Here is a 57,671-nt window from a genome sequence, read left to right on the forward strand (position 1 = left end):
TCGCCGTCTGCCTGATCACCCACCGCCATGTCCAACGCCTTTGTTAGGACCTCTAAGCCGGGGGCGCGCAACGATTCCGGCCGCTCGTGCGTGATGATCCTTCGAGCACCGTCACGTCATCCAAGGGACCTACTCATGCGCGCCGTTCCGATCACCGTCTCCGCCCTCGCCGCCGCGTTCCTCCTCACCGCCTGCGGCGGCGGGGACGACAACAGCTCCTCCGGCGGCGAGAAGAGCAAGGCCGCCTCCGGCTCCGCCTGCGCCGCCGGTGACCTGGGCATGGAGGTCGGCGCGGTCAACGCCGCCCCCGCCGCCGGGGACACCGGCAACGTCACCGTCACCATCACCAACAACGGCGCCGAGTGCACCCTGGAGGGCTTCCCCAAGGTCGAGCTCGAAGCCGACGGCACCACCGTCGCCGTCCCCGAGGACGAGGCCGCCGCCCCCCAGAAGCTGACCCTCGCGGAACAGGCCACCTCCTCCTTCACCCTGACCTACGTGCGTGGCGAGGAGGGCGGCGAGCAGAGCCTCGCGGTGAAGAAGGTCAAGTACGGGCTGCCGGGGGGCTCGGCGGACCAGAGCTTCGACTGGTCGTACGGCGCGATCGCACTGAAGGGCGAGGACACGCCGGACGCTTCGGTGAGCGGCTTCCAGCAGGCCGGGGACTGAGGCGGGCGGGGTTCGACGCGTTGGGCGGGCTCCGGTACGTCGGCCGCTCCGGTACGTCGGACCGGCCCCGGTACGTCGAGCCGACCCCGGAACGTCGAGCCGACCCCGGTACGCCGGATCGGTCCCGGTACGTCGGACCGGTCCGGCGCATCGGACCGGCCCCGGTACGTCGGGCTGGCCCCGGTACGTCGGGACGCTCCGTCGCGGGGGAAGAGCCGAGGGGGTCAGGGGGCGGGTTCGCCGGACGAGCCTGGGCGCCCGGGACGGGCCGCCGCGCCGGGTATCTCGGCCAGGGCCGGACGGGCCCGGTGACGCCGAGTGACACCGGGTCGGCCCGCACCGGCAGACACGTGCGGGTGCGCCGGGCAAGACCGCGCGCGTCAGGGACACCAGGCGAGTCCGGCGAAGTGTCGGGGCCGCTCAGGTGCCTCGGAGGCGGCCGGATGCCTCGTAGACACCGGGTCGCGCTCGACGAGCCCGGAGACGTCGGACAGGGTCGGGGTGCCCGAGCAGGCGTCGGGGCAGGGCGGGCCGTCCGGGCGGTCGGCACCGCCCCTGTGCGGCGGGGACCAGTGGTGCCAGAGCAGGCGGCCGTCCGTGAGCGGCGAGGACCCGTGACGCCAGGGCGGTCGGCTATCCGTACGCGGCGGGGACCGGTGACGCCAGGGCGGTCGGCTATCCGTACGCGGCAAGGACCGGTGGACCGTCCGGGCAGTCGGCACCGTCGCTGCGCGGCCAGGACCGGTGGTGTCAAGGCAGGCGTGGTCTGGAATCCATCCGGGCCCGGTCCGCGGCCTCCGCGCCCTCTGTCCAGCCCGCCTCGTCGGTGATGCCGCGCAGGCGGGTGGTGACCGTCTGGGGGAACATACGGTCCGTGGCCGCCGTGACCGCCACCTCGCGGGTGGCGAGGACCGGAAGCAGGTCGTCGGTGAGCTGGGTTTCGGCGGCGGTGGTCAGGCGGGTGCCCATGCGGTGGGCGTAGGCCGCCAGGAAGGACTGGCGGAAGGTCTTGGTGCGTTTGCGGCCGGCGGACCGCTGGGCCGCCTCCGCCGTCGTCATCGCCGACTGGGCCTGCACCAGCAGTGAGGTGTACAGCAGTTCCACCACTTCCAGGTCGGCCTCGAAGCCGACGACCGTGGAGAAGCAGAAGGCCTCGTTCCACACCGCCCGGCAGTGGTTGGCGTCGGCGACCGCGTCCAGCAGGACCGCCTTGGCCTGCTCGTACGGCGGCTCCACGCCGATGCGGCAGGCGCCGGGGGCGTCCGGGGCCGGGGCCTGGGCGTCGAGCAGGGCCTCGTCGACGCTGTGCCGGGCCATCAGCTCCTGTGCCTTCGCGGTGAGCGCCTCCGCCTCCTCCGGATACCCGGTCGCCTCCGCCTTGGCGAGCAGCGCGCGGATACGGGTGAGCATGCGGGAGCCGGAGTGGGAGTGCCGGCCCGGCTGCGGTTCCTGGAGGGGTTCCAGGGCGGGCAGGCGCAGGAGCAGGCGGTAGAGCTCCAGGGTGGTGGTGGCCTGGGAGAAGCGGTCGGTGCGGGGTGGCAACTCCGCGGTGAGCTCCTCCAGTTGGGCGCTCCAGCGCCGGCCGCGGGGGCGGTCCTGGCGGGCCTGTGCGCGGATCAGGGACGCGAGCAGGCGTACGTGGACCTCGTCCAGGTCGCGCCGTACGAGCCGTACGACGTCCGCGGGCTGCCAGCCGCGCCGCCAGGCCGCCGCCACGAACTCCTCGCCGCGCCGGGCGAGCTCGGCGTCCGCCGCCGGGTCGGCGGCGAGGAGGGAAGCCCCCGTGTCGAGGGCGGTGTCGTCGGATGCGTGGAGGGCGGTCCGGAAGGCGCGGTCGACGGTCGTGGGCGTACTGCTCATCCCGTGATGGTGTCACGCGCGCGTGGCGCTCTTGGTGCCCGCGTCAGGGCTGTGCCCCTCAGGGCTGTATCAGGGACAGCGCCTTGTTCAGGGCCTCCGGGGCCGGGCACGGGACGTCCGGGCGGACGCCGGTGCCCTCCCAGTTGGTGCCGGAGACCGGGTTGACGGAGCGGGCGACCGGGATGGTGACCTCCAGGTGCGGGTGGACCGTCCAGCCCTCGCGCGGGTGGGCGCCGCCGCGGGTGGCCTCACCGACGATCACCGCACGACCGAGCTGCTGGAGGTTGTAGGCCAGTTCCTCGGCGCCGGAGAAGGTGTCGGGGCCGGTGAGGACGTACACCGGCGTGGGTGCGCTCGTCCAGCAGGTAGCTGCAGACGAAGGAGACGGTCTCGGGGTCACCGCCGCGGTTGGCGCGCAGGTCGAGGATCAGGGTGTCGGCGCGAGAGACCTGGCGTCAACCCGGGGTTGACGACCCCAGGGTGTCAACCTACGGTTGACACATGACCTCACGACAGGAACCCACGGCATCCATCCGCCTCGACGACCTCATCGACGCCATCAAGAAGGTCCACCCGGAACCCCTCGACCAGCTCCAGGACGCGGTCATCGCGGCCGAGCACCTGGGTGACGTGGCCGACCACCTGATCGGCCACTTCGTCGACCAGGCCCGTCGCTCGGGGGCCTCCTGGACGGACATCGGCAGGAGCATGGGCGTGACCCGGCAGGCCGCGCAGAAGAGGTTCGTGCCGAAGGAGTCGGCCGACCTCGACCCGAGCCAGGGCTTCAGCCGGTACACCCCGCGCGCGCGGAGCGTGGTCATGGCCGCCCACAACGAGGCCAGGTCCGCCCGCAGCGCCGAGGGCCAGCCCGTCCACCTGGTCCTCGGCCTGCTCGCCGAGCCCGAGGGCATCGCGGCGAAGGCCCTCGCCGAGCAGGGCGCCTCCGCGGACGCGGTGCGCGAGGCCGCAACGGCCGCACTGCCGCCCGCCGCCGACGAGGTGCGCGAGCTCATCCCCTACGGCTCCGACGCCAAGAAGGTCCTGGAACTCACCTTCCGCGAGGCGCTCCGCCTCGGCCACAACTACATCGGCACCGAGCACATCCTCCTGGCCCTCCTGGAGTTCGAGCACGGCAAGGGCGTACTGAGCGGGCTCGGCGTCGAGAAGGCCGGGGTGGAGCGGTACGTCGAGAAGGTTCTGGCCCAGGTACTGAAGGCGCGGGAGCAGCAGCAGGAGCAGGGGGAGGACAACGGCTGAGGGCCGTTGTCAGACCCCCCTGTCACACTCGCAGCATGGCCGATCGGTGGGTGCTCGCTCCGGCCGAGGGTGGTGGTGTGGAGCTCGCCGCCCTCGGTCCGGACGGGCTGCCCGTGGGGCCGGTGGTGCGGGAGGCGGATCTGGTGGCGGCCGTGCGGAGGCGGCCCGGTGTCAGGCGGTGGATCTGGCGTTCCACGGCCGAGGTGTATCCGCGTCTGCTCGCCGCGGGGGTGCGAGTCGAGCGGTGCTACGACGTCGAGGACGCCGAGACGCTCCTCCTGGGCCACGAGGGGCGGCACGGCGAACCCCGTTCGGCCGCCGCCGCGCTGGCCCGGCTGCGCGGCGGGCCCGTACCGCCGGACCCGCCGCAGCGCTCCGCCGCCCCCGGCGCGCAGTCTCCGCTGTTCGAGCCGGAGGACGCCGGGCCGCCGCTCGCCGACCTCCTCGCCGTGTACGCCGAACAGCAGCGACGGCACGACCGGGCGGAGCATCCGGAGCGGATGCGGCTGCTGACGGCGGCCGAGTCGGCGGGGATGCTGGTGGCCGCCGAGATGAACCGGGCCGGGCTGCCATGGAGTGCGGAAGTCCACCGCGCGGTGCTGCACGATCTGCTCGGCGAGCGGTACGCGGGCGGGGGCGAGCCCCGGCGGCTGGCCGAGCTCGCCGACGAGGTGTCCGCCGCGTTCGGGCGGCGGGTGCGGCCCGATCTGCCCGCCGACGTCATCAAGGCCTTCGCGCAGGCCGGGATCAGGATCAGGTCCACGCGGCGCTGGGAGATCGAGTCGATCGACCATCCGGCCGTGAAGCCGCTGGTCGAGTACAAGAAGCTGTACCGCATCTGGGTGGCCCACGGGTGGTCCTGGCTGCAGGACTGGGTGCGGGACGGGCGGTTCAGGCCCGAGTTCCTCGCGGGCGGGACGGTCACCGGGCGCTGGGTGACCAACGGCGGGGGCGCACTGCAGATCCCCAAGGTCATCCGGCGGGCGGTGGTCGCCGACCCGGGCTGGCGGCTCGTCGTCGCCGACGCCGACCAGATGGAGCCGCGCGTGCTCGCGGCGATCTCCCGGGATCCCGGACTGATGGAGGTGGCCGGTCGGGAAACCGACCTCTACCAGTCCGTCTCCGACCGCGCCTTCTCCGGTGACCGCGCCCAGGCCAAACTCGCCGTGCTCGGCGCGGTCTACGGCCAGACCTCCGGCGACGGCCTGAAGAACCTCGCCGCCCTCAGACGCCGCTTCCCCAAGGCGGTGGCCTACGTCGACGAGGCGGCGCGGGCGGGTGAGGAGGGGCGGCTGGTGCGGACGTGGCTGGGGCGCACCTGTCCCCCGGCGGCCGGGACGGACACCTCCGGCGAGGAGGCGGGCATCCCCCAGGACGACCCGGCCGAGCAGCCCGCCGAGGAGGGGTGGACACCGGGCTACGCCTCGACCAACGCCCGCGCGCGCGGCCGCTTCGCCCGTAACTTCGTCGTCCAGGGCAGCGCCGCCGACTGGGCCCTGCTGCTGCTCGCCGCGCTGCGGCGCACCTGCGCGGACATGGCGGCCGAGCTGGTCTTCTTCCAGCACGACGAGGTGATCGTGCACTGCCCGCAGGAGGAGGCCGAGGCGGTCGTCGCCGCGATCCGGGAGGCGGCGGACCTGGCCGGACGGCTGACGTTCGGCGAGACGCCGGTGCGGTTTCCGTTCACGACGGCGGTGGTGGAGTGCTATGCGGACGCCAAGTGATCAACTGCCCTCGGTGAGCAGCTCCCTGAGCTCGCGTGCGACCGCCTTCTCGTCCGTGCCGTCCAGCGCGGCCAGCGCCTGCCGCCACTCCTCCCGCGCCCGCTCCGGGCGGCCCCGCTCCCTCAGCAGGAGACCCTGCTGGTGCCGGGCCAGTCCCCCCATGTAGGGGTCGGCGCGGGCGTCGGCGCGGCGCAGCAGTTCGGCGCACTCGCGGGCGGCGTGGTCGGTGCGGCCCAGCAGCCGCAGGGCGCGGACCAGACCGAGCCGGGTCTGGGACTCGCCGTGCCAGTCGCCGTGGCCGCCGAGGATGCGCAGGCTCTCCTCGAAGTGCGGGAGGGCGGCGGCCGGTTCGCCGAGGGTGAGGTGGGCGTAGCCGATGTTGCAGTGCGCCGAGTGCTGGACGAGGACGGCGCCGATCTCCTCCCCGAGCGCGAGCGAGCGCCGGTGCTGCTCGATGGCGGCGCGTGGGTCTGTGTGCTCGTACAGATTGCCGAGGTGGCTGTACGTCACGGCCTCGCCGTGCGGGTCGTCGAGCTGGCGGGAGTACTCCAGGCTCTGCCGCAGCGCCCGGCCGGACTCCTCGTACCGGCCGAGGCTCTCCAGCAGCAGGCCACGGTTGTTCAGGCAGCGCCGGATCCAGGACAGCCGGTCGAGCCGCCGCCAGATCGTCAGCGCCCCGTCGTTGAGGGCGAGGGCGTCGTTCTGGCGGCCGGTCAGGAAGTGCAGGCCGGCGAGGTCGCCCAGCGCGTACGCCTCGGCCGCCTCGTCACCGAGCCGGCGCGCCACCCGCAGGGCGGTCCGGCCGAGCACCTCCATCTCGGCGACACGGCCGCTGCGCTGGAGGTAGGGGAAGAGGAGGCGGAGCAGGGTGGAGACGAGGGGGTCGTCGCCGTCCCCGGTACCGCCTGTCCCTGCCGCCTCCCTCGTCTCGCCTGCCGTGCTCTCCACGAGGGCGACGATGTTCTCCAGCTCCGTGTCGCCCCAGGCGAAGGCCTCCGCGGGGCCGGCGAAGGGCGGTACGTCCGTCACGCGGGCCGCGTGGGCGGGCGGCTGGGCGGTGGTCGGCCGACGGCGGTCGTCCTGGTCGAGGCCGGGTTCGACGATGGCGGTCAGGGCGCGTTCGGCTACGGCGGCGTACCAGCGCAGGGCGTTCGAGGGGGTGTCGGCGGCGCCGTCGGCCTCCGCGAGCTCGTGGGCGAAGTCCCGTACGAGATCGTGCGGGGTGTAGCGGCCGTACGCCGTCTCCTCCAGGAGGGCCACGTCGACGAGGCGGTCGAGGGCGGCCTCGGCGCGGCGCACGTCGGTGCCGGTGAGCCGGGCGAGCAGCGGGGCGCCATAGGCGGGCAGGTCGAGGGTGCCGATGCGGCGCAGCGCGACGGCGGCGTCGCGGTCGGCCTCACGGTAGGAGGCGGCGAGGGCGTCGTGCGCGACGGCGAGGGAGCGGCGGACGCTCAGGTCGTCGTACTCCAGGTGGTGCAAACGGCTCTCGGCGGCGGCGAGTTGGGATGCCAGGACGTCCGGGGTGAGGGCGTGGCGGGCGGCGAGGCGGGCGGCGACGACGCGCAGGGCGAGCGGGAGGCGTCCGGCGAGGCCGACGAGGGCGTGGCCCGGGCCGAGACCGTCCCGTCCGGACACTGCGCGCAGCAGGGCCGCGCTGTCCTCGTCGGAGAGCGGCGCGAGCGGGAAGCGGTGGGCGCCGTCGAGGGCGGTGAGCGGGGAACGGCTGGTGACGATCACCGCGCAGCCCGGCCCGGCCGGCAGCAGCGGACGCACCTGGGCCGCGTGGGCGGCGTCGTCCAGCACCAGCAGCGTGCGGGTCGGCGCGAGCAGGGTGCGCAGCAACGCGGCCGCCGCGTCCGGGTGTTCGGGGATGCGGCGGGGGTCCGTGCCGAGGTCGCGCAGAAGAGCGGCGAGGGCCTGGCCGGCGGTGAGGGGGGTCATACCGGGGGTGGCGCCGTGCAGGTTGATGTAGAGCTGACCATCGCTGAAACGTTCCCTCAGCTGGTGGGCGACGTGCAGCGCGAGGGCGCTCTTGCCCACGCCGGCCGTACCGCTGATGACGAGGGGGCCTGCCGGCGGCTCGGCGGCGAGGGTGCGGTGGAGTCGGCGGAGGGTTTCGGTACGGCCGGTGAAGTGGGCAGGGGGCGGGGGGAGCTGGGCGGGGCGGGGAGTGGGCGGGGGTGCGGCCGGGGTGGCCTCGGGGCCGACGGGGGTGGTGTCGGCGGCCGGGGTGGTCTCGGGGCCGACGGGGGTGGTGTCGGCGGCCGGGGTGGTCTCGGGGCCGACGGGGGTGGTGTCGGCGGCCGGGGTGGGGTGGCCCCCGGCGGCAACCCCGGAATCGGAACCTGGGGCAACCCCCGAGTCGGCCCCGGAGACAGGCCGCGCGCCGGACCCGAGGGCAGGCCTGGAAGGGGACCCGGAGCCAGGACCGGGGGCAACCCCCGAGTCGGCGCCGGAGGCAGGGCTGCAGGCAGCCCGCGAGTCGGCACCGGAAGCGGGCCCGGAGGCGGCCCCGGAGGCGCCGGAAGCAGGCACGGGCGTGGCTGCGGAGTCGGCGGCGTAAGCACGCCCGAGGGCCACCCCTGAGCCGCCGGATACAAGCCCGCGGGCGACCCCCGAGTCGGCGCCGCAGGCAGGGGGCGGGGACGCGGGGCCCGGGGCGAGGCGGGGTTCGGTGGGTGCCGAGCCGCCCTCGGTTGTGGAGGCCCCCTCCCCCGCCGCCGCCCCGCGCAGCACCTCCACGTGGGCCTCCCGTACTCCCGGGCCCGGTTCGATGCCGAGTTGGTCGATGAGGCGGGTGCGCAGGTCGCGGTGGACGGCGAGGGCCTCGGCCTGGCGGTCGGTGTGGTGGAGGGCGAGCATGAGCTGGCGGTGGTAGGCCTCGCGGAGTGGGTGTTCGGCGGTCAGGGCCGTCAGTTCGGGGACAAGGCGGTCCAGGCGGGTGCCGCCGAGGGCCAGTTCGGCGTCGTAGCGCCACTCCAGGAGGAGCAGGCGGGCCTCGTTCAGGCGTCGGATGAAGGCGTAGCCGCCGAGTTCGGCGGGGAGGCCGGTGAGCGGGGTGTCCCGCCACAGGGCGAGGGCGGCCGCGCACTCGCGGATGACGCGTTCCCAGTTGCGGGCGGCGTGTGCGCCGCGGGCCGCGGCGACGTGGCGTTCAAAGACATGGACGTCGAGTTCGCCGTGTTCGACCCGCAGTTGGTAGCCGGGCGGCACAGCCCGCAGCCGCCGCGGGTCGTCGAGCAGCCGGCGCAGCCGGGTGACGTGGTTGTGCAGCGAGGCCTGCGCGGACGCCGGCGGTGCGCCACCCCACAGCACCTCCTTGAGCGACTCGACCGGCACGATCCGGCCGGCGTCGAGCAACAGCGCGGCCAGCAGGGCGCGCACTTTGGGGCTGCGGATGGGCAGGGCGGCCGGGAGGGAAGCGGCCGGGAGAGGAGCGCCGGGGAGAGGAGCGGCCGGGAGGGGAACGCCGCCCAGCGGAATGTCGGACGGAACGCCGGACGGGACGTCGGAGGCGTACGTGTCCCGATACGGGGCGGTGTCGAGGCCGCGGTCGGGGTGGGGGGCGGGGGCGGTGTCGGCGTCGTACAGGACCGGTGGGCCCAGCAGTCCGAACCGCAGCTCGTACCGCTGCATCACGCCGACCTTCGTCCTTCCGCGCCGTGTCGCGCCGTGTCGCGCCGTGTCGCGCCGTATCGCGCCGTTGGCGGATTTCCGCCCCCGCACGGCGGTATTCCGCCACCTCGTCACTGCCGGTCCACCGCCGGGATCGGCCGCCGTTCCGGCCTCTTCCCGTGGCCGTCCGGCGACTTCAGGCCAGACGACCAGCGACAACGCGGAGAACCGTTGGCCACATGTTAGCGATTCGTTGGTGCGGCCTGATGTGATCACAACATCGGAGCCGGCCCGACGGTGCGCGCGTTGAACGCGATACTCGGGGGAGTGTCGCCGCCGTGGCCGGATCCGGGGCGCGTGTGGGCCCCGGTCGGCAGAGGTGACCGACCGGGGCTCGCGCCCGATTCCGGGACCGGGCGTGACCGAAGGGTGCCCCGCGTTCAGGGCGTCAGATGATCGGGGGCCTGCCCAGCCGGGTCAGGCGCCACACCGTTCGCCAGCGCATGGGCCGTCGTGCGCCGGCCGGCTCGCGCAGCCCCTCCGCGAATCCGCCGAACCAGGCCTTCAGACCGCCGAGCGAGCGCGTCCGCAGGAGCGTGACGAGGATCCACACGCCCAGGTGCACCGGGATGAGCGGCAGCGGGAGGTTGCGCCGGACCAGCCAGACCCGGTTGCGGGCGGTGACGCGGTGGTAGATGGCGTGCCGGGCGGGCGAGGTCTTCGGGTGCTGGAGGAGCAGTTCGGGCGCGTAGAGGATCCGCCAGCCGGCGTCCGTCGCGCGCCAGGCGAGGTCGGTCTCCTCGTGTGCGAAGAAGAACTCGGCGGGCCAGTCGCCGGTCTCGTCGAGCATCGTCATGCGCAGGGCGTGGCCGCCGCCGAGGAACCCGGTCACGTATCCGCCCTGCATCGGGTCGGACGCGCCGACCCTGGGCACGTGCCGCCGCTGGGTCTCGCCGTTCTCGTCGGCGATGCGGAAGCCGACTATGCCGAGGCGGGGGTCGGCGGCGTACAGGTCGCGGACGCGGCGCAGGACGTCGGGGTCGACGAGCAGCCCGTCGTCGTCCAGTTCGACGACGACGTCGACGTCGCCGTACTCACGGAGGCGGGCGAGGGCGACGTTGCGGCCGCCGGGGCAGCCGAGGTTCTCGTCGGTCTCGATGACGGTGACCTCGCCGGGCAGGGAGAGCCGGTGGGCGAACTCGTGCAGTCGGCAGCAGTTGCCGACGATCACGATGCGCGCGGGCGCGACGTCCTGCTTGGCCACGGACTCCAGCAGGGCGTCCACCTCGGCGGGCCGGTTGCCCATCGTCACCACGGCAACGGCGATCCTCGGCTCCACCACGTCCCACACTCCGTCCGGCCCGCGACGGCGACCGCGTCCCGTGCGGGGCCCGTCGTTCACCTAGATGTTGCCTCAGGTGGGGACGTTGCTCTGACCCCTACTCATTTTGCTTCCCTTTTATGCCGGTTCTCCCTGCGGTGCAGGGGGCGCCGGTGCGGGTGCTCGGCTGAGTGGAGCTGCTTCGGCGGTCGGCCGAGCACCGGACGCGGGCGGCGGCGTCAGGGGCGTTCGCCGTCGAAGAGGTCTTCCGCGGTGGCGGCGTGCACGGCGCGCTCGGACCAGACGGTGAGCTTCTCGAGGTCGGTGCAGGACTCGACACGCTCGCGGACGGCGTCCGGCACGGGGATGCCGCGCAGCTCCAGGATGCGGAGGGTCATCTCGGCGCGGTCTTCGATCCGGCCTTCTTCCCGGCCTTCTTCACGCACCTCCTCGGCGAGCGGGTGTCGCCAGAAGTACTGCATCGCCGTCATCATGTCCCTCCACATCTGCCGGGCCTGGGGGTCTGCCAGGCACGAGTCGACGAACTGCGCGAGAACCGCGGCACTGTCGCGGTCGATGGTCCGCAGGGCGGCTTCCAGCGATTCCAGTATCGCCGGGGCCTGCCGTCCACGGCCGTGCGTCATGGCCGAGAGTGCCGCGAGGGGTGGATCCTGCTTGGCCTCCCGCTCGGTGGCGATCACGGGCACGTTGTCCGGGCCGAGGACGAACGGCCACACCGTCATCGACGGCCGCGCTGGGACTCCGACATGAATCGGCTCCGCCGCCCAGCGGGCCGTGGCACGGCTCTGTGTGACGACGATCAGGACCGGCTCACAGCGGTACTTCTCACGCAGGTAGCCGAGGTAGTACGGCCAACTGCCACGCTTGCGGTCGTCCGGCTTGCCCTGCGACTCCACCACCAGGAGGTAGCTGCCCTCGCGGGTCTCGGCCCGCAGCAGCGTGTCCACGCGCCGTTCGATGGGCTCGATCTCGGTGAGGTCGACGTTCATGCCGGCAAAGTCGTACGGCTCGGGGAAGGGAACGTGTAACACCTGCTGGAGCGTCCGGGTGAGCAGCGCGGGGTCCTTCTGGAAGATCCGGTGCAGCGCCTCGTGCGACGAGCCGACCATCGGCTCTCCTTTCTGTCCGACGTGATCAACGAGCTACGCCGCGGGAAGGTCGCACCACACGAGCTTGCCGCGGTGCCCGAGCCGGGACAGCGGCTGCCAGCCCCATACGTCGGCGCAGGCGCGTACGAGGGCGAAGCCGCGGCCGTTCTCGGCGTCGGCGAGTTCCTCGGACTCGCCCGGCGGCTCGGGGGGTTCGGGGTCCGTGTCCCAGGCGCCGATCCGCAGGATGCCGTCGCGGTAGCGGACGCGGAGGCCGGCGGGGCCCTTGGTGTGCAGTACGGCGTTGGAGACCAGCTCCGAGGCCAGCAGCTCGGCGGTGTCGGCCAGGTGGATCAGACCGTGGAGAGTGAGGATCAGGCGCAGGGTGCGGCGGGAGACGGGGACGGCTCTGGGGTCGTTGGGGATGTAGAGGGAGTACTCCCAGGAGTCGGGGGTGGGGTCGTTTTCGAGCATGGGTCAGCTCCAGGTGGAGGGTGGGTGGGATGGCGCGCGGTGGCAGTGCCGCAGCCGTTGTGGCAGGACGGGGCGGTGCGCTTCCGTAGCGTGTATGTCGCGTAACTGAAGGTAGGGTCCAAGCTTGGTCCGACGCAACCTGCTGCCCTAATCTGCCCACGAACGAATGAGGGAGGAAGCTGTGGCTCGGAGAACGCAGGTGACTGCTCGTCAGGAGCGTCTGGGCGCCGAACTACGCAAGCTCCGCGAGGCGGCGGGACTGAAAGGCCGCGAAGCCGCAGCGCTACTGGGGACCGATGCGGGGCGACTCAGCCAGATCGAGTCCGGTGTCGCGGGCGTGAGCGAGGAGACCGTGCGTCGATTGGTCTCCCATTACGCCTGTGACGACCTCGAGTTGACCGGCGCACTGGTAGCCATGGCGACCGAGCGGACGCGGGGCTGGTGGGAGGAGTTCCGGGGTCAGTTGCCCACCGCGTTCCTGGACCTCTCCGAGTTGGAGCATCACGCAACCTACTACTGGGAGGTGAGCTTCCTGCACATCCCCGGGCTCCTCCAGACCGAGGCCTACGCCCGTCGAGTCCTCGGACACCGGGTGCCTGAACTGCCAGCGCCCGAACTGGACTTGCGGGTCCGGCACCGGTTGGCGCGGCGCGTCATCCTGGACAAACCCATGCCGTACACGGCCGTGATCCACGAGGCGGCACTGCGCATCAGGGTGGGTGACCGAGCAGCGGCAGGTGTCCAGCTCGCCCACATTCTGGACCTTTCCGAGTGGGACCACGTCACCGTGCGCGTCATCCCCTTCGACCTGGACGGCTTCGCCGGCGCCGACAGCGCGATGGTGTACGTGGGCGGCGTGGTCCCCAAGCTGGACACCGTCGTACGCGACGGGCCACACGGGACGGCCTTCATCGACTCCGAGGCTCAACTCGGTCGCTTTCGAACGCTCTTCCATAGGATGGAAGCCGCGTCGCTCAGCCCCGAGCGTTCCCATGACTTCATCCGCACCCTGTCGAAGGAAGTGTGAGGCGCACGATGAACACCCCCGCCAACTGGCAGAAGTCCTCCTTCTCCGGCAGCGGAGACGGCAACGCCTGCCTCGAACTCGCCTCCACCCCGACCACCCTCCACCTCCGCGAGAGCGACACCCCGACCACGGTCCTCACGACCACGCCCACCGCCCTCGCCCACCTCCTGGCCGGCATACGGGCAGCTGCTCCTCCCTCTTCCCTGACCATCGGCTGAACTCGGGCACGCTCCCAGAAGTCCGGAGGGAAGAACGGGCAGCCCAGTGTCCCCTCACGGAGACCCAGAACGACGTCCGGCGAAGACTGTCGCATCAGCTGGAACCTCAACTTCCCCGTCTCCACGATGAGCGTGGGCCGTTCGCGGGCGACCTTGTGCAGAGGCTCAGGCCGACGCCGCTACAGGTCCTCCGCCAACACGGACGGCGGCAGCTGCGGCGCGTCGTCCAGACCGGCGCGCGCCAGCCACCGAGCGATCTCGTCGCCGTGGGCTCCGGAACTCGTCGCGCGGGCGACCGCCTCCGCCGCCTGGGGGTCCTGCCCTCCGTCACGCCAGATCAACTGCAGCGGCCACACGGGATATTCGCCCGGGCTGTCGTCGAACGCCGTCCAGTTCCACGGCACCGAGAATCTCCACATACGGCCTTCGCTGTCGGCCACTTCGTCGCCGTCCACCAAGAACGCGTAGGGCCGGTATATCAATTCCGACTCGATCGGCTCGTCCCCGTCCGGGTCCAGAGTGAAACCGATCTCCTCGGCGAATGGGGGGACGGGGACCCCGTGGGCCATGAGCGACACATAGGTGCGGGGCCGGGGCAGCCAGCCGACGTCGAGTGGCTCCGGAAATTCGGCGACATGGATCACGTAGGCGACCGTCTCGGGAATGCCGACTTCACACACACCGTGCCGCTCGATCGCGTCACTTGGTGAAACGACCTGGAACGGCTCGATATCCCAGTCGGGCGCCTCCGGTGTGCGCGGAATGTCACGCAATCCGTTCCACTGCATCAATGAGTTCGGGTCGATCGCGTTCCACGGCCACTGCACCGTCACGTATTGAGCAGAGGCCTCCGCGACCACAGCCTCACGGGGAGAACACCTGAGAGTCACGATGTCGCCGGTGCGGACGCCTGCGAGCGCGCCGACGCCGGCCCGGCCAGTGGTTTCACCCATGGGTCAGTCCATTTCCGATCGCTGAGATTGTTGCACGTCCTCACTACTGGAAGCCCGTCGATCAGTCAACAGCGGAGACGGCCCACCAGGGGCTCCTGGTGGGCCGTCTCTCTCGATGCGCCCTTGATTACCAGCGCATACTTCGGACACGGTGGGTCGTCTTCCCGTTGCCGGGTTTGACTTTCCCGAACGGCGCTCCCCCACTCGCGAAGATGAGCACACCACAGATTCTGCGACAGATATTGCGCGAGGCTCCGCCCTGGATCGGTTTGGCCTTGAGAAGCATGGCGCCGAAGATTACCCGCTGCTCGGCATGCAGATCGCCGGGCACCATATCCGCGTCGATGTGGACCTCGTCATCCGCAAGAGCGGTGATCTGCGCGGGCGTAAGCCCCTGCTCGCCGTTTCCTGCCACGAGCCTCGTGACGCCGGCTCCGGGGACGTCGACGTCCAGGACCGCGGTCGTGTGGACGTCGAAGGTCGCCTGGGTCGGTTCGGCGTTGTTGATCTCACTCGCCCGGGCAGCCTGCGGCTCTTCGGGGCAGTTGTGGACGAGGACCGGTGTGGTCCCCGTCTCCACGTAGTACGTGTGGAGGTTGCTGACGGTGAGGTTGTGGACCGTGGCGTCCAGCGCGGTCCATCGCTCGACGGCCGTGATCTGGACGTACGTGCCGGCGCTGGTGCGCAGCCACTCGCCCGGCTTCAGGTCGGTCGCGTTGATCCACGCGTCGAGCTCGGCGACCCAGAAGGGGTGCCGGTCGGTCGCGGTGACCTCGGCGGTCTTCGAGCCCTTGTCGCCATCGGTGTCGACTGTGACCTTGACCAGGTGTTTGACGCCCTTGCCGAGGATCTCGGCGGTGACCGTCTCCACCCTCGTCTCGTTCGTCCTCGGGTCGGTCGCCAGGACCTTGTCGCCGACCCTGACGTCCTTGATCGCCTTGGCCGAACCGTCGGCCATGAGGACCTTGGTGTCCGGCGTGAAGCTGTTGCCGATCTTGCAGCTCGGGGCGTCACCGCCCGAGCTCGAGTCCTCCTTGCCAGACCCGTTGCGCGAGCCGCCGGACTTGTTCTCGGCCTTGCCGCCGCCCTTCGTGCCCTTGGACTGGGCCTGGGTGCGGGCCTTGACCTGGACGGAGTTGCCTCTGGCGCCCTTGGAGCCGGTATGGGCCTTCTTCTTGGCAGCCTCGGCCGCGGCCTTGGCTGCCGCGCGTGCCTTGCGCTTGGCCTCGGCTGCCGCCGCCTCCGCGGCCTTCTTCGCCTTGATCAAGGCCGCCTTGGCGGCCTTCGCCGCCTTGATGCCGATCTCCGCGGCCTTCTTGGCCGCGCGGAACGCCTTCACCGCGCCCAGCGTCGCCTTGAAGGCGCCCCACATCTTCTTGCCCTTGGAGAAGACGGCGGTCCACGGGATGGCGTCCATCAGGAGGCTGCCGCAGGCCCACAGGTCGCCCTGGGAGAAGCAGCCGACGACGTCGTTCCAGCCGATGAACTCCTTGAACACGGCCCAGCCGGTCGCGAGGATCACGTCGCCGATGGAGCGGTTCAGGGTCTTCTGGTACTCGGCGATCTTGGCGTCCAGCGCGGCGATCGAGGCGTCGAAGCTGGATGCCGAGGACGTCAGACCGCTCGGGTCCGCGTGCGTCACCGGGTTGTTGTTGGCGTACGAGTAGCCGTTCGCCTGGAGCGGGTCACTGTCGTCCAGGACCGGGTCCGCCGAGATGAAGCGGCCTGTCCCTGGGTCGTACTCGCGGGCGCCCAGGTGCGTCAGACCCGTCTCGGCGTCGTCGTCACCCGTGTGGAAGCCGGTGTGTGAGCGCGGAGCGAGGTTCGCGGCACGGTCCTCGCCCCACGGGTCCTTCTTCGCCACGCGCACGGCCATGCCGCCGTCGAGGCGGACCTCCGCCAGCGGGGTGCCGTTGAGGTCGGTCGCCTGGGCGAACAGGTGCTCGCTGAAGCCGGCCGTGTTGTTGGCCGCGTCACGGTAACGGGTCACGCCCGGGCCGCCGATGCCCGCGTAGGTGCGCTCGGCGTAGCGGAGCTTGCCCGCGGTGGTCAGGGAGACCTTGGTGTCGGGGAGGTTCAGCACCGCGCCCGCGCTGGTGCGCTCCAGCAGGCGGTTGCCCATGGCGTCGTAGACGTAGGTCGTCTTCGAGGCGGGCTTCCACAGCTGGGTCGCCACGGTCGAGTTGCAGGCCGCCAGGGTGAGGTCCGTGCCGATCGTCGACGCCGGGGCCGACAGGCACAGGCCCGTCGAGACATGCTTGACCTGGCCGGTGCTCAGGGTCTGCCAGCGCTGCGCCGCCACGACGTTGTCACACGCCTGGATCAGGACCGGCGAGGCGGCCGCGGTGCCGTTCGGCTGGGCGCACTGCCCGCCGACGATCAGCTGACCGATCGTGGCGTCCTCGACCGTGCCGTCGTTGTTGGTGTCGACGGCCTGGACGCGGAAGTTCTGCGCCTTGCTGCCGTTGCAGGACCAGATCTGGAGGGGGGTACCCGCGGTGGTGAGGCCGCCGGCCAGGTCCAGGCACATGTCGCCCGTGCCGATCCAGGCCCCGGAGCCGTCCGCGCCGAAGCCGGTCACGGACTCGACCTTGCCGTCCCACGTCCAGGTCAGGGTCTGGGCCGTGTCACCGCCGGTGGAACGGGTCTCCAGGTCGCCCGCGCTGTTGTAGGTCTGCGTCGAGCGCGTCGTGACCGTCAGGTCCGACCCCGTCGCCGTCTTGGTGGTCGACGTCGTGGTGTACGAGGTCAGCGTGTGCGGCTGGTCGTTCTTCGCCGTGTCGCTGGTGCCGTACTGGTAGTCGGTGACCACGTCGCCCTTGGTGTCGCGCACCCCGGACGTGAAGGTCGGGTCGGCCTTGTACGCCGTCTTCTTGGTGCGGTTGCCGAGGACGTCGTAGTCGTACGACTGCCAGTAACCGGAGTTGTTGGAGGAGACGTTGACCTTGCCGTCGGAGTACACCGGCTCGGCGGTGGTCTTGCCGGAGGCCACGCAGGCGCCGCCGCCCGGCGTCGTCCACGCCTCCTTCAGCTGGCCCAGCGTGTCGTACTTGAAGCACTGCTGGTCGGTAGTGGTGCCCATGCGGTCCGCGACGGACAGGACGTTGCCCGACGGGTCGTAGGCGTAGGAGCGCTTGCTCACCTCGCTGCCGGGGACGACCGCCGTGTCCGGGGTCGCGGCCTCCCGGATGAGCCTGCTGGTCAGCAGCTCACCGGTCGACTCGTTGAAGGTGTTCTCCTGCCACAGCCGGTGGCCCTGCTCACCCACGGTGGAGCGGAGCACCTGGCCGTAGGGCGAGTAGGAGACCTCGGACGTGTACCAGTCCTGGCCGGAGACCGAGGTCGGCAGGCCGGCCTTGTTGTACCGGGTGATCACGGCCTCGGCGCTGAGGCCGCCGGCCGCCGGGGCGGTGTACTTCTCCAGCTGGCCGTCGTCGTTGTAGTCGTACGTGTAGGTGTACTGGGTGGCGAAACCTTCGGCGGTCAGGCCCGCGGTGGAGCCCGGGGGCAGGGCCGTGGTCATCGCCGTGGGCTGGTAGTCGGCCGTGTAGCCGGCGATGGAGGTGGTGTACGGCTTGCCGTCGGTGTAGCGGGTCGCCGAGGCGAGCTGCCCCTTGCCGCCGGGCGCGCCGTCGTACGCGTACGTCTGGGCGACGGTGGCGGTGGTGGAGCCCTTCGGGGTGACCTTGACCTGCTCGACGCGGTTCAGGCGCTCGTAGGTGTACGAGACGGTCTGGCCGCGGGGGTCGGTCGCCGAGAGAACACGGCCGAACGCGTCGTACTCGGTGTGCGTGGCGCCCGCGTCCGGATCGGTTGTGTCCGTGACCCGGCCCAGCGCGTCGTACTTCCACGTACGCGTGTTGCCGACATCGTCGGTGCTGGTCACCATGTCGCCGCGCAGGTCGTACGCGTAGGTGGTGCTGATCGCGCCGGCTTCGGTCAGCGACGTGTCGCTGAAGGTGTCCTGGCGGGTGGTGCGGCCCAGCGCGTCCGTCCACACCCGGGAGGCGGGCGTGCCCTTCGGCTGGCGGATGACCGTGTAGTCGAGGCCGTACTCGTAGCGGGTGCGGCGGTCGGTGCTGACGTGCGCCACCGACCCGTCGCTCTTGTAGTACGTCTCGCCCGTCTGCGCGAAGGAGCTGTGCACCGGCGTGACCGTGAGCACGCGGCCCAGGCCGTCGTAGGTGTACGAGGTGGCGTTGGGGACCAGCGACTCGGAGGCGGGGACGACCAGTTCGGTGTCCGGGTCGCCCTCCATGTAGTAGGCGTTGCGGGTGTAGCGCACCTGGCCGGCGGCGTTGTGCAGGGTGTCGGTGATCAGACGGCCGCCGTCGACCGCCGGGGTCTGGCTCTGCCGTTCGCGGCCCAGGCCGTCGTAGATCGTGGTGGAGCTCTCGTACACGCCGTCGCCGGTGGCGGCGCTCGGGTTCTCCGACAGCGACTGCGCGATCACGGCCACCGGCTTCTGCGGGTCCGTGTTGTACGTGTACTTGACGGTCGGGTCGTCCGTGGTCGGCTGGGTCGCGTCCCAGGCGGCGACGGCGCGGCCGAGCGGGTCGTACTCGTACGTCGTGGCGCGGTTGTTGGCGTCGGTCGCCTTGATGGTGGTGCCGCGGCCGGGCTCCAGGGTGGTGATCTCGGTGAAGCCGGTCTCCACACCGTCGACGACCTTGCTGCCGGTGACCGTGTCGATCCGGTAGACCTGGCCGGTGTCCGGCGTGTACTTGGTCAGGTTGGTCACGCCCGTCGGGTCGGTGACCTTGACGACGCGGCCGACCGAGTCGTACTCGGTGCGCGACTCGGGGTTGGTCGTCTCCCAGCCCGTGCCGGCGCCGGTCGGCGCCTCCGTCCTGGTCACCAGGCCCTTGGTGGGCGTGGCGGTGTGCGAGGTCGCGCCGTCGTAGTACATGCGCGAGGCGCTGACCAGCGTGGAGCCCGTCGAGCTGGACAGGTCGGCGGAGCAGGTGGTGGTGCCGGTGGTGGTGACGGTCTGGGCGACCAGGCCGACGAGGTGGTTCGTCCCCGACGTGTTGTGCACGTACGAGGTCCTCGTGCACGAGTTGTCCTTGGTGTCCGCCACGTCGCCGTGCTCGCGGACCACGGTCGGCAGACCGTACGTGGCGTCGTACTCGGTCTCCGTGGTCACCGTGCGCAGGGACGATCCGTCCGCGCCCTTGCCCGAGGCCTTGGTGATGGTCGAGGTCTTGCCGAGGGTGACGCGCTCGGAGATCACGTCCGGGCCGTCGGTCCGGTTGCGGGTGGCCAGGCGGACCGGCGGGTCCGGGAAGTTGACCGTGCGGGATATCCAGCCGGTGGTCGTGTCCGCGCTCGCGTCGGGGTAGGTCAGCGACTCGGCGACCATGCCCGCGTAGGCCTTGCGGTCGGTACCGAGCTCCGCGCCGGTGATGTCGCTCGTCACGACGGAGCGCTTGACGTCGTCGGACGCCGTCCCCGGGGTGTCGTCGGCGAGGACGTCGTCGCTCATGCCGCGGAAGTAGCGGGTGACCGACTTGGAGGCGACGCTGCCGCCCACCGCGTCCGTGGTGCCGGTGGTCGTGATGACGGTCGGGAAGCCGCGGAAGTCGTCCCAGGTGCGCTTCTTGGGACGGGAGAACTCCGACTGGCTCTTGGCCCACAGCGCGCCGTCGACGGCGTCGTCGTAGGTCTCGTACTTGTACGTCGTCACGATGTCCTGCGCGTCGGCGAGACGCGGGAACTCGGTGATCTTCTCGACGACGTACTTGTGGAACCAGGAGATGCGCTTGTCCTCCAGCTCACCGTCGGCGTGCCAGTACGCCGGGTAGCAGAGGGAGTGGTTCTTGTCGATGGCCGGACGGGAGGCACCGGTGAGGCACTTGTCCTCGGGCGCCTTGTAGTCGACGTGGGTGCGGCCGCCGTACTCGGAGACGACGTCCTGGATGCGCAGCCGGGCGAACAGCGGGTTCGTGTCGGAGGAGCTGGTCCTGACGCGGTTGGGCAGCGCCGTCTCGTTGTGGCCGAAGGAGACCGGGTTGAGGCGGGAGGTGGAACCGTCCACCGCGTAGCCGGTACGGCTGATGGCCTCCAGCCAGAGCGCGGTGTACTCGCCCGTCAGGTTCCAGGGGAAGGACTGCTTCAGACCCCAGGAGTCCACCTTGGACAGCAGCGTCGTGGTGGCCGAGTCGCCGTCCACACCACAGGCGTTGCGCTGGCCGGTCTCGTTGCCGTCGGCGTCGGAGGTGTACTCGGTGAGCCGCACGCCCTGCTCGCGCTGGGTGCACGCGTCGACCGAGGCCAGGCGCTTGCGCGACCAGAAGGTCGGGCCGTACGTGGTGCACTTCTTGCCGGTCGCGCAGGCCAGGTCGGCGGGGGTGTCGAACCAGGGCCGGGTGCGGTCGGACTGCTTGGAGTCGAAGTTTGCGTTCGAGCACTCCACGTTGAGAGCGGGGTCGTCGAAGCAGCGCTCCTTGGCGGTGAACTTCATCCGGCCGAGCGGCTCTTCGGAGAAGAGGGTGCCCACGCGCTGGCCGTAGTCGATGTGGCTGAGGTAGCCGCCGCGGTCGTAGGAGACCGCGCTGGCTTCCTTCATGTTCCGCGCGTAGGCGTTCTTCTCCTTCTCCCACCACAGCGACATCACGTTGCCGGTGGTGTCCACGACGTAGTCGAGCTGGAAGCGCCAGCCCTGGTTGCAGAAGGAGTCCGCGAACTTGGTCTGGTAGCAGGGGTCGCTGTCGTGGTTGCCGGCGACCGGCACGTTCAGCACCGAGTTGGTCTCGGCCTTGCCGGACGACCAGCCGGGCAGCCTGTTGAGGCCGAAGAAGTACTGGTTGCCGTCGTCGGTGGTGACGCGCCAGAACTCGCCGTTGTTGTCACCGTTGTTGGAGCTGTGGGTGATGTCTGAGGTCTGCTGGCCGAGGGCCTTGGCGATGACCTCCTTGTAGTCGGCCTCGGTCAGCAGCTCGACCCGCATGTTCTCGCCGCGGGCGCCCTTCCACACCTTGGTGGTGTCGTCGCGCACCAGCTCGGTGGTGGTCCCGTTGAGGGAGAGCACCGCGTTGGACGAACCCCAGCACTGGTCGCCGGTGAAGTGGTCCTTGTTGTTGGCGTTGGCGGTGTCGGCGGCGCAGCCCACGAAAGTGCGGGTGATGGAGCCGGGGTTGTAGTCCCAGCCCTCGCCGACCCAGGAGACCTGGTTGTTGGTGGAGGACGTACGTCCGTCCGAGGTCTGCGAGTTGTAGCTGAGGGTGACGTTGGGCGCCGGGCCGGCCGGGATCTGCGGGGCGGCCATCGTGTACGAGTACGTGAAGGCGCCGGAGGAGCCGCCGGCCGTCCAGGAACCCGCCGAGACGATCGGGCTGGCACCGAAGTCACCGCCGGCGCCGGCGCCATAGGAGCTGCCGACGAGCAGCCCGCCGCCGGAGGAGTCGGCGATCTGCTGCACGGCGTCGGCGGCACGGCCGCCGCGCCACACCGCGGAGCTCACCGTGGAGTCGTTTCCGCTGTTCACGGCGGGGTTGGTGGTCGAGGTGGACGGAGCGGCGGAGACCGTCTGCAGGGCGGCGGTGTCCAGGGTGACGTTGACCAGGGTCTCCGGGACCTGCGCGGTGGTGTCCGTGGACTGCGCGACCTCGTCGGTGGCGCTGTCCTCACCGGGGTCCGCCTCGGAGCCCGAGGAGTCACCGGCGTCCAGCGGCACGGTGACGGTGTCGCCCGTGCGCTCGACGTCGGTGGTCACCGGGATGCCCGTGGAGCACTCCTCCAGCTCGGGCGTGGTGGCGTAGCAGGACGGCATGAGGGTGAAGGAGAGCCGGTCCAGCCACTGGGCGCTGTAGGTCTCCGCGAGCTTGGTGGCGTCGATGGAGACGACCGCGTTTCCGGTGGCGGTGTCCGGCGCGTCGACGGCGAGCATGAAGCCCTGGGCGCCGTTGGCCAGGGCCTGGTCCTCGGAGGCGGCGGCGACGGACCACTGGCCTTCGAGTGCGTCGACCTGCGCGGGCGTCGCACCGTCCGGCGCGCCGACGCCGACGCTCAGAGCTCCGTCGGCCGACCTGGCGACCTCGGTCGTGCTGCCCGCGGCGAGGTTGTCGACGGCCTTGGTGCCGGTGGCCTCGGGCACCTCGGCGACCGCCGCCGGTGTGTACGCCTTCTCCGGCTCGGTCGAGGCGTCGCCGGCGAGCTCCTCGAGCTTGTCGGTCTTGTCGGCGTCGACCGGGACGGCGTCGGTCTCCTGCAGTTCGGCGAGGTCGACCGCCGTGCGGGGGTCGCTGGGGCCGAAGGCCATCGCACTGGGCAGGAGGGTGACATTGAGGGCAAGGACCAGGCCGGCTACCAGACCGACCCGGGTTCTACGACGGATCAGGCGCTCCCGCGGCGTTCTCGCCAGCGAACCCCTGCCGGACCACGACAGCACCGCACGCACGGCCAATCGACCCTTCCCGAGTCATAAACCATCAGAAACGTTCAGACCGATGGCACATGGTGATCAACGACTTACAGACTGAGCACGAAATAAAGGCACCGTGAAGATCGGCGTCAAGATGCGCCGAATCCGTGTTACCTATGTCACTGATCAAATCGAGACAAAGATCGCCAAAAAATCACGCCAGGAGCCTTCCAGGACTCTTTGCGCGGACATCACCAACGGCGGGCGACGCGAAGGGTGTTGATCTGGCTGGGAGGAGCTGTTCATACTCCAACCGCCCAATCCGGCGCGTCGCGCGCTCATCACGGCTTGTCACCAGGCCCGAGGGCACCCCCGAAAGAGCCATGCCGCAGCGGCACAGCCGCACCGCGGCCCAGCCTGTTGGAGAAGGGCCCGTGAGCGACCTCGACAGCGCCACCGGAGCGAGCGACTCGGACTCCGGCGCCACATCACCCGTGCCGGCTTCCGAGTCAAGTCCCCCTGGCAGACGCAGAGTCCGGCGCGCCCTCGCCGCCGCCGTCGCACTGGCGGTGCTGGCGGGCGGCGCCGCCGTGCTGTCCCTGCGGGACGACAGCAGTGACACGTCCGACGCCAGGACCAAGCGCGCCGCGCAGCCGGTCGACGAGGACGAGGCCCAGCTCCGGGCGCGCAAGAGCGGCAAGAAGGTCGAAGTCGCCACGCTCGCCGACGAGTTCTCCACGACGTACGCCAACCCCGACGGATCGTTCACCTACACGTCATCCGTTGCTCCCCTGCGCGCAAAGAACGCCAAGGGAGAATGGGCGCCGATCGACACGACGCTGAAGCGGAACGGCAAGGGCTGGCGCACCGTCAACAGCCCCTACCCGGTGACCTTCGCGGCCGGTGACCCGGACCGTGCCCCGGCCGACAAGGCAGCGGCGCGCACCTCCGGCAGCACCGTCCAGTCGGCCGTCTTCCGCACCGGCGGCCGGAGCGGCACGGCCGAGCAGGTCGACGACGCGGCCTCCTGGACGCCGCTGCTGACCATGACCGCCGACGGCAACGAGATCCGGATGGACTGGCCGGGCACGCTGCCCGAGCCGGTCGTCGAGGACAACCGCGCGCTGTACGAGGGCGTCCTGCCCGGCGTGGACCTGATGCTGTCCGCACGCGACACCGGCTACACCCACGTCCTGGTCGTGCACACGCCCGAGGCCGCCGCGAAGCTCGCCGCCGCCCCGCCGCGCTACCGCGTCACCTCGCCCACCCTCTCCTTCACCCTCGACCCCGCCACCGACGTGCTGATGGCCAAGGACAGCGCGGGCAACGAGGTCGCCGTCTCCCCCACGCCGTTCCTGTGGGACTCCGCGGGCACGCACGACACGGACGCCGCGGCGGCCGACCCGGAAGCCGCGACCGGCACCAACGAGGACCCGGAGGTCGTGGAGGAGGGACCGGCGCGCGAGAACCCGGACGACATCCCGGCCGACGAGGTTCCAGGCGAGAACCCGGACGCGCCGCGGACCACGGAGCCGGGCGCCGAACCCGCCGCCTACGGCGTGCCCGCCGCCGCCACCGACACCCTCGCCCTGCCCGCCGTGAACGGCCCCGGCGAGGGCGCCCACGCGTCCACGGCCGCCGCCGCCTTCCAGGACGGCGTGCTGACCATCACCCCGCCGGGCAACTACCTCGCGGAGACCGAGGGCCTGACCTACCCGCTGTTCCTCGACCCCTCCACGACCGGCATCCGCGCCAACTGGACCACGGTCTACAAGCGTTACCCCAACTCCAGCTTCTACGACGGCGCCAACTACAACGAGGACACCAAGGAAGCCCGCGTCGGCTTCGAGAGCCAGACCTGGGGCACCGCCCGCTCGTTCTTCCGCATGCAGCTGAAGAACTCCATCAAGGGCGCGGACGTCTCCAGCAGCACCCTGAAGGTCCTCGAGACCCACTCCTGGTCGTGCAGCAAGCGCACGGTGCAGCTGTGGCGCACGGACAGCTTCAACTCCAAGACCACCTGGAACCGCCAGCCCGGCTGGAAGCGGAAGATCACCTCCAAGTCCTTCGCGTACGGCTGGAAGTCCAACAGCTCCTGCCCCGACGCCTACGTCAACTTCACCATCACCTCGATGGCCCAGGAGGCCGCCGACAACGGCTGGACCAGCTTCAACCTCGGTCTGGTGGCCTCGACTTCGACCTCCGCGCCGACGACGTCCTCCAGCAGCCTGGAGACGGACACCTACTCCTGGAAGAAGTTCCAGGCCGAGGGCGGCGGCTCCCCGACGCTGAGCATCACCTACAACCGCAAGCCGAACACCCCGACGTCCGTCACCATGAGCCCCGGCTCCTGCGACACCAGCGCGTCCCCGTACATCAAGGTCGGCAAGGCCGACACCATCACCATCAGCGGCAAGGCCACCGACCCGGACAGCGACCTCACCAAGCTGGAGTTCCAGCTCTGGCAGACGGGCAAGGGCGACACCACGACGAAGACCTTCACCAAGGCCGTGGACGACGGCGAGGTCGGCGGCATCTCGATCAAGTCGTACCTGACCAACGGCATCACCTACTCGTGGCGGGTGCGCGCCTGGGACGCCAAGGTCAGCAGCGGCTGGGCACCCACCGGCGGTGACGGCGTGTGCCGCTTCACCTACGACACCGACCTGCCCGACTCCCCCGCCCCGGTCGTCTCGACGGAGTTCCCCGGTGACGACGACGGGGACAGCGAGCCCGACGTCTGGTCCGTCAGTCCCTTCGGCGGCAGCGGCAGCTTCACCTTCGCGGTCGGCTCCACCACGGAGACCGACATCGTGAAGTTCGTCTACTCGATCAACTCCAGCAGCTACGCCGGCTGGGCCTGCGCCGGATCGCAGGGCACCACGGGCGGTCTCACCAAGGCCTGCACCACGCCCATCAAGACGGCCACCATCACCGGCATCAAGCCACCCGCCGCCGGCCCCAACACCCTGTACGTCAAGTCCGTCGACTCGGCGGGCAACATCTCCCCCAACGCACGCAAGTACTTCTTCTACGTCAAGCCGCGCACGATCCCGGACGGCCCCGGCGACCTGAACGGCGACGGCACCGCCGACTTCGCGCACGTCACCGCCGCCGGCAACCTCTGGATCGACTCGGTGTCCCAGAACGGGACCTGGATGTCCAGCGCCTTCGGCACCCACAACAAGGGCACCCTGATCAAGGACGCCGACACCGCCCCGCACATCTGGGACGGCACCAGCACGTACTCCCTGGTCACCCACAACGGCGACTTCGCCCCCGGCGACGGTGTCACCGACTGGGTCGTCCGCACCCCCGACGGCCGCCTGTTCATCTACCCCGGCGACGGCTACGGCGCCATCGACGTCAGCAAGCGCGTCGAGGTGCGCCTGCCCGCCAACGCGCCCGCCCCCTCCACCTTCTCGGAGATCAAGTCGGCGGGTGACATCACCGGTGACGGCCAGCCCGAGCTCTTCGCGGCGGCCGGCGTCAACGGCGCCGAGCTGTGGATCTTCAGTGGCTACAGCGGCGGGGCGTTCAGCGAGGCCACCCAGATGACCACCACCTCCTGGGCCGACGCCGACCGGGACTTCGTGGCCATCGCCGACTACAACGGCGACGGCGCGGCCGACATGACCTACCGCACCGCGGGCGGCAACATCATCCTGCGCAAGGGCATCCTCGACAGCGACGGCGAGGGCACGGTCCTCAAGAGCCTGGGCCAGTCGGGCTGGAGCCTGGACGGCGACGACACCTACGTCTCCACCACCTTCACCCGCGCCGCCTTCCCCCTGCTCTACGGCACGCCCGACGCCACCGGCGACGGCATCCCCGACATCTGGGCCACCAACACGGCCGGAGCCCTCCTCCTCTACGAGGGCGGCGCCACCAGCCTCGGCTCGGCGACCACGCACAGGTCGAGCGGGTACGACACGGTCAGGCAACTGGGCTGACCTGAGGCGCAGGTGCGCACGCAGTGACGGAAGGGCTCGGCCCCCGCCCCGCCGGGTGGGGGCCGAGCCCTTTCCGCTTCTCGCAACCCCGCCGACCGGATCCGGGGACAGGCTCACTCCGCCCGCAACGCCGTGGCCGTATCCGTCCTCGCCGCCCACCCCGCCGGCACCAGCCCACCCGCCACCGCGATGACCAGCCCGCCCAGGGCGAGCAGGACCAGCGTCGGCGGGTCGTAGACAGCGACCATCCCGCGGGGCAGGACCATGCCGACGGCGTCGCCCATGAGCGGGGTGATCCAGTGGTGCAGGGCGACCCCGGCGGGGACCACGGCCGTGCCGGCGAGCAGGCCGATTCCGGCGACCGAGGTGACGACCATGGCGACGGTCTGCCGGGGCGTCATCCCCAGCGCCTTGAGGACACCGAGGTCATGGACGCGGTCGCGGGTGTCGAGGACGACCGTGTTGAGCACGCCCAGGCCCGCGACCACAACGAGCAGCAGGGTGAGCATGCCGATCACCGCGTCCATGGCCACGATCACGCTCGACGAGTCGGCGGTGTCGACGGTGGCGACGGCACCGACCGGCTCGAGTGCGGCGTTGAGGGCGGTCAGATAGGGCTTCAGATCCGTGCCGGGCCGGGTCTGCACGTAGTAGCGGCTCGGCTTCGCGTCGAGTCCGAGGCCGGCGAGCGTGGTGGTCGAGGTCAGCAGGGCCATGCCCTCGCCGTCGGTGAAGAAGGCCTCGCCGACGATCCGCACCGGGACCTGCCGGCCCTCCTCCGTCAGGGTCACCGTGTCCCCGACCCGGATCCCGGCGGCCGTCAGGAAACGGGTGGTGACCACGGCCTGGCCGGGGCCGTCGAGCCAGCTGCCCGAGACCAGCCGGGGAGCGCCCCACGACGAGTCGCCCTGATACGCCACCACAGTCGTCACACCGGTGATCCCGGACGCGCTCACCTCGGCCTGCGCCGTCCCGTAGAAGCGGCCGGTCCCGCGCTGGGCGCGCAGCGCGGCGGCGACGTCACCCGGCTCGGCGTTCGGCGCGTCGGCCGTACCGCCCGCGGGGACCGCCTCGGCACCGGGCGGTCCCTGTCCGCCGCCGCTGGACACGACGACCGAGCCGGCCGAGTCGAGCGTGCGCCTTTCCTGGATGGCCCCGAGGGTCAGGGCGAGCCCGACCGCGAAGGTGACGCACACGGCGCCGAAGGCGACCGCGGCGGCCATCGTCCCGGAACGCGCGGGCCGGGCGAAGGGGTCGGCCAGCCCCAGGCCGACCGCGCGCGGCAAGGGCAGCCTGCCCGTGAGCCGCCGCAGCAGCCGCCCACGCCCGGCGCCGCGCCTGCGCCCGACGGTGAGGGCGTCGACGGTCCGCAGCCGGCCCGCACGCAGCGCCGGTACCAGGGCGGCGCCCGCGACCAGGACGAGGGCGGCGGCGGGCACGACGACGTCCACCCACACCGGAATCGAGGCCGCCGGGGCGCCCATGGCCGAACCGACCTCGCTGAGGACCGGGACGGCCAGCACGTTGCCCAGGACCAGTCCCAGTCCGCAGCCGATCGCCGCCGGGATCAGCGCCTGCCCGACATGGGCCCGCACGACCTGCGCCGGAGTGAAACCGAGGGACTTGAGGATGCCGATGCGCCGGGTCGCGGCGCCGACCGCGCCGCTGACCACGATGCCGACGACCAGGACCGACAGCAGCAGCCCCAGCACACCGAAGGCGACCAGGAAGGGCACGAACGCCATCGCGTTGGCCGTCTGCTGCTGCCGGACGACGAGATACGACTGCGAGCCGGTCATCGCCCCCTTCGGCACGGCCGCCGCGATCGCGGCCCGGCCGGCGGCCACCTCGGCGTCCGTACCCGCGGCGCGCAGGCGGTAGAGCATCTCGTACGCGGCCGGGCCGCCCCGCGCCGTCAGCGCCTCGGCCTGCGCGGGGGTCACCCAGGCCTCGGCGGTGCCGGTCACCGACCGGGCGAGCCCGACCACGGTCAGCGTCGGGCTGCCCGGCGCGCCGGGGAACGTCAGCCGCGTGCCCAGCCGGGCGGGCAACTCGCCGTCGGCCACCACGATCTCGCCCGCGCGGGTGGCCCAGGCGCCCTCGACGAGGTCGATCGCGTCGACCGGGCCGCCGGCCTCGGCCCGGCCGACGACGGTCACCGGCGGCAGATCCACACCCGCCGGGAGGAAGTCCGAGGCCGAGGCGGTACGGGGGCGCACCGTGAGGGTCCGGAAGGGGCCGGCCGTGGCGGTCACGCCGGACGCGCGGGCGGTCGCCGCGAGCTGCGCGGCCGTCGCCCTCGTGCCGTCGAACTGCCCGGTCAGATGGGCGCCGTGCTGCTGCGCGAAGGCCCGGTCGAAGGGTGCCCGGGACGCGGCGAGCAGTCCGACGGCGAGGACGGACGCGGTGACCGCCATGAGCGTGGTCATCACCAGCACCGCGGTCTGCACGCGCCGCCTGCCGACCCCGGCGCGCACCACCCGGCCCAGGGCGCTCATCGGCCCACCACCGCCGTGTGCTCGGTGTCCCGGACGATCCGGCCGTCGACCAGTTCGACGGTCCTCGTCGCGCACGAGGCGGCCAGCCCCAGATCGTGGGTGACCAGGACGATCGTCTGACCGTCCGCGTTGAGCCCGGTCAGCAGTTCGCGGACGTCCGCGCCCGCGGCGGTGTCCAGGGCGCCCGTGGGCTCGTCGGCCAGCAGCAGCGCGGGACGGTTCATCAGCGCCCGGGCGACCGCGACCCGCTGACGCTCCCCACCGGACAGCCGCCCCGGGTAGGCGTGGGTGTGGCGGCCGATGCCGAGGCGCTCCAGCAGGTCGGCGGCACGCCTGCGGGCCTCGGCCCGGGGCGCTTTGGCCAACTGGGCGGGCAGCAGCACGTTGTCACCGACCGTCAGGTCGTCCAGGAGGTTGAAGAACTGGAAGACCATGCCGATCCGCGCCCGCCGGTACCTGGCCGAGGCCGTCTCGCTCAGCCCGTCCACCCGCACCCCGTCGACCGTGACGCTGCCCGCGCTCGGCCGGTCCAGTCCGGCGATCAGGTTGAGCAGCGTCGACTTGCCGCTCCCCGAGGGCCCTACGACGGCCAGCGCCTCCCCGGTCCGCACGCTCAGCGTGACGTCGTGGAGCGCCGGTGGCCCTTCCCCGTACGTCCTGCTCACCTCGCGGATGTCGATGACGGGCGCGGTCGTTGTCACGGAGCCTCCCTGGCCTGCGGTGGATGGTTCGCCACGACGCTAGGGACGGACCGCGCCCGCGTCGTCGCCTCCGGCGGTGAGACGCGGCTGCCGCTGCGGGCCTACCGGCCGGGCGCGTCATCCCCTGGATGTACGCGGGGGATGCAGGGCCCCCTCCACCCCTCCGTACCGAGAGGGATGTGGGCCGGCCGGGGCGCTTGCCACACTGGGCCCATGGGTGGGTCTGCGGGGGCGGCGGAGACGGTGGACCGATGGAGAACCGGCGTGCTGACGCTGCTGCGCGCCACGAGTCCGCTTCCGCCCCCGACCCGGTGGATGTGGACGGCCGACACGGTCCTCGCCGTCGTGCTCGCCGTCTGCACGGTGGGCGCCGCGCGGGCACAGGACACGACCACCGTGGTGATTCCGCCGGTGCCGATTCCGGTTCCGGGGACCGAGCCGCCGGTGCCGCCCCCGCCGGTGGTCTGGCCGCAGGATCTCGGATCCGTCCAGCCCTGGCAGCTCGCCCTGGCGGCCCTGACCGCACTGCCCCTCGTCGTCCGCCGGCGCTACCCGCTGGTCGCGTTCTGGGCGGTGATCGGCACGACGCTGCTGTTCAACCAGCACCTGGGCACGGGCGACACGACCGCGTACACGTTCCTGTCGTGCGTGGTGGCCGCGTACGGCGCCGCCGTGTACAGCCCGTACCGTCTGCGCGCGCTCACGAGCCTGGTGGCGGGCGCCGGTCTGATCGCGGCGTCTCCCGAGGAGAACTTCCCGTACGTCACGCCCGGCGTGGTCCCGTTCCTCGTGCTGCTCGGCGTGGGGCTCGGCGCCAACGCGATCCATGTCTGGAAGCAGCGCGTGCACGCCCTGCAGGAACGGCAGGAGGCGGCGACCCGGCTCGCGGTCGAGCGTGAACGGGCGCGGATCGCACGTGAGTTGCACGACGTCGTCACCCACAATGTGAGCGTGATGGTGATCCAGGCGGGGGCGGCCCGCAAGGTGATGGACGCCTCGCCCGAGCGGGCCCGCGAGGCACTGCTGGCCGTCGAGGCCGGCGGGCGCACCGCGATGGCCGAACTCCGCCAGGTCATGGGCCTGCTCACCCTGGTCGGCGACGATCCCGACCCGGCCGCCGATCCGGACCTGGCCCCGCAACCGGGCCTGGACCGGCTGACCGCCCTCGTCGACCGGGTGCGCGCGACCGGCGTCGCCGTCGAACTGACCGTCACCGGCACCCGGGGGCCCCTGCCCGCCGGGGCGGACCTGGCCGCCTACCGCGTGGTGCAGGAGGCCCTGACCAACGCCGTCAAGCACGCCTCGGGCGCCCGGGTGCGAGTCGCCGTCGACCACACGCCGGCCGCGGTCCACGTGGAGGTGACGGACACCGGCGGCACCCCCACCGCACAGTCCGGCTCCGGCGCCGGCCGCGGCCTGATCGGCCTGCGCGAACGCCTCACCGTCCACGGCGGCACCCTCCGAGCCGGCCACCGCCCGACCGGCGGCTACCGCGTGCACGCGGTCATTCCGTACGAGAAGGGCGGGGAAACACCATGACCGAACCGCCGCCCCGCGTCGTGATCGCCGACGACCAGGCACTGGTCCGCACCGGCTTCGGCCTGATCCTGGCCGCCGACGGCATCGACGTCGTCGCCGAGGCCGCCGACGGGGACGAGGCCGTCGACGCGGTCCGCCGCACCCGCCCCGACCTCGTCCTGATGGACATCCGCATGCCCGGGACCGACGGTCTGGAAGCCACCCGGCGCATCCTGTCCGGCACCATGCCCGACCCGCCCCGGGTCGTCATGCTGACCACCTTCGACCTCGACCGTTACGTCTACGCCGCCCTCACCGCCGGAGCCAGCGGCTTCCTCCTCAAGGACGTCACCCCCGAGCACCTGGTCGCGGCCGTCCGTCTCGCCCGCACCGGCGACGCGCTGCTCGCCCCCGCCATCACCCGCCGCCTGGTCGAACGCTTCGTCGCCCACGGCACCGAGCCCACCGCCCTGCACCGCGACCTGTCGGTCCTCACCCCCCGCGAGCTGGAGGTGCTCCGCTCCCTCGGCACCGGCCTGAGCAACGCCGAACTCTCCACGAGGTTCGGCCTGAGCGAGGCGACCGTGAAGACCCACGTGGCCCGCATCCTGTCCAAACTCCGCCTGCGCGACCGCGCCCAGGCCGTCGTCGTGGCCTACGAGACGGGACTGATCGTGCCGGGCGCGGCCAGCACGGCACGAGACCCCGGGTCGTCTGCTTGACCCGGGGTCCCGGTGGTACCAGTCACTCCCCGCCGGACTCCCTGACGCGGTCGGCGTCTTTCGGATCGGCCGGCCTCGCAGGTGCGGCCCCTCATCGGCGCCGCGGCGTGATCCGATGACACGCCCCAGCGGTCGTCAGAGCGCCTTGCGGGTCTCGGAACGGACCTTGAGGGTGGTCTCGGCGGCCGCTTCGAGGTCGACGTCGGAGGGGGACTGAGTGACGGTCTCCGCGGTGATCTCGGCGACCACGGCCGCCGTGTTGCCGTCCGCCCAGGCGCAGACCGGGTACGTCAGCGTCGTGCCGAGTTCTTTCTGGGTGACGACCTCGCAGGTGACCGTGACGTCCGAACCGCCGGGACGGAAGTCCTTCGGCTGCACGGCCACCGTGAGACCGTCGGCCTCGCCGACGCCCTTCAGCATGCTGTCGCGGCCCTCGTCCGTGTTCTGGAACCGGCCGTACATCCCCGAGACGAGCAGTGCGCCCTCGTTCTCGTCACCGCCGAGGGCGTACTGGCCGACCGTGGAGTCGGTGACCTTGGCGTCCCAGGCACCGTCCATCTCCTCCTCGATCTTCTGACCTTCGGTGTCGGAGAGGTCGTCGGTGAGTTCGTAGCGGCCGTCGAGCAGGGTCTTGGGCAGGGTGAGCTGGTACTCGGCCTCGGGGAAGTTGCTTTCGACGCCGGCCCCGATCACCGCGAGCGCCACCACGGCCGCGACGACCACACCGACGACGCCGCCCACGATGCCGAGGACAAGCCCGATCCGCCGCTTCTTGGGGGGCGGCGCCATGGGCGGTGCGCCCCAGCCGTAGGGCTGCGGGGGGTGGGGGGCGCCGTACGGCGGCTGCTGGCCGTAGGGGGTCTGTGGGGGCTGTGGCCCCTGCTGGCCGTACGGGCCCTGCGGGGGTTGAGGGGGTTGCGGCCCCTGCTGGCCGTGGGGGCTCTGAGGCCCATAGGGGTTCTGCGGCCCGTAGGGGCTCTGAGGTGGTGGAGGCGTGGACACCTCAGAACGTTACTCCATGTGTGTGACACCCCATCCTTCGGCGACCGGCGCCCGGGTCTTGCACTTCCCCGAGGCATCGACGCCTCCGCCGAACGAAAAAAGGACCCTGCCATGGACGGGATTACGGCTGCCTCAGCACGGACGCCGGTTCATCGTGCTCGCGCCGACCTAGTGGGCCTTCCGAGGTTCAGCCGAGCCAGGCGAGTGGGTCTTCCTCGTCCTCCCCGGATGCCCGGACCGTCGTAAAGATGAGAGGGACTCCCAACTCTGCAAGACCTGCAAGAGTGTCTGGCGAGATATAGAGCCCCGATCCTGACTCGGCAACGCCTGACACATCGACCTTCACCAATGTTCCCGCCTTCTTCAGCGCATCGAGCGCCGGCTTGCGGGGGCTGAGGAATCCGATAAGTTCTGCGGCCTGTTCGTCGGCGCTTTTAGAGCGTCGCTCGTCAACGGTGAGCGTGGCCCAGCCGGGGCCGGAATAGATACCCACACCTTCGAACGAAGGGAACTCTTCACTGTCAGCGAGTTGCAACTCGGCAATCAGGGAAGCAGAATCCACTTTCTGACCTGATACAACCAGGGACGTGCTCAAGTCACCCCAAGGCTTCAATTTCGCCACAGGTTCCATTTCCATGACTGCTCTCTCAGCGTTCATTCATACTGGCTGCAACCGTGAGCGGGAACCCCAGGATTGCGATTCGCTTGATTTCTTCCGGTTGAAGAGCAAGAGTGGATTCGTTTCCGGAGAATCCGAGCAGGCTGACGGTCACCTCATATCCCTGTTCAGCCAGCTGCCTGAGCTCGGTCCGCTTCCGTTCCGCGGTAGAAAGGATGCTGTCCAACTGTTCGTGAAAGTTCCGGCTGGTGCGCTCGTCGCAGCTGATCCTCCACTGTCCATCGATCTCGCCCGGGCGGCCCCATTTACTGGGCCCTGGATTGCGCACACCAGTGGGCCCAATATCAAGGAAAGGTGTGATCTCTTCGGGGTGGAGATCCCTTCCCTTGATGACGAGTGACACGTCCGTCAAAACCCAGTGGCGCTCTTCCGTCACATCCATACAGGGCTCCTCACAGGTCAAGTCATCCTGGCTCCAGCAGCTCTCCCAGCTGCTTCCTTTGGGCAAAGGTCGTCGAGTTCTCGAACACACTGAAACCACCGGCGCCGACGAAACGGGAGGCGCCAACGTATAGTTTGGAATTCGGTCGCCCGCATGGAATGTCTCCGAATACCCTCCCGGGTAGACGCCGCGCTCGACGGTCAGGCCGTTGAGGCCGGGAAGTTGGTCGCCGTGTTGCACGCAGAAAGAAATCGAAGTTCCCTCCGGAACCACGATGTCGCCGGCTCCGAATTCGATGTAGCCATGCCCCGCGAAGACTTTCTCCCCGTCCGGGCGGCCACCAGCAAGCACCCGGTCCGCATAGTAACGGCCATCAGTGTCCGGCCATTTCTGGTTCACTATCTGCGGGTTGGATTCGCGCAGTTCCTGCATGACGTCGGCACGCTCGGGCATGGCGTCCCCGGAACCTCTGGCGGCCTCACGCTCGAGGCCCTCCCGCGCTCCACGCTGCGCCGCCGACTCCAGGCCCTCCTTTGTCGCCATGCGCAGTCCGCCGCGGGCCAGACCGGTGCCTTTGGTGCCGAGCAGTTCCGGGAGGAGACGGCCGATGAATTCGGAGGGGTCCTTCTCGAAGCCGTCGACGACGGCACGTGGCTGCCCTCGTGGACCCGCCCACGGTCGACGAGACCGAGGCGAACCCGGCCACGACCGACGAGGCAAAGGCGTTCCTGGAGGCGGCCTCCAAGCGACCGACCTTCATGCGCTGGTGCGTGGGCGTCGGCATGGGTTTCCGGCAGGGCGAGACCCTGGGCCTCAGGTGGCCGTACGTCGATCTCGACAACGAACTGTTCCACCCCCAATGGCAGATCCGCGACTCACCTGGCGCCACGGCTGCAAAGACCCCCACGTCTGTGGCGACCGCCTCCACCGTTTCGACCCGTGCGAGTCCGACTGCAAGGCGCACAAGAATGACAAGCGCGGATGTCCCAAGCCTTGCCCGAAAGGCTGCACGAAGCACGCGAGTGCCTGCCCCGACCGAAAGGGCGGAGGTCTCGTCTTCACCCGGCCCAAGACGAAGAAGAGCCGGAACGCCGTGCCCATCCCGCCGCCGTTCATCCCCTACCTGCGCGAGCACAAGGCGCAGCAGGAGGGAGCGGGCGGCCGAGGGTGACGAGTGGCAGGAACACGAACTCGTCTTCACCCGGCCGGACAGTCGTCCCCTCGATCCACGACAGGACCGGAAGGAGTTCAAGGAGCTGTTGTCAGAAGCCTGTATCGACGACAGCCGCCTGTACGACGGCAGCCGCCACACGGCCGGCACGATCCTCAACGAACTTGGGGTGGACATGCCGACCATCATGGAGATCCTCCGGCACACCCAGATCAAGAGGGCTGGCCGCCGGAAGGCATCCGGGTCTGCTTGGTCGAGCCAGGATTCGGGGCGCCTGCCGCCAGTTGATATGCGATCACCATCCGGGCGTCCTAGCGTGGAAGGGGGTACCAACCCAGGAATGCCCGGTGCGCAAGCGATTCGAGGCATGTCATGTATATGATACGCGAAGTCTTCCAAGCTGAGCGCGGAAAGGCGCCGGAGATAGTTGCGGCGTTCAACATCCTCGGCGCGATCTTCGATCAGATGGGCTACCAGAACCGGCGAATCTACGTCGACTACGCCGGCCCCATGGACACAGTTGTCTGCCAGTGGGAAGTCGAAGACCTCCATGACTATTTCACGAAGGAGCGACAGTTCTTCGTGAATCCGGATGCGGAGACGCAGGCACTGATCGACGCGTTCAACAACAACGCAAAATCCGGCTACAAGGAGATCTACGAGGTCATCCTGTAGCTAAGGGTGCGTCTAAGGGTTGTCCCGTAAACGATCTCCGTCTCAGGCTCGTCGGGGGTAGTCAGGATGATCGGCGTAAGGTGAGGCGAGGTCGAGCAGGTCGTCGCATGGCCAGGTCTCGCCGTCGAACTGGCAGTCATCGCGGTTGTCCCACGGAAGTTCGGGGTCGCCCGCGGCTGGACTGAGCACATGGCGGGCCAGAACGCGTCGCTTGGCCTCGACCTCCCGCAGAACGCGAGCCGGGTCGTGTAGCGCCACGTGTAGGGCGATCGTGGGATGGAACCCGGAGAGTTCCCCTTGGCCGAAGTCGACCGTGTGCCCGTGAGCGGTCCACTCCCCGCATCCGTCACCATCACAGCGTCGGGCCAGATCGGCCTCCTCGTCCAGCCGTGCGTTGAGGAACGTCACCAGCTCTTGACTCATAGGGTCATCCTGGACGATGCGCCGGGCGGGGTCGTCTGATTTCCATGGTGCGGGCAGGCTGTGGCCGGCCCGCAGTGGAATGATCTTGATGTGGTTGGTGTGATCACGGCGTCGGAGCCGTCCTGGATAGCCCCGTTCACCGGGCTGAGCCCGCGCACATTCGGCCAGTTGGTAGGGCAGCTGCGCCGGGAGGCTGCGGACACGCCAGGCCGGGGCCGGCCGTGGAAGCTGCCGCTGGAGGACCGGGTACTGCTGGTGGCTGCGTATTGGCGGACGAATCTCACGCTGCGGCAGCTGGCCCCGCTGTTTGGGGTGTCGAAATCGGCCGCCGACCGCATGATTTCACCACCTCGGGCCGAAGCTGGCCCTGCAGCCGCGCAAGCGATTCGCGAAGGACGCTGTGTTGATCGTGGACGGCACCCTGGTACCCACCCGCGATCACAACGTCGCCGAACAGCCCAAGAACTACCGAAACTCCACCAACCATCAGGTCGTCATTGACGCCGATACCCGCCTGGTGGTCGTGGTCGGCCGCCCACTGCCGGGCGACTGCAACGACTGCCGGGCCTGGGCCGAGTCCGGCGCCAAGGCCGCCGTCGGCAAGACCACCACGACCCTCCACAACCTCAATCTCGCTGAATAGGCAACAAGACCAGACCTCGACCGACTGCACCCCCACGAACCTGAAGATCACTTACGGGTCAACCCTTAGCAAGAACACGCTGATTCCGTTTGCCGACCGGCCGGATGCGCTGTGAACTCGCCTGTGGAGACCGGCGGCCGTCCTTCGGGAGCGCCCAGAACGGGACTCGGGATCGGGTCGGCATTCCGGCAGGTAGCGGGCGAGATGGACATGCCGACGATCATGGAGGTCCTGGGGCACACCCAGATCAGCCAGACCCGCCGGTACGTCCAGGGCCGATCGCACCTGTCGAAGGACGCCATACGCCGCATGGGCGACACCTTCATGCCGCGGCCGGCACCCGCCCCGGAACCTCAGTCGGAGTCCCGTCCGGAACCGTCCGTTGAGACCAGAATTGAGACCACGGACAGCCGCGTAGCCCGCGCCCGCTGCCGTCGTCGCGTCCATTGAACGAAAAAGCCCAGCTCAGACACTGTCTGGGCTGGGCTTAGAAAGAGCCGCCTTCGGGATTCGAACCCGAGACCTACGCATTACGAGTGCGTTGCTCTGGCCATCTGAGCTAAGGCGGCGCGCCGTCCGCACCATGGTGCGGTCAGCAACATCGGTAAGTCTACACAGTTTCGAGGGGTGCTCCGTACCACCCCCGGAGCCGGCCGTTCCGTGGGTGGCCGCGGGGCTATGAGCAGCGCTTTCCGCTCGCCGGAGGCGTCCCGTGGAGGAGGTAGGCGTTGATCGTGGAGTCGATGCAGCCGCTGCCGCGGCCGTAGGCGGTGTGGCCGTCGCCCCGGTAGGTGAGGAGGCGGGCCGAGGAGAGCTGACGGGAGAGGGACTGGGCCCAGCGGTAGGGGGTCGCGGGGTCGCGGGTGGTGCCGACGACGACGATCGGGGCCGCGCCCTTGGCCGCGATGCGGCGGGGCTCGCCGGTGGGCGCGACCGGCCAGTAGGCGCAGTTCAGGGAGGCCCAGGCGAGGCCCTCGCCGAAGACCGGGGATGCCTTCTCGAACGTGGGCAGCGCTCGGCGGACCTCGTCGGGACTGTCGAAGGCGGCCGGCAGGTCCAGGCAGTTCACGGCCGCGTTGGCGAACATCAGGTTCGAGTAGTGGCCCTTGTCGTCACGCTCGTAGTAACTGTCGGAGAGGGCGAGCAGCCCGGCGCCGTCCTTCTCCTCCATCGCCGCGGTCAGCGCCTCCCGCAGCTGGCCCCAGGCGCTCTGGTCGTACATCGCCGCGATCACGCCGGTGGTGGCGAGCGACTCGGTGAGCCTGCGGCCGTCCGCGTCACCGGTGGGCAGAGGCCGCGCGTCGAGCCGCTCGAAGAAGGCCTTGAGGTTCTTGCCGACCTCGCCCGCCTTGCTGCCCAGCGGGCAGTCCGGCTGCCGCACGCAGTCCTTCGCGAACGACTGGAACGCCGTCTCGAAGCCCGCCGTCTGGTCCAGGTTCATCTGCCGGGCGGGCAGCGACGGGTCCATGGCCCCGTCCAGCACCAGCCGCCCCACCCGCTCCGGGAACAGCCCCGCGTACGTCGCCCCGAGGAACGTCCCGTACGACGCCCCCACATACGTCAGCCTGCGGTCCCCGAGCGCCGCGCGCAGGACGTCCATGTCGCGGGCCGCCTCGACGGTGGAGACGTGCCGCAGCAGGCGGGGCGACTGCGCTCCGCACCCCTCCGCGAACTCCTTGTACGCCCCGACGAGTTCGCCCGTCTCCCGCTGGTCGTCGGGTGTCACGTCCGTCTGCGTGTACGAGTCCATCTCGCGCCCGTCGAGACACTCCACGGGCTCGCTGCGGGCCACGCCCCGCGGATCGACGGCGACCATGTCGTAGCGGGCGCGGACCCCGGCCGGGTAGCCCAGGCCGGCGTACTGCTGGAGGTAGCCGATCGCGGAGCCGCCCGGTCCGCCCGGGTTCACGAGCAGCGAGCCGAGCCGCTTGCCCGGGCCCGTCGCCTTCTTGCGGGCCACGGCGAGCCGGACATCGCCTGCGCCGGGCCGGTCGTAGTCGAGCGGCGCCTTCAGCGTGGCGCACTCGAACCCGGGGACACCGCAGGCGCGCCAGCTCAGCTTCTGCCCGTAGTACGGCGAGAGCGCGGACGGCGTGGCCCGGGGCAGCGCGGCCAGCCCCGCCTCCGCCGCGGCCGGGGTCGCGGGACTCGTAGCACCCCCGGAGGAGCAGGCGGAGACGAGCAACGCGGCGAGGGAGAGAAGGGTGACGCCGGTGCGGGACCTACGGGGGGAGCGCCTGATGTACATCCCGCGAGCGTAACTCTGAGCGACGGAATGAATGCGGTACGTGCGGGAGGTGCCACGGACGAGTGACGCCGTCAACCGGCTGGGACCGTGGCGAAGAACCAGCAGGGAACCCGCGGCCGGACCTCAGCCCGCTCTCAGCGCCATCGTCATCGCCTCCACCGCCAGCAACGGAGCCACATTGCGGTCGAGGGCCTCTCTGCACGCGGCGATGGCCTCGATGCGGCGGAGGGTGGACTCGGGGCTGCTGCCGCGGGCGAGCCGCTCCAGGGCGTCCTCGGTGTCCATGTTGGCCAGGGCGATGCGGGAGCCGAGCTGGAGGGCGAGGACGTCGCGGTAGAAGGCGGTGAGGTCGGTGAGCGCGACGTCGAGGCTGTCGCGCTGCGTACGCGTCCTGCGCCGCTTCTGCTTGTCCTCCAGGTCCTTCATCACGCCCGCCGTACCGCGCGGCAGTCGGCCGCCCTGGGCCGCGCCCAGCGCCGCCTTCAGCTCCTCCGTCTCCTTGGCGTCCCGCTCCTCGGCGAGCTGCTTGGCGTCCTCGGCCGCCGCGTCGACCAGCTCCTGTGCGGCCTTGAGGCAGCCGCCGACGTCCTCGACGCGCAGCGGCAGCTTCAGCACGGCGGCCCGGCGCTCGCGGGCGGCCGGGTCCGTGGCCAGGCGGCGGGCCCGGTCGACGTGCCCCTGGGTGGCACGGGCGGCGGCCGCGGCCACGGCGGGCTCGATGCCCTCGCGTCGTACGAGCATGTCGACGACGGCGTCGACGGAGGGCGTCCGCAGGTTCAGGTGCCGGCAGCGGGAGCGGATGGTGGGCAGCACATCCTCCAGGGACGGTGCGCAGAGCAGCCACACGGTACGGGGCGCGGGCTCCTCGACCGCCTTGAGGACGGCGTTGGCGGACTTCTCGTTCAGCCGCTCGGCGTCCTCGACGAGGATCACCTGCCAGCGGCCGTTCGCGGGCGAGGTGAATGACTTGCGGACCGTGTCCCGCATGTCGTCGGCGAGGATCTGCGAGCCCACGGCGGCGACGGTGGTGACGTCGGCGTGCGTACCGATGAGCGCCGTGTGGCAGCCGTCACAGAAGCCGCACCCGGGCGCCCCGCCGAGCGCCCGGTCCGGGCTCACGCACTGCAGCGCGGCGGCGAAGGCCCGCGCCACCTGCGTCCGGCCCGCGCCGGGCGGCCCGGTGAACAGCCAGGCATGCGTCATCTTCGACGCCTCGGGCGGCGGCGCGTCGGATGCGGCCGCGGTGACGAGCGCGTCGGCATCCCGGGCAGCGGCGGCGAGCTGCTCACTCACCTTCTCCTGCCCGACGAGGTCGTCCCACACGGCCATGGGTCACGCCGCCCTTTCGTCATGCTTCGCGTTGCGGGTTCCATTGTGCGGGCTGCCACTGACAACGAGACGCGGGACGGCGGACGCCGGCCCCGGAACGGCTGTCGGCGGCCGAGTCGGCCCCGCCGGACACTCCAGTGACGCCGGGCCTCGCGTCCCAGGAGAGGGGAGGCCTCGCGAGAGCCGGATGACCGGGGCAGCCCGGAAACTCGGCGCGATACGGACGCCCCGGCACGAGCCACGGCCGCCCGCCCGGTCCGCGTACGACTGCGGCCGGTCGGCCACCCCGAGGACGCGGACACCGAATTTCGCCTCCCGAGCAAAGCGGAAGGCCCGGCGAGAACCGGACGCTCGCAGTAGCTCGAATCTCGCAGTAGCCCGAACCCTCGACGCGGGCTGAAGCCCGGGGCGGCGAGCCTCTGGCCCGCCCGGTCCGCAGACTCGTGCAGCATCGTGCAGCGCCAAAGACTCGGCACGCGCCCCGAAGCCCGTCCAGTCACCCGCGCCGCAGCCAGGTCACCTGCGCTTCAGCCCGGCCCCCGAGAGACCCAAGACCGGCTGCCCAAGCCTCAGCGCCGCTCCTCGAGGCTCAGCGCCGCCGGCCCCGACCGCGGCCGCCACCCCGGCCATCGCCTCGTCCGTCGCCTCGTCCGTCGTCGGTCCCGTCGTTGTCCCGGTGCGGGCCCAGCAGCTCGTCCGCCAGGGTCGGCAGGTCGTCCAGCGGGGTCTCCTCGGCCCAGTCCGAGCGCGGTCGCCGGGGCGTGCCCTCCTCGTCGACCTGCGGCAGCTCGCGGGTACGGTCCTCGGACCCGTCCGGGCCCGTACCGGGCCGCTCGTCGCGGAAGTACCCCGGCGGCAGCCGGTCGGCAGGGCTCTCACCCTGCACGGGAGGCAGTACGGCCGTCTCGTCCGCGAAGCTGTCGTCCCGTACGGGAGGCAGCACCGCCGTCTCGTCAGCGGCCCCGGCCGGAGCGACGGGGGGCAGGACGGCCGTCTCGTCGGCCGCACCCGCGGGCGCCGGCGGCTGCGGCAGCTCGGCCGTCACCTCGGCGTCGGACGCCCCGGCGGCCCCGGACGAGGGCTTCGCGGCCGGACGGCCGGCCGACCCCCCCGAGCCCTCCACGGGGTCTTTGTCCATCCGCACCCGGGGCAACACGGCCGTCTCCTCCACCGGTCCGCCCGACGCGTTCGTCGGCGTCACCACCGGTGTGGGTACGGTCGCCGCGTCCGGCGCGACCGCGGGTGCCGCGGGCGGCGCCTGCTTCGGGCCGGCCTGGGCCGCGGCGGCGGCCTGCTCGGCGGCGCGCCGCGCCTCCTCGGCCCGCAGCAGCGCCTCCTCGGCCTTGCGCTGCTTCTCCAGGCGCCGCGCCTCGGCCTCGGCCCGCAGCCGGGCCTCCTCCTCGGCCTGCTTGCGGCGCCGCTCCTCCTCGGCCCTGCGACGGGCCTCCTCCTCCGCACGGGCCTTCTCCTCGGCGAGGAGCCGCACCCGCTCCTCCTCCGCCCGCCTGGCCGCTTCCTCGGCCCGCTGCCGGGCTTCCTCGGCCTGCCGTTCGGCCTCGCGCCGCTGCGCCTCCTCCAGCTCGCGCCGCTTGCGCTCCTCCTCCTCGGCGCGCAGCCGGGCGAGCTGCTCCTGGCGCTCACGCTCCAGGCGCTCCTCCTCGGCCTTGCGCCGGGCCTCCTCCTCGGCCTTCTTCCGCGCCTCTTCCTCGGCCTTCTTCCGGGCCTCCTCCTGGGCCTTGATCTCGGCCTCGGACAGCGGCAGCATCCGGTCGAGCCGGTGCCGGACGACCGCGGTCACGGCCTCCGGTTCCTGGCCGGCGTCGACGACGAGGTAGCGGCCGGGGTCGGCGGCGGCCAGCGTGAGGAAACCGGAGCGCACGCGCGTGTGGAACTCCGCCGGCTCCGACTCCAGCCGGTCCGGCGCCTCCGTGAAGCGTTCACGGGCGGTCTCCGGGGAGACGTCCAGCAGCACCGTCAGATGCGGCACCAATCCGTTCGTCGCCCACCGTGAGATCCGCGCGATCTCGGTGGGGGACAGGTCGCGGCCGGCGCCCTGGTAGGCGACGGACGAGTCGATGTACCGGTCGGTGATCACCACCGCGCCGCGCTCCAGCGCGGGCCGTACGACGGTGTCGACGTGCTCTGCCCGGTCCGCCGCGTACAGCAGCGCCTCCGCGCGGTGCGAGAGCCCGGCGCTCGAGACGTCCAGCAGGATCGACCGCAGCCGCTTGCCGACGGGCGTGGCGCCCGGCTCGCGTGTGAGGACGACCTCGTGGCCCTTGCCCCGGATCCACTCGGCGAGCGCCTCGGCCTGCGTGGACTTGCCGGCGCCGTCGCCGCCCTCCAGGGCGATGAAGAAGCCGTTCGGCGCGGGGGCCTGCACCGGGTCGTCGCCGCCGAGGAGCGCGTCCCGCAGGTCGTGCCGCAGGGGCACGCCGGAACGGTCGTCGACCTTGGCCAGCACCAGCGCGGCCACCGGCAGCAGCAGAGCGCCCACCAGCATCAGCGTGAACGCGGCCCCGCCGTGCGCGAAGACGAACTTGCCGTTCTCCATCCGGTGCGGCCCGATCAGCGCCGCGACCAGCGGAGCGACCAGCGCGCCCAGCGCGACGAGGACCCGGACGACCGCGTGCAGGTGCTCCGTCACGCGCGTGCGGCGGTGGTCCTCGGTCTCCTGGTCGAGCAGCGCGTGCCCGGTATGGGCGGCCACGCCCGCGCCGACGCCGGCCAGGGCCACGATCAGCAGCACGCTGGTGACGTCCGGGACCAGCCCGGCCGCGAGCAGCGCCACGCCGGTGAAGGCGATCGCCAGCGCGAGCAGGCGTCGCCGCGACAGCGTCACCAGCACCTTCGGTGCCGTACGGACGCCGAGGACGACCCCGCCGGTCAGCGCGAGCACGAGCAGGCCGTACAGCACCGGCCCGCCGCCCAGGTCCTTGGCGTGCAGCACCGCCACGGCGACCGCGGCGGCGATGGCGCCGGCGACGGCCGCGCAGGCCAGGACCAGCAGCGGGATCGCGCCGGTGCGGCCCGCGTCGACACCGGTGGCCGTCCGGGGCCGGCGCAGCCCCTCGAGCGGCGACCGCGCGCGCGGGGTGCGCGTGCCGGGCAGCTCCAGGAAGGTCACGACGGACAGCGACGCGGCGAACAGGCCCGCCGCGACATAGGAGGCGAGGGCTGCCTGGTGCTGGGCGAACCAGTCGATCCCGGAGCCCAGCAGATTGTTGAACAATGCCGCCACGAGCAGCGCGGCCGCGCCCAGCGGGACCGCCACGAAGCCCGTCCGCAGCGACAGGCGGCGCAGCGCGTCGAGGTGGTCCGGCAACGGCCGTACGGTCGCGCCCTCCAGGGGCGGCGCGGGCAGCAGCGCGGGGGCCGCGCTCTCCCGGGCGACCGTCCAGAACCGCTCGGCGACACCAGTCACGAACACGGTGACCAGCAGCAGGGCCAGGGCGTCGTCCGGCGTCCAGTCGATCCACAGGGGCGCGACGATCAGCAGGGCGGCACGCACACCGTCCGCGCCGACCATGGTCCAGCGGCGGTCGAGCGGACCGTCCGGCGACGTCAGCGAGGTCAGTGGTCCGAGGAGGACGGCGCCGAAGAGCAGGGTGGCGAGAACGCGCACCCCGAAGACGGTTGCCACCGCGAACGCCACACCCCGGTAGCCGCCTCCGAAGGAGCCCTCGGCGATGGCCGCCTGGAGGGCGAGGAGGACGAGCACCAGGAGGGCGAGGACGTCCCCGATGCCGCTCACCAACTGCGCGCTCCACAACCGCTTCAGCTGCGGCTGACGCAGCAGGGCGCGAACGGCGCGCTCGCGGGAGTCCGCTACCAGGGCGTCATCTGGGGCCGGGTGGTGGGCCGTCGGCTGCTCGGCTCGCGTCATGCTTTCAGCCTATCGGCAGCGACTGACAGCCCGAGAGGGCCGTCCACAGGTGCGCACACCCCGACACCAAAGTGATGCCGGGGTGTGCGTTTCGCGAACGCGGTGTGGGGAAGGGCCCGCGTGGTTCAGGCGGTTCGGTCTTCGGCTGCCGTCTTGGAAGCCGTCGCCTTCTTCGCCGCCGTCTTCTTCGCGGCCGTGGTCGTCTTCTTCGCCGCGGTCTTCTTCGCGGCCGTCTTCTTCGCCGGAGCCGCCTTCTTCGCGGGCGCCTTCTTGGCGGGAGCCTTCTTCGCCGTCTTCTTGGCGGGCCCCTTGGCCCGCTTCTCGGCGAGCAGTTCGAAGCCGCGCTCCGGGGTGATCGTCTCGACGCTGTCGCCGGAGCGCAGGGTCGCGTTGGTCTCCCCGTCGGTGACGTACGGCCCGAAGCGACCGTCCTTGACGACGACCGGCTTCCCGCTGACCGGGTCCGCGCCCAGCTCCTTCAACGGCGGCTTGGCGGCGGCGCGGCCACGCTGCTTCGGCTGGGAGTAGATCTCCAGCGCCTCTTCGAGGGTGATCGTGAAGAGCTGCTCCTCGGACTGCAGCGAACGCGAGTCCGTGCCCTTCTTCAGGTACGGGCCGTAGCGCCCGTTCTGCGCGGTGATCTCCTGGCCCTCGGCGTCGGTACCGACGACACGCGGCAGCGACATCAGCCTGAGCGCGTCCTCGAGCGTCACCGTGTCCAGCGACATCGACTTGAACAGCGAGGCCGTCCGCGGCTTGACCGCGTTCTTGCCGGTCTTCGGGGTGCCCTCGGGCAGCACCTCGGTGACGTACGGGCCGTAGCGGCCGTCCTTGGCGATGATCTGGTGGCCGGTCTCCGGGTCGGTGCCCAGCTCGAAGTCGCCGCTCGGCTTGGCGAGCAGCTCCTCCGCCAGTTCGACGGACAGCTCGTCGGGCGCCAGGTCCTCCGGGACATCGGCTCGCTGGTGAGTTCCGGAGTCCTTCTCACCCCGCTCGATGTACGGGCCGTAGCGGCCGACCCGCAGCACGATGTCGTTGCCCACGGGGAACGACGACACCTCGCGCGCGTCGATCGCGCCCAGGTCGGTCACCAGCTCCTTGAGGCCGCCGAGGTGGTCCCCGTCGCCGTTGCCGGCGTCGGCCGCTCCGCCGTGACCTGTGCCCTCGCCGAAGTAGAACCGCTTCAGCCACGGCACGGCCTGCGCCTCACCGCGCGCGATGCGGTCGAGGTCGTCCTCCATCTTGGCCGTGAAGTCGTAGTCGACGAGCCGCCCGAAGTGCTTCTCCAGGAGGTTGACCACGGCGAAGCTCAGGAAGGACGGCACGAGTGCCGTGCCCTTCTTGAAGACGTATCCACGGTCGAGGATCGTGCCGATGATCGACGCGTACGTCGACGGGCGGCCGATCTCGCGCTCTTCGAGCTCCTTGACCAGGCTGGCCTCGGTGTAGCGGGCCGGGGGCTTGGTGGCGTGCCCGTCGACCGTGATCTCCTCGGCGCTGAGCGCGTCACCCTCGTTGACCTGCGGGAGACGGCGCTCGCGGTCGTCGAGCTCGGCGTTCGGGTCGTCGGCGCCCTCGACGTACGCCTTCAGGAAGCCGTGGAACGTGATCGTCTTGCCGGAGGCGCTGAACTCGACGTCCCGCCCGTCGGCCGCCGTGCCACCGATCTTGACCGTGACCGAGTTACCGGTCGCGTCCTTCATCTGGGAGGCGACCGTCCGCTTCCAGATCAGCTCGTAGAGCTTGAACTGGTCGCCGGTCAGGCCCGTCTCGGCAGGCGTGCGGAAACGATCACCCGAGGGGCGGATCGCCTCGTGCGCCTCCTGCGCGTTCTTGACCTTCCCGGCGTACGTGCGGGGCTGGGCGGGCAGGTAGTCGGCCCCGTACAGCTGCGTGACCTGGGCACGGGCCGCGGTGACGGCGGTGTCGCTCAGCGTCGTGGAGTCCGTACGCATGTACGTGATGTAGCCGTTCTCGTACAGCTTCTGCGCGATCTGCATCGTGGCCTTCGCACCGAAGCCGAGCTTGCGGCTGGCCTCCTGCTGCAGCGTCGTCGTACGGAACGGGGCGTACGGCGAGCGGCGGTACGGCTTGGACTCGACGGACCGGACGGAGAAGCGGGTGTCCTCCAGGGCGGCGGCGAGGGCGCGGGCGTTCGCCTCGTCGAGGTGGAGGGTGTTCGCGCTCTTGAGTTGTCCCAGGGAGTCGAAGTCGCGGCCCTGCGCGACTCGCCTGCCGTCGACGGTCTGCAGGCGGGCGACCAGCGACGACGGGTCCGACTGATCTCCCGCGCGGCCGGTCGCGAAGGTGCCCGTCAGGTCCCAGTACTCAGCAGAACGAAACGCGATGCGCTCGCGTTCCCGCTCGACGACGAGACGGGTCGCGACCGACTGGACACGGCCGGCCGACAGGCGCGGCATGACCTTCTTCCACAGGACCGGCGAGACCTCGTAGCCGTAGAGGCGGTCGAGGATGCGGCGGGTCTCCTGGGCGTCGACCAGCTTCTGGTTGAGCTGACGCGGGTTGGCGACGGCCGCCCGGATCGCGTCCTTGGTGATCTCGTGGAAGACCATCCGCTTGACGGGGATCTTCGGCTTGAGGACCTCCTGGAGGTGCCAGGCGATCGCCTCGCCCTCCCGGTCCTCATCGGTGGCGAGGAAGAGCTCGTCGGAGTCCTTCAGCAGGTCCTTGAGCTTCTTGACCTGCGCCCTCTTGTCGGCGTTGATCACATAGATCGGCTGGAAGTCGTGTTCGACGTCCACACCGAGGCGGCGGACCTCACCGGTGTACTTCTCCGGCACCTCCGCGGCGCCGTTGGGGAGGTCGCGGATGTGCCCGACGCTCGCCTCGACAACGTATCCGGGGCCGAGATAGCCCTTGATCGTCTTCGCCTTGGCAGGCGACTCGACGATGACGAGTCGGCGGCCGCCCTTCGCGGTCTCGCTGGTCGGGGACAACTTCGCTCTTCTCTCCGGTCGACGCTGGGGCCTCCCCAGGCCTTCGTCCCGGGGCACGGTCATGGTGACGCTGCGGAGTGTGACGGTACATCCCGCCCCCGTGTCAAACGGGAAAAGCCCGCAACGGCCACTCGAACGGTAACCCGACTACCGCCTTTCCTGCCGCCCGGTGTGCCGACCGGCACTTTTCCGCCGGACCGGAGCGCGACCTCTCAATTAGCCGTGTTGCCGTCCTTACGCGGTTCTCACAGGTGCTTCTGCAAGATCTTCGGCGGCACTTCGGGGGCGCTTCAGAGGCGGGTGAAGCACCATGTCCCGAGAGTCAGCGCGGCAACCGCGACGAGGGTCGCGAGGGTCGCCGATGCGACAGGGTTCACACCCTGGGCCACGGGTTGGCGCTGCCGTACACGAACCGCTGTCCACCCCAGCAGACCGCCTCCGAACAGCGCGAACACCACTCCCGTGAAGATCGCCGGCCCACTCTCCATGATCGTCCGCGCCCTTCTTCCGCCGCCCGCGCATGCTCCAGCCACGGGAGGCTGACACGCGCGGGCGGCGCCCGGGCGAACCTCAGGTGAACGCCGGGCCGACGATCGGGAGCGGCGGGCCGCCGGAAGCGACCCACGGCGATGCGACGGGCCTCACACCGAACCGGGCGCCGGTATCTTTCCCGTCGTCTTCCCGTTGTCGGCCCTGCTCACCGTGCACACGATCTTGGTGAATCCGGCCTTCCAGTCGTCCTCGTCGCTCATCCAGCCGACCACGACCCGCTCGGAACCGGGCGCCCAGACCGACTCGAATTTGTTGCTGCAGAGCTTGCTCGCGTTGTCGACGCCGTTCTTGTAGCTCATTTTGTCGGGCGCCTGAACGGTTCCGATCACCTGGTCCGTGTGCGGTTCGGCGCAATCCGTGAGGGGCGCCTTGTAGCCGTCGTCCAGGTCCTCGTAGATCCAGCAGTCGCCGACGCTCATCTGTCCGACCCACAGGTCCGTGCCGGCGTCCCGGAAGCGGCCCACCTCGCCGCCGATCGCGGCATGGCGGCCGAGTACGAGACATGCCGTACCGCTGTTGGCCGCGGTGAAGCCCTCCCGCGTCGGTACGACGGCGTAGCCGTCGGCGTCCGGCAGCGCGGCGACGACCGCCCGGCTCTGCGCGGCACACCGCTGGGCCCCCTGTGCCCGGGCGTCGGCGAAGTCGGTGGCCGTGTCGACCGCCACGACCTGGCCGTCCGGCCAGTCCTCCACGCAGTCCACCACCCCCAGGTTCGGCACCGACTTGAACGGCGTCCCCGACCAGACCGCCTTCACGCAGTCCCCCGTCTCCAGCGGCTCGGTCAGCCCGACGGCCTCGCCGTACGGGTGCACGGGCCCGGTCGGCGAGGGCGTCACGCTCGGCGAGGACGACTTGTCCGGCGTGGGGGTGTCGCCCTTGTCGCCCCCGACCAGCGACACAGCCGCCCACGTGCCACCGGCGACGACGAGGACGGCGGCCACGACGAGAGCGATGACGGCGAGCCGCTTCCCGGAGGGCGGGGGCGGTGGACCACCGGGCGTACCGGCCCCGTAGAAGGGCGGGGTGGGACCACCGCCGTAGGGAGCCGCGCTCTCGCCGTACGGCCTCCCGGCATACGGCGTCGGACCGCTCGCGTACGGGGTCCCGCTGCCGCCGCTCGTCGCGTAGGGAGTGCTCGGCGCCTGCGCGTAGGGGTTCCCCGGCTCGAACGGGCGCTGCGCGGTCGGCGCCTGCCAGGGGCTGTACGGCGCCGCGCCCGGGGTGTCCGCGACGGCCGGCGCTGACGGTGCGCCAGGGGCCGCGGGCGTACCGGCCGGTGTGTGCGGGGTCGGCGGGGTGTGGGGTGCCGGAGGCGCGCCCGGCGTGTGCGCGGCGCCCGGCGCTCCCGCACCGGAGGGGGTGTGGGCGCCGTACCCGGGAGGGGCACCCTGCCCCGGAGCAGTGCCGTAGCCGGGCGGTACTCCGGGCCCAGGAGACGTGCCCTGTCCCGGCGTCACCCCGGCCCCTGGTGACGCACCGTTCCCCGCAGGGCTCCCCGGCGCCGGCCCCACCGCCGCTCCGGCCGCCGCCCCCGCGACCGCCCCGCCGTAGCCCCGGGGCGGTGGCCCGAAGGCGCCCGGTGGTGCACCGGGAGCGCCGGCCCCTGCCGTACCCCGTTCCGGCGGACCGGCGCCCTCTCCCGGTCGCGCCGCCCGCTCCAGCCCCCGGGCCACCGCCTCCGGCGACGACCTGCGCACGGGGTCCTTGACCAGCAACCCCTGGAGCACCGGCGCCAGTTCGCCGGCCCGGACCGGCGGGGTCGGGTCCTCGCCGAGCAGAGCCGTCAGGGTCGCGTAGTCACCGTGGCGGTCGAAGGGGCCGCGGCCCTCGACGGCGGCGTACAGCGTGGCGCCGAGGGAGAACAGGTCGGCGGCCGGGGTGGGCGGCTCGCCGCGGGCCCGCTCGGGGGCGAGGTAGCCGGGTGTGCCGAGGATGCCGGCGGTCGCGGTGAGCCGGGGCTCGCGGGACTCGGGCTGGAGCGCGATGCCGTAGTCGGTGAGCAGCACGCGCGCGTAGGTGTCACCCGAAGCGTCCGGCGAGAGAAGGATGTTGGCCGGTTTCACATCCCGGTGGAGGATGCCGATGCGGTGGCCGGCGGTGAGCGCGTCGAGGACGGCGAGTCCGATGCGGGCCACCTGGACGGGCGGCAGTGGCCCGGAGCGCCGGACGACCGCCTGAAGGTCGACCGCGTCCGGGACGTACTCCATGACGATCCAGGGCAGCCCCTCGTGCACCACCACGTCGTGGACCGTCGCCACGTGCGGGTGGCCGCGCAGGCGGGCCGCGTGCCGGGCCTCGCTGCGGGCCCGCGCGACGCGCTGCTCGTGCTCGGTCGCGTCCCTCGGCACGTCCGGCAGCGCGATCTCCTTCAAGGCGACCTGACAGGCCAGTTCCTCGTCGTACGCGAGCCAGACGCGGCCCATGCCGCCCGCGCCCAGCGTCCGCAACAGCCGGTAGCGGCCGTTGATGATCCTGCCCTCGCCCTGATCCGGCGTCTCCCCCGCCATCGCGCCTCCCCCCGAGACAGCGCGCCTCCCCCGAGAACGCGCGAAGTTTGTCCCTTGAAGGTAGCTTCGCACGCCCCACTGACAGGAGCCCTTTTCATCAGCAATCCTGCCAATCCCATCAGATCGGACACAGAGGGATCAGTGGTGTGGACGCACCCCGCGAGCGACACGCGCCGCGCGCCTCTCTCAGGCCGGTTCCAGGAACCCCTGCTCCACCAGCAGCCGGATCTGCGTGGGGGTGCGGTCGCGCAGCAACACCGGGTCCTCGCCGACGAGTTGTGCGATGGCGTCCAGGATGCGGCCCGCGCTCAGCGAGCCGTCGCACACGCCCGCGAAGCCCGCGCCGACCGTGTCCACCTTGGTGGCCCGGCGCATGCCGCGGTGCTGGCGCAGCACGACGTGCTCCGGGTCCTCGGCGCCCGGCAGCCCGACCTGCTCCTGCACGACCTCCGCGGCGAGCCTGAAGTGCCCGGTGAGCAGGGCCGCGTCGTCGTGCTCACGGAGGTAGTCGACGCGGTCGAAGTGCGCCCGGACCGTGTCACCGAGGGGCTGCTCGACCGGGTGCGGCCACTCCTCGACGGTGATGGTGGGCTCGGCGGACGCCGTCCTGCGCAGCGTGATCCAGCCGAAGCCGACGGCCCTCACCTTGCGCGCCTCGAACTCGTCCAGCCACGCGTCGTACCGCGCCTGGTACTCCTCCGGGTCGCCGCGGTGGTCACCGGAGTCCCTGAGCCACAGCTCGGCGTACTGCGTGATGTCCTGCACCTCGCGCTGCACGATCCACGCGTCACAGCCGCGCGGCACCCACGACCGGAGCCTGTCCTGCCAGTCCTCCCCCTCCACGTGCTGCCAGTTGGCGAGGAACTGCGCGAACCCGCCCACGTTCAGCCGTTCCCCCGCCTGCTGAACGAGCGACCGGCACAGATCGTCCCCGCCCATCCCGCCGTCGCGGTACGTCAGCCGCGCGCCCGGCGAGATCACGAACGGCGGGTTGGACACGATCAGGTCGAAGGTCTCGTCGTCCCGGACCGGCTCGAACAGTGAACCCTCGCGCAGATCGGCCGCAGGCGCACCGGACAGCGCGAGCGTGAGCGCGGTGATGTGCAGCGCGCGCGGGTTGAGGTCGGTCGCCGTCACGCGCGTGGCGTGCTGGGCGGCGTGCAGCGCCTGGATGCCGGAGCCGGTGCCGAGGTCCAGGGCGGAGTCGACGGGGGTACGGACGGTGATCCCGGCGAGGGTCGTCGACGCCCCGCCGACGCCGAGGACGACACTCTCGTCCCGGCTGCCGATGCCGCCGGCCCCGCCGACGGCGCAGCCCAGGTCGGACACGATGAACCAGTCCTCGCCGGCCGGCCCGCCGTACGGCCGTACGTCCACAGTCGCGGCGACGTCGTCCTCACCCACAGGCGTCAGCCAGCCGCTCTCCACGCACGCGTGGACGGGCAGAACGCCCTCCACGCGCGCGTGCGGCACCGGCTGCTGGAGCAGGAAGAGGCGGACGAGCGTCTCCAGCGGCGTGTCCCCACGGGTCGCGCGCAGCGCGGGCACGAGCTCGCTGCGGGCGAGGGCCGCGTACGCGGGGGCGCCGAGCAGTTCGAGCAGCCCGTCGGCGGTGAAGGAGGCGGCGAGCAGGGCCTCGCGCAGCCGGACGGCGACGTCGGGGCGGTCGGCGGAGGGCAGGGGGGACAGGGTGGCGTTACTCACGCCCCTATTGTGTCCCGCGCGCGTGCCGCACGCCCCGCCCCGCGCGCGTGCCGCACGCCCCGCCCCGCGCGCGTGCCGCACGCCCCGTCCCGCGCGCGTGTGCCGTACTCCTCCCCGGTCGGCCCGGTCGGCCCGACCGGCCCCGGCATCAGCTGGTCGTGGCCCGGGCCGAGGCCGAGGCCGCGACCTTCTTGCAGCTGTCCTGCTTGGCCATGGCCTCCTTGACGTCGCCCTGCTCCAGGTTCTTCAGCGCGGTGTTGCCGCTCTTGCTGAGGTTGCCCAGCTCGGTGGCGATGTCCTGCAGGCCGTCGGCGAACTTCGCCTGGTCCTTCGTGTCGAGCGCGTCGACCTTCTTCTTCAGGTCGGTGTAGGAGGTGGAGAGGCCGTTGAGGGCCGTGACGGCGTCCTGCTGCTTCTTCTCGCCCCCCTCGACGCCGGGCGGCGACCCCGCCTTCTGGACGGCCTGTGCGAGCGCCTTGTAGGCGTCGGACATGTCCTGGAAGGCCTGGGAGTCGGTCTTCTGTACGTTCGCCGGGGCGTTGTTGTCCGTGGCGGCCTTCTTGATCGCGGCGTTGGCCGCGTCGACCTTCGCGTCCTGGGCGGGCAGCGCGTCACAGACCTGCTTGGCCCAGGCGTCGAGCTCCTTGTTGCCGTCGTCGCTGCTGCATCCCGACAGCGCCAGTACCAGTACCGCACCGCCGGACAGTGCGGCCGCGAGCTTCTTGTTCACCGGATTGGTCCCTTCCATGGCTCTCGGCCCCGGAACATACACGCCAACCGGGCGACAACCCCAGGACGAATGTCCGCTCTATGCATCAATAAATCCATTTGCACCAAGAGAGAGAAGGCTCACGAGCCGGGCACACGCGCAACGAAACGGGCGGCCGACGCGTCAACATGCGCCGTCCGCCCGCCCTTTGAGCTGCGCAACACGACAGGTGCTACGAAACCACCGCCGCATCGGCCGACTTGGACGACCGGTCGGCGTTGTCTTCGTCACCCACGGCGATGCCGCGCCGCTTGGACACGTACACCGCGCCGACGATCACGACGAGCGCGAGGACCGCGATCGCGATCCGCACGCCCAGGTTCTCGTCGGCGCCGTAGCTGAACTTGATCACCGCGGGCGCGATGAGCAGCGCCACGAGGTTCATGACCTTCAGCAGGGGGTTGATCGCGGGGCCGGCGGTGTCCTTGAAGGGGTCGCCGACGGTGTCGCCGATCACGGTGGCCGCGTGGGCGTCGCTGCCCTTGCCGCCGTGGTGCCCGTCCTCGACGAGCTTCTTGGCGTTGTCCCAGGCGCCCCCGCTGTTGGCGAGGAAGACCGCCATCAGCGTGCCCGCCCCGATCGCGCCCGCCAGATACGCGCCGAGCGCGCCGACGCCGAGCGTGAACCCGACGAAGATCGGCGCCATCACCGCGAGCAGACCGGGCGTGGCCAGCTCCCGCAGGGCGTCGCGGGTGCAGATGTCGACGACCTTGCCGTACTCCGGCTTCTCGCTGTAGTCCATGATCCCGGGGTGCTCACGGAACTGTCGCCGCACCTCGAACACGACGGAACCGGCCGACCGGGACACCGCGTTGATCGCCAGCCCGGAGAAGAGGAAGACGACCGCCGCGCCCGCGATGAGGCCGACCAGGTTGTTCGGCTGCGAGATGTCCATCATCAGGCTCATCGGCGCGCCCTCCCCGGAGAGCTGCTCGCCGACCTCCTGCGCGCCGGTCGTGATCGCGTCACGGTACGACCCGAAGAGCGCCGATGCCGCGAGGACGGCGGTGGCGATGGCGATGCCCTTGGTGATGGCCTTGGTGGTGTTGCCGACGGCGTCGAGGTTGGTGAGCACCTGCGCGCCCGCACCGGTCACGTCGCCGGACATCTCCGCGATGCCCTGCGCGTTGTCGGAGACCGGCCCGAAGGTGTCCATCGCGACGATCACCCCGACCGTGGTGAGCAGGCCGGTGCCCGCCAGGGCCACCGCGAACAGCGCCAGCATGATCGACGTACCGCCGAGCAGGAACGCCCCGTACACGCCGAGGCCGATCAGGAGGGCGGTGTAGACGGCCGACTCCAGGCCGACGGAGATGCCGGCGAGGACGACGGTGGCCGGGCCGGTCAGCGAGGTCTTGCCGATGTCCTTGACCGGGCGGCGGTTGGTCTCGGTGAAGTAGCCGGTCAGCTGCTGGATGACAGCGGCCAGGAGGATGCCGATCGCCACCGCGACGAGGGCGAGGATCCGCGGATCGCCGTCCTTCTCCTGAATCGCCATGTCGGTGACGTTGTGGAGGTCCGCGTACGTCCCGGGGAGGTAGACGAAGACGGCCACGGCGACCAGCGCGAGCGAGATCGCCGCCGAGATGAAGAAGCCCCGGTTGATCGCGGACATGCCACTGCGGTCCGTACGGCGTGGCGCCACCGCGAAGATGCCGATCATCGCGGTGATCACACCGATCGCGGGCACGAGCAGCGGGAAGGCGAGCCCGGCGTCGCCGAAGGCCGCCTTGCCGAGGATCAGCGCGGCGACCAGGGTCACGGCGTACGACTCGAAGAGGTCGGCCGCCATGCCCGCGCAGTCGCCGACGTTGTCGCCCACGTTGTCGGCGATGGTCGCGGCATTGCGCGGATCATCCTCCGGAATGCCCTGTTCGACCTTGCCGACCAGGTCGGCGCCGACGTCGGCGGCCTTGGTGAAGATGCCGCCGCCGACCCTCATGAACATCGCGATGAGCGCCGCGCCGAGCCCGAAGCCCTCCAGGACCTTCGGCGCGTCGGCCGCGTACACCAGCACCACGCAGGAGGCGCCGAGCAGACCGAGCCCCACCGTGAACATGCCGACGACGCCGCCCGTACGGAATGCGATCTTCATCGCTTTGTGCGAGACGGTGGTGAGATCCTTTTCCGGTTCACCTTCCGCCGGCGTCGCTTCCCGAGCCGCCGCGGCGACGCGCACATTGCTGCGCACGGCGAGCCACATGCCGATATAACCGGTGGCCGCCGAGAACGCCGCACCGATCAAGAAGAAGACCGATCGTCCGGCGCGCTGATTCCAGTCGTCCGCAGGTAGCAGCAGGAGCAGGAAGAACACGACGACGGCGAATACACCGAGTGTGCGCAGTTGCCGGCCCAGATAGGCGTTGGCGCCTTCCTGGATGGCCGCCGCGATCTTCTTCATGCTGTCGGTGCCCTCGCCGGCCGCGAGCACCTGACGCAGAAGTACGCCCGCGACCACGAGCGCAGCCAGTGCGACGACTCCGATGACCACCACGAGGAGGCGGTTGCCGTCGGTCAGCACTGCGGCTGCGAAGGTTGTGGGGTGGTCCAACCGATGAGGGGTAGAAAGCCCCGCCATTCGTCCTCCTTGACGCTTGGGCTGAGCTCAAGATGTGGACGGATTGTAGGTACCGGAACCTGATCAAAACAGTGCGCGGTAAATGGAATTCACCTTCGCACGCGAGTGGGGACGGTAATGCCTTCAGAGCATTGTCGTTCGTGAATTGATTCACGAAATTCCGTCGCAAGATTCACTTCTTCAAGATTCACTTCCTGGCACCACTGTAAGCGCGGGAAGCGACCTGCGCACATGCCGAAGGGCCCCACGGGTGGGGCCCTTCGGGTGTGTATGTCGCCGGGAACGCCTGGACCCGGCCCGCCGGGTCGTCAGGCCAGCGGCGTGGCCGCCGGTGTGGTCGGCCAGGTCATGCGGATCAGTCCGCCGTGCTCCCCGGCGCTGACCTCCACGTCGTCGACGAGACCGCTGATGACCGCGAGGCCCATCTCGTCCTCCTCGGCCTCGACGTCGGCGTCCGCACCGGAACCGGGCACCAGGTCGCCAGGGACCACATGCGGCGCCTCGTCGCCCACCTCGATGGAGAACTGTTTCTCCTCCTCGATGAGCGACACCTTCACCGGCGCGGTGATACCGCCGTTCTGGTGCAGTCCGACGGCGCGGGTGCAGGCCTCGCCGACGGCGAGCCTGACCTCGTCGAGGACGGCCTCGTCCACTCCGGCCCTGCGCGCCACCGCTGCCGCCACCAGTCGGGCGGTCCTGACGTGCTCGGGCAGCGCGCTGAAGCGGAGTTCAACGGTGGCCATGCATCCCCCTCCGAACTACGGGCGTGCTGTCGGGGGGCCGGACTGCCGAAAGCCCGGTCCCCCGGTGTTCAACTGTGCCGAGCCGGGCGCGCGCCTTCACGCGCCCTGGTTCGGTGGTCAGTCGGTGGCCGCCACCGCTTCGTCGACCGAGGTGTGGATCGGGAACACCTTGGTGAGACCGGTGATGCGGAAGATCTTGAGAATGCGCTCCTGGTTGCAGACCAGGCGCAGCGAGCCCTCGTGGGCACGCACTCGCTTCAAGCCGCCGACCAGCACGCCGAGCCCGGTGGAGTCGAGGAAGTCCACGCCCTCCATGTCGACGACGAGGTGGAAATTCCCGTCGTTCACCAGCTCGACCAGCTGCTCGCGCAGCTTGGGCGCGGTATATACGTCGATTTCGCCACCGACCTCGACGACCGTACGATCGCCGACGGTACGGGTCGACAGGGACAGGTCCACGGATCCTCCAGCACCTTGCTATCGAGCGGTCGCCCCTCGGGACACCTCGGCAGGAGCCCCCGGGACGGTTCGCCAGCCGCGATGGCATTCAATCACTTACCGGCAGGCGTGCACGACGCCTTGGCTCCATTGTCCGTCACGCCAGTGACACACTCGGTGCCGATGGCCAAGAATCACCGATCCGATCGACCCCCGGCACAGCCCGCGCCCCGCCTGTCGCCGGGCGCGCTCCTGGACCGGCTCGCCCCGGGAGAGAACCGGGCGTCGCGCATCACTCATACGGAGCACTTGCCCCCACGTGAGGGCCGCCATGCCGTCTGGCCCGACCGGATCCGCAGCGAGGTCGTCGCAGCCGTCCAGGCCTGCGGCATCCAGCACCCCTGGGCCCACCAGGCGCGCGCCGCCGAGCACGCCCTGGACGGCAACTCGGTGGTCGTCGCGACGGGCACGGCGTCCGGCAAGTCCCTGGCGTACCTCGTGCCGGTGCTCTCCACGCTCCTCGACGGCTCCGAAGCGCCGAACGGCCGCGGCGCCACCGCGCTCTACCTCGCACCCACCAAGGCCCTTGCGGCGGACCAGTGTCGATCCGTGAAGGAACTTTCACACCCGCTGGGCACGGCGGTACGCCCGGCCGTCTACGACGGCGACACCCCGTTCGAGGAACGCGAGTGGATCCGCCAGTACGCCAACTACGTCCTCACCAACCCGGACATGCTGCACCGCGGCATCCTCCCGTCCCACCCTCGCTGGTCCTCCTTCCTGAAGTCGCTGAAGTACGTCGTCATCGACGAGTGCCACACCTACCGCGGCGTCTTCGGCTCCCACGTCGCCCAGGTGCTGCGCCGGCTGCGCCGCCTGTGCGCCCGCTACGGCTCCTCCCCCGTCTTCCTGCTGGCCTCCGCGACGGCGGCCGAGCCCGCGGTGGCCGCCGGCCGTCTCACCGGCCTGCCGGTGGTCGAGGTCGCCGACGACGCCTCCCCACG

The 57,671-nt window shown here is 71.1% G+C and carries 35 protein-coding genes, 1 tRNA gene and 3 pseudogenes (1 of these 39 running past the window's edge); 13 read left to right on the forward strand and 26 right to left on the reverse strand.

What is annotated here, in order from left to right; genetic code table 11:
• Positions 1-135 precede the first annotated feature (135 nt).
• Complete coding sequence (locus tag IE263_RS44875; protein ID WP_189943916.1) at positions 136-669, forward strand: DUF4232 domain-containing protein; 534 nt, start codon at positions 136-138, stop codon at positions 667-669.
• Between the two features lie 750 nt (positions 670-1,419).
• Here IE263_RS44875 and IE263_RS44880 read toward each other — a convergent pair.
• Together IE263_RS44880 and IE263_RS44885 are read right to left on the reverse strand one after the other, a co-directional pair.
• On the reverse strand, positions 1,420-2,529 hold the full coding sequence (locus IE263_RS44880) for a DUF2786 domain-containing protein (protein WP_189943917.1): 1,110 nt from the start codon (positions 2,527-2,529) through the stop codon (positions 1,420-1,422).
• Positions 2,530-2,587: 58 nt separating this feature from the next.
• The gene (locus IE263_RS44885) at positions 2,588-2,869 is read right to left on the reverse strand and encodes a S41 family peptidase (protein ID WP_373312287.1); all 282 of its coding nucleotides are present in this window, start codon (positions 2,867-2,869) and stop codon (positions 2,588-2,590) included.
• Between the two features lie 161 nt (positions 2,870-3,030).
• On the opposite strand from IE263_RS44885, the gene IE263_RS44890 reads away from it, so the two are divergent.
• On the forward strand, positions 3,031-3,786 hold the full coding sequence (locus IE263_RS44890) for a Clp protease N-terminal domain-containing protein (RefSeq protein ID WP_189943918.1): 756 nt from the start codon (positions 3,031-3,033) through the stop codon (positions 3,784-3,786).
• A gap of 35 nt (positions 3,787-3,821) precedes the next feature.
• The gene (locus IE263_RS44895) at positions 3,822-5,510 is read left to right on the forward strand and encodes a bifunctional 3'-5' exonuclease/DNA polymerase (RefSeq protein ID WP_189943919.1); all 1,689 of its coding nucleotides are present in this window, start codon (positions 3,822-3,824) and stop codon (positions 5,508-5,510) included.
• Here IE263_RS44895 and IE263_RS44900 read toward each other — a convergent pair whose 3' ends face one another.
• The 4 genes from IE263_RS44900 to IE263_RS44915 all read right to left on the reverse strand — a co-directional run bounded on the left by IE263_RS44900 (position 5,511) and on the right by IE263_RS44915 (position 12,029).
• A complete protein-coding gene (locus IE263_RS44900; protein WP_229911528.1) occupies positions 5,511-9,146 on the reverse strand; it encodes an AfsR/SARP family transcriptional regulator in 3,636 nt (1,211 codons plus the stop codon).
• Between the two features lie 427 nt (positions 9,147-9,573).
• On the reverse strand, positions 9,574-10,467 hold the full coding sequence (locus IE263_RS44905) for a glycosyltransferase family 2 protein (RefSeq protein ID WP_189943920.1): 894 nt from the start codon (positions 10,465-10,467) through the stop codon (positions 9,574-9,576).
• Positions 10,468-10,685: 218 nt separating this feature from the next.
• Complete coding sequence (locus IE263_RS44910) at positions 10,686-11,576, reverse strand: hypothetical protein (protein WP_189943921.1); 891 nt, start codon at positions 11,574-11,576, stop codon at positions 10,686-10,688.
• Between the two features lie 33 nt (positions 11,577-11,609).
• Positions 11,610-12,029: an ATP-binding protein gene (locus tag IE263_RS44915; protein ID WP_189943922.1), complete on the reverse strand. Its 420-nt coding sequence runs from the start codon at positions 12,027-12,029 to the stop codon at positions 11,610-11,612.
• 181 nt (positions 12,030-12,210) lie between these two features.
• On the opposite strand from IE263_RS44915, the gene IE263_RS44920 reads away from it, so the two are divergent.
• The gene (locus IE263_RS44920) at positions 12,211-13,056 is read left to right on the forward strand and encodes a helix-turn-helix domain-containing protein (protein ID WP_189943923.1); all 846 of its coding nucleotides are present in this window, start codon (positions 12,211-12,213) and stop codon (positions 13,054-13,056) included.
• A gap of 8 nt (positions 13,057-13,064) precedes the next feature.
• Complete coding sequence (locus IE263_RS44925) at positions 13,065-13,274, forward strand: DUF397 domain-containing protein (RefSeq protein WP_189943924.1); 210 nt, start codon at positions 13,065-13,067, stop codon at positions 13,272-13,274.
• Between the two features lie 179 nt (positions 13,275-13,453).
• Here IE263_RS44925 and IE263_RS44930 read toward each other — a convergent pair whose 3' ends face one another.
• Positions 13,454-14,227, reverse strand: coding sequence for a hypothetical protein (locus IE263_RS44930; RefSeq protein ID WP_189943925.1), 774 nt, complete (start codon positions 14,225-14,227; stop codon positions 13,454-13,456).
• Between the two features lie 127 nt (positions 14,228-14,354).
• Positions 14,355-22,625, reverse strand: a complete 8,271-nt coding sequence (locus IE263_RS44935; RefSeq protein ID WP_189943926.1) for an RHS repeat-associated core domain-containing protein — start codon at positions 22,623-22,625, stop codon at positions 14,355-14,357.
• A 398-nt stretch (positions 22,626-23,023) separates the two neighbouring features.
• On the opposite strand from IE263_RS44935, the gene IE263_RS44940 reads away from it, so the two are divergent.
• Positions 23,024-26,542, forward strand: a complete 3,519-nt coding sequence (locus IE263_RS44940) for an FG-GAP-like repeat-containing protein (protein WP_189943927.1) — start codon at positions 23,024-23,026, stop codon at positions 26,540-26,542.
• A 113-nt stretch (positions 26,543-26,655) separates the two neighbouring features.
• Here the strand turns inward: IE263_RS44940 and IE263_RS44945 are convergent, their stop codons facing one another.
• Positions 26,656-29,040 carry an ABC transporter permease gene (locus IE263_RS44945; protein WP_189943928.1) on the reverse strand — a complete coding sequence of 795 codons (2,385 nt, stop codon included), beginning with the start codon at positions 29,038-29,040 and terminating at the stop codon, positions 26,656-26,658.
• Positions 29,037-29,741, reverse strand: a complete 705-nt coding sequence (locus tag IE263_RS44950) for an ABC transporter ATP-binding protein (protein ID WP_189943929.1) — start codon at positions 29,739-29,741, stop codon at positions 29,037-29,039. Before IE263_RS44950 ends, IE263_RS44945 begins: the two co-directional genes overlap by 4 nt.
• A gap of 213 nt (positions 29,742-29,954) precedes the next feature.
• Between IE263_RS44950 and IE263_RS44955 the strand changes: the two genes are divergently transcribed.
• Both IE263_RS44955 and IE263_RS44960 read left to right on the forward strand, forming a co-directional pair.
• Positions 29,955-31,280 (forward strand): sensor histidine kinase, encoded by a 1,326-nt coding sequence (locus IE263_RS44955; protein ID WP_189943930.1) that lies wholly within the window; start codon positions 29,955-29,957, stop codon positions 31,278-31,280.
• On the forward strand, positions 31,277-31,981 hold the full coding sequence (locus IE263_RS44960) for a response regulator (RefSeq protein ID WP_189943931.1): 705 nt from the start codon (positions 31,277-31,279) through the stop codon (positions 31,979-31,981). Before IE263_RS44955 ends, IE263_RS44960 begins: the two co-directional genes overlap by 4 nt.
• A gap of 135 nt (positions 31,982-32,116) precedes the next feature.
• Here the strand turns inward: IE263_RS44960 and IE263_RS44965 are convergent, their stop codons facing one another.
• The 3 genes from IE263_RS44965 to IE263_RS44975 form a co-directional block, all read right to left on the reverse strand.
• Positions 32,117-32,770 (reverse strand): hypothetical protein, encoded by a 654-nt coding sequence (locus IE263_RS44965; RefSeq protein ID WP_308430826.1) that lies wholly within the window; start codon positions 32,768-32,770, stop codon positions 32,117-32,119.
• Between the two features lie 400 nt (positions 32,771-33,170).
• On the reverse strand, positions 33,171-33,620 hold the full coding sequence (locus IE263_RS44970) for a hypothetical protein (RefSeq protein WP_189943933.1): 450 nt from the start codon (positions 33,618-33,620) through the stop codon (positions 33,171-33,173).
• A gap of 10 nt (positions 33,621-33,630) precedes the next feature.
• Positions 33,631-34,497, reverse strand: coding sequence for a DUF4279 domain-containing protein (locus IE263_RS44975; protein ID WP_189943934.1), 867 nt, complete (start codon positions 34,495-34,497; stop codon positions 33,631-33,633).
• A gap of 182 nt (positions 34,498-34,679) precedes the next feature.
• Here IE263_RS44975 and IE263_RS44980 point away from each other — a divergent pair.
• Both IE263_RS44980 and IE263_RS44985 read left to right on the forward strand, forming a co-directional pair.
• Positions 34,680-35,597 (forward strand): annotated as a pseudogene (locus tag IE263_RS44980) (tyrosine-type recombinase/integrase); the annotation flags it as partial.
• The gene (locus IE263_RS44985; RefSeq protein ID WP_189943935.1) at positions 35,594-35,890 is read left to right on the forward strand and encodes a hypothetical protein; all 297 of its coding nucleotides are present in this window, start codon (positions 35,594-35,596) and stop codon (positions 35,888-35,890) included. The pseudogene IE263_RS44980 and the gene IE263_RS44985, both read left to right, overlap by 4 nt.
• Positions 35,891-35,932: 42 nt before the next feature.
• Here IE263_RS44985 and IE263_RS44990 read toward each other — a convergent pair whose 3' ends face one another.
• A complete protein-coding gene (locus IE263_RS44990; protein ID WP_189943936.1) occupies positions 35,933-36,313 on the reverse strand; it encodes a DUF6221 family protein in 381 nt (126 codons plus the stop codon).
• A 90-nt stretch (positions 36,314-36,403) separates the two neighbouring features.
• Here IE263_RS44990 and IE263_RS44995 point away from each other — a divergent pair.
• Together IE263_RS44995 and IE263_RS49260 are read left to right on the forward strand one after the other, a co-directional pair.
• Positions 36,404-36,926, forward strand: a pseudogene (locus tag IE263_RS44995) (transposase family protein); the annotation flags it as partial.
• A gap of 234 nt (positions 36,927-37,160) precedes the next feature.
• Positions 37,161-37,406 (forward strand): annotated as a pseudogene (locus IE263_RS49260) (tyrosine-type recombinase/integrase); the annotation flags it as partial.
• 45 nt (positions 37,407-37,451) lie between these two features.
• Here IE263_RS49260 and IE263_RS45000 read toward each other — a convergent pair.
• From IE263_RS45000 to bldG, 12 genes are all read right to left on the reverse strand, one after another.
• Positions 37,452-37,525: transfer RNA gene (locus IE263_RS45000), tRNA-Thr, on the reverse strand.
• A gap of 107 nt (positions 37,526-37,632) precedes the next feature.
• The gene (locus tag IE263_RS45005; protein ID WP_189943937.1) at positions 37,633-39,204 is read right to left on the reverse strand and encodes an alpha/beta hydrolase; all 1,572 of its coding nucleotides are present in this window, start codon (positions 39,202-39,204) and stop codon (positions 37,633-37,635) included.
• 123 nt (positions 39,205-39,327) lie between these two features.
• Entirely contained in the window at positions 39,328-40,533 is a 1,206-nt protein-coding gene (locus IE263_RS45010; protein ID WP_189943938.1) for a DNA polymerase III subunit delta', read from the reverse strand.
• A 589-nt stretch (positions 40,534-41,122) separates the two neighbouring features.
• Positions 41,123-44,419, reverse strand: a complete 3,297-nt coding sequence (gene tmk, locus IE263_RS45015) for a dTMP kinase (RefSeq protein WP_189943939.1) — start codon at positions 44,417-44,419, stop codon at positions 41,123-41,125.
• Between the two features lie 125 nt (positions 44,420-44,544).
• On the reverse strand, positions 44,545-47,376 hold the full coding sequence (topA, locus tag IE263_RS45020) for a type I DNA topoisomerase (RefSeq protein WP_189943940.1): 2,832 nt from the start codon (positions 47,374-47,376) through the stop codon (positions 44,545-44,547).
• A gap of 290 nt (positions 47,377-47,666) precedes the next feature.
• Positions 47,667-47,864, reverse strand: coding sequence for a hypothetical protein (locus tag IE263_RS49265; RefSeq protein WP_229911529.1), 198 nt, complete (start codon positions 47,862-47,864; stop codon positions 47,667-47,669).
• 153 nt (positions 47,865-48,017) lie between these two features.
• Complete coding sequence (locus IE263_RS45025; protein WP_189943941.1) at positions 48,018-50,435, reverse strand: serine/threonine-protein kinase; 2,418 nt, start codon at positions 50,433-50,435, stop codon at positions 48,018-48,020.
• Positions 50,436-50,621: 186 nt separating this feature from the next.
• Entirely contained in the window at positions 50,622-52,139 is a 1,518-nt protein-coding gene (locus IE263_RS45030; RefSeq protein ID WP_189943942.1) for a DUF7059 domain-containing protein, read from the reverse strand.
• 148 nt (positions 52,140-52,287) lie between these two features.
• Positions 52,288-52,887, reverse strand: a complete 600-nt coding sequence (locus IE263_RS45035; RefSeq protein WP_189943943.1) for a small secreted protein — start codon at positions 52,885-52,887, stop codon at positions 52,288-52,290.
• Between the two features lie 193 nt (positions 52,888-53,080).
• The gene (locus tag IE263_RS45040) at positions 53,081-55,486 is read right to left on the reverse strand and encodes a sodium-translocating pyrophosphatase (RefSeq protein WP_189943944.1); all 2,406 of its coding nucleotides are present in this window, start codon (positions 55,484-55,486) and stop codon (positions 53,081-53,083) included.
• A gap of 308 nt (positions 55,487-55,794) precedes the next feature.
• The gene (locus IE263_RS45045; RefSeq protein WP_189943945.1) at positions 55,795-56,229 is read right to left on the reverse strand and encodes an ATP-binding protein; all 435 of its coding nucleotides are present in this window, start codon (positions 56,227-56,229) and stop codon (positions 55,795-55,797) included.
• Positions 56,230-56,346: 117 nt separating this feature from the next.
• Positions 56,347-56,688, reverse strand: coding sequence for an anti-sigma factor antagonist BldG (bldG, locus tag IE263_RS45050; protein ID WP_009189842.1), 342 nt, complete (start codon positions 56,686-56,688; stop codon positions 56,347-56,349).
• Positions 56,689-56,769: 81 nt separating this feature from the next.
• Here bldG and sftH point away from each other — a divergent pair, with 81 nt between their 5' ends.
• Positions 56,770-57,671, forward strand: the start of a protein-coding gene (gene sftH, locus IE263_RS45055; RefSeq protein ID WP_189943946.1) for a DEAD/DEAH box helicase. Its footprint extends 1,564 nt past the window's final position; 902 of the gene's 2,466 nt are visible here — the first part of the coding sequence; it begins with the start codon at positions 56,770-56,772; its stop codon lies beyond the right edge, outside the window.

It is taken from the genome of Streptomyces aurantiogriseus (assembly GCF_014649375.1).
GTDB classification, from domain to species: Bacteria; Actinomycetota; Actinomycetes; order Streptomycetales; family Streptomycetaceae; genus Streptomyces; species Streptomyces aurantiogriseus.

Excerpts from the sequence above, each read along its gene's own strand:
- IE263_RS45005 (WP_189943937.1), bottom strand. The coding sequence starts at position 39,204 with ATGTACATCAGGCGCTCCCCCCGTAGGTCCCGCACCGGCGTCACCCTT.
- IE263_RS44900 (WP_229911528.1), bottom strand. The coding sequence starts at position 9,146 with ATGCAGCGGTACGAGCTGCGGTTCGGACTGCTGGGCCCACCGGTCCTG.
- IE263_RS44965 (WP_308430826.1), bottom strand. The coding sequence starts at position 32,770 with ATGGCGCCGCCCCCCAAGAAGCGGCGGATCGGGCTTGTCCTCGGCATC.
- IE263_RS44970 (WP_189943933.1), bottom strand. The coding sequence starts at position 33,620 with ATGGAAATGGAACCTGTGGCGAAATTGAAGCCTTGGGGTGACTTGAGC.
- IE263_RS44895 (WP_189943919.1), top strand. The coding sequence starts at position 3,822 with ATGGCCGATCGGTGGGTGCTCGCTCCGGCCGAGGGTGGTGGTGTGGAG.
- IE263_RS44955 (WP_189943930.1), top strand. The coding sequence starts at position 29,955 with ATGGGTGGGTCTGCGGGGGCGGCGGAGACGGTGGACCGATGGAGAACC.
- tmk (WP_189943939.1), bottom strand. The coding sequence starts at position 44,419 with ATGACGCGAGCCGAGCAGCCGACGGCCCACCACCCGGCCCCAGATGAC.
- IE263_RS45045 (WP_189943945.1), bottom strand. The coding sequence starts at position 56,229 with ATGGCCACCGTTGAACTCCGCTTCAGCGCGCTGCCCGAGCACGTCAGG.
- IE263_RS45025 (WP_189943941.1), bottom strand. The coding sequence starts at position 50,435 with ATGGCGGGGGAGACGCCGGATCAGGGCGAGGGCAGGATCATCAACGGC.
- IE263_RS44960 (WP_189943931.1), top strand. The coding sequence starts at position 31,277 with ATGACCGAACCGCCGCCCCGCGTCGTGATCGCCGACGACCAGGCACTG.
- IE263_RS45040 (WP_189943944.1), bottom strand. The coding sequence starts at position 55,486 with ATGGCGGGGCTTTCTACCCCTCATCGGTTGGACCACCCCACAACCTTC.
- IE263_RS44985 (WP_189943935.1), top strand. The coding sequence starts at position 35,594 with ATGATACGCGAAGTCTTCCAAGCTGAGCGCGGAAAGGCGCCGGAGATA.
- IE263_RS44990 (WP_189943936.1), bottom strand. The coding sequence starts at position 36,313 with ATGAGTCAAGAGCTGGTGACGTTCCTCAACGCACGGCTGGACGAGGAG.
- IE263_RS44975 (WP_189943934.1), bottom strand. The coding sequence starts at position 34,497 with ATGCCCGAGCGTGCCGACGTCATGCAGGAACTGCGCGAATCCAACCCG.
- IE263_RS45010 (WP_189943938.1), bottom strand. The coding sequence starts at position 40,533 with ATGGCCGTGTGGGACGACCTCGTCGGGCAGGAGAAGGTGAGTGAGCAG.
- IE263_RS44890 (WP_189943918.1), top strand. The coding sequence starts at position 3,031 with ATGACCTCACGACAGGAACCCACGGCATCCATCCGCCTCGACGACCTC.
- IE263_RS44880 (WP_189943917.1), bottom strand. The coding sequence starts at position 2,529 with ATGAGCAGTACGCCCACGACCGTCGACCGCGCCTTCCGGACCGCCCTC.
- IE263_RS45035 (WP_189943943.1), bottom strand. The coding sequence starts at position 52,887 with ATGGAAGGGACCAATCCGGTGAACAAGAAGCTCGCGGCCGCACTGTCC.
- IE263_RS44930 (WP_189943925.1), bottom strand. The coding sequence starts at position 14,227 with ATGGGTGAAACCACTGGCCGGGCCGGCGTCGGCGCGCTCGCAGGCGTC.
- IE263_RS44875 (WP_189943916.1), top strand. The coding sequence starts at position 136 with ATGCGCGCCGTTCCGATCACCGTCTCCGCCCTCGCCGCCGCGTTCCTC.
- IE263_RS44925 (WP_189943924.1), top strand. The coding sequence starts at position 13,065 with ATGAACACCCCCGCCAACTGGCAGAAGTCCTCCTTCTCCGGCAGCGGA.
- IE263_RS49265 (WP_229911529.1), bottom strand. The coding sequence starts at position 47,864 with ATGGAGAGTGGGCCGGCGATCTTCACGGGAGTGGTGTTCGCGCTGTTC.
- IE263_RS44915 (WP_189943922.1), bottom strand. The coding sequence starts at position 12,029 with ATGCTCGAAAACGACCCCACCCCCGACTCCTGGGAGTACTCCCTCTAC.
- IE263_RS44910 (WP_189943921.1), bottom strand. The coding sequence starts at position 11,576 with ATGGTCGGCTCGTCGCACGAGGCGCTGCACCGGATCTTCCAGAAGGAC.
- IE263_RS44945 (WP_189943928.1), bottom strand. The coding sequence starts at position 29,040 with ATGAGCGCCCTGGGCCGGGTGGTGCGCGCCGGGGTCGGCAGGCGGCGC.